This window comes from Actinomyces timonensis, assembly GCF_040702965.1.
Lineage (GTDB): Bacteria > Actinomycetota > Actinomycetes > Actinomycetales > Actinomycetaceae > Actinomyces > Actinomyces timonensis_A.
This window is the reverse complement of sequence record NZ_CP159989.1, coordinates 1,608,470-1,666,140: the sequence shown is the minus strand read 5'-3', so window position 1 is coordinate 1,666,140 and position 57,671 is coordinate 1,608,470. Positions and strand designations below refer to the sequence as shown.

Annotated in this window: 44 protein-coding genes, 3 rRNA genes and 5 pseudogenes (2 of these 52 running past the window's edge); 46 read left to right on the top strand and 6 right to left on the bottom strand. The window is 71.1% G+C overall.

All coding sequences use genetic code 11. The annotated features are described in order from the left end of the window. Positions 1–185 carry the final stretch of a hypothetical protein gene (locus ABXS69_RS07245; protein ID WP_366180049.1) on the top strand. The gene continues 718 nt to the left of window position 1, outside the view, so 185 of the gene's 903 nt are visible here — the last part of the coding sequence; the start codon falls outside the window, past its left edge; its stop codon occupies positions 183–185. A 28-nt stretch (positions 186–213) separates the two neighbouring features. Here ABXS69_RS07245 and ABXS69_RS07240 read toward each other — a convergent pair whose 3' ends face one another. Then, positions 214–486 (bottom strand): DUF1540 domain-containing protein, encoded by a 273-nt coding sequence (locus tag ABXS69_RS07240; protein WP_366180048.1) that lies wholly within the window; start codon positions 484–486, stop codon positions 214–216. Positions 487–943: 457 nt separating this feature from the next. Here ABXS69_RS07240 and ABXS69_RS07235 point away from each other — a divergent pair, with 457 nt between their 5' ends. The 8 genes and pseudogenes from ABXS69_RS07235 (at position 944) to ABXS69_RS07200 (ending at position 9,757) form a co-directional block, all read left to right on the top strand. Continuing rightward, positions 944–2,530, top strand: a complete 1,587-nt coding sequence (locus ABXS69_RS07235; RefSeq protein WP_366180047.1) for a sodium-dependent transporter — start codon at positions 944–946, stop codon at positions 2,528–2,530. Position 2,531: 1 nt separating this feature from the next. After that, positions 2,532–2,702 carry a methionine/alanine import family NSS transporter small subunit gene (locus ABXS69_RS07230; protein ID WP_366180046.1) on the top strand — a complete coding sequence of 57 codons (171 nt, stop codon included), beginning with the start codon at positions 2,532–2,534 and terminating at the stop codon, positions 2,700–2,702. An 83-nt stretch (positions 2,703–2,785) separates the two neighbouring features. Further along, positions 2,786–3,629: pseudogene (locus ABXS69_RS07225) on the top strand (HAD hydrolase family protein). Positions 3,630–3,664: 35 nt separating this feature from the next. Beyond that, positions 3,665–4,417: a hypothetical protein gene (locus ABXS69_RS07220; protein WP_366180045.1), complete on the top strand. Its 753-nt coding sequence runs from the start codon at positions 3,665–3,667 to the stop codon at positions 4,415–4,417. A gap of 98 nt (positions 4,418–4,515) precedes the next feature. Further along, the gene (locus tag ABXS69_RS07215) at positions 4,516–5,226 is read left to right on the top strand and encodes a vitamin K epoxide reductase family protein (protein WP_366180044.1); all 711 of its coding nucleotides are present in this window, start codon (positions 4,516–4,518) and stop codon (positions 5,224–5,226) included. Next, entirely contained in the window at positions 5,223–6,035 is an 813-nt protein-coding gene (locus ABXS69_RS07210) for a metal-dependent transcriptional regulator (protein WP_366180043.1), read from the top strand. The genes ABXS69_RS07215 and ABXS69_RS07210 overlap by 4 nt, the downstream gene beginning before the upstream one ends. A 119-nt stretch (positions 6,036–6,154) precedes the next feature. Beyond that, complete coding sequence (locus ABXS69_RS07205; RefSeq protein ID WP_366180042.1) at positions 6,155–6,607, top strand: HIT family protein; 453 nt, start codon at positions 6,155–6,157, stop codon at positions 6,605–6,607. Between the two features lie 168 nt (positions 6,608–6,775). Continuing rightward, the gene (locus tag ABXS69_RS07200; protein WP_366180041.1) at positions 6,776–9,757 is read left to right on the top strand and encodes a class I tRNA ligase family protein; all 2,982 of its coding nucleotides are present in this window, start codon (positions 6,776–6,778) and stop codon (positions 9,755–9,757) included. A 7-nt stretch (positions 9,758–9,764) separates the two neighbouring features. On the opposite strand, the gene ABXS69_RS07195 is transcribed toward ABXS69_RS07200, so the two are convergent. Further along, the gene (locus ABXS69_RS07195) at positions 9,765–10,097 is read right to left on the bottom strand and encodes a hypothetical protein (RefSeq protein ID WP_366180040.1); all 333 of its coding nucleotides are present in this window, start codon (positions 10,095–10,097) and stop codon (positions 9,765–9,767) included. Positions 10,098–10,192: 95 nt separating this feature from the next. Further along, on the bottom strand, positions 10,193–12,133 hold the full coding sequence (locus ABXS69_RS07190; protein WP_366180039.1) for a helicase HerA-like domain-containing protein: 1,941 nt from the start codon (positions 12,131–12,133) through the stop codon (positions 10,193–10,195). Between the two features lie 93 nt (positions 12,134–12,226). Between ABXS69_RS07190 and ABXS69_RS07185 the strand changes: the two genes are divergently transcribed. The 4 genes from ABXS69_RS07185 to ABXS69_RS07170 all read left to right on the top strand — a co-directional run bounded on the left by ABXS69_RS07185 (position 12,227) and on the right by ABXS69_RS07170 (position 17,125). After that, positions 12,227–13,141, top strand: a complete 915-nt coding sequence (locus tag ABXS69_RS07185; RefSeq protein WP_366180038.1) for a DegV family protein — start codon at positions 12,227–12,229, stop codon at positions 13,139–13,141. 59 nt (positions 13,142–13,200) lie between these two features. Then, a complete protein-coding gene (locus ABXS69_RS07180) occupies positions 13,201–14,010 on the top strand; it encodes a ComEA family DNA-binding protein (protein WP_366180037.1) in 810 nt (269 codons plus the stop codon). Continuing rightward, on the top strand, positions 14,007–15,590 hold the full coding sequence (locus tag ABXS69_RS07175; protein WP_366180036.1) for a ComEC/Rec2 family competence protein: 1,584 nt from the start codon (positions 14,007–14,009) through the stop codon (positions 15,588–15,590). Before ABXS69_RS07180 ends, ABXS69_RS07175 begins: the two co-directional genes overlap by 4 nt. 167 nt (positions 15,591–15,757) lie before the next feature. Then, positions 15,758–17,125: a replication-associated recombination protein A gene (locus ABXS69_RS07170; protein ID WP_366180035.1), complete on the top strand. Its 1,368-nt coding sequence runs from the start codon at positions 15,758–15,760 to the stop codon at positions 17,123–17,125. Between the two features lie 140 nt (positions 17,126–17,265). Here ABXS69_RS07170 and ABXS69_RS07165 read toward each other — a convergent pair whose 3' ends face one another. Next, on the bottom strand, positions 17,266–17,769 hold the full coding sequence (locus tag ABXS69_RS07165; protein WP_366180034.1) for a zinc transporter: 504 nt from the start codon (positions 17,767–17,769) through the stop codon (positions 17,266–17,268). 319 nt (positions 17,770–18,088) lie between these two features. Continuing rightward, the gene (locus ABXS69_RS07160; RefSeq protein WP_366180033.1) at positions 18,089–18,739 is read right to left on the bottom strand and encodes a DUF6318 family protein; all 651 of its coding nucleotides are present in this window, start codon (positions 18,737–18,739) and stop codon (positions 18,089–18,091) included. 385 nt (positions 18,740–19,124) lie between these two features. Between ABXS69_RS07160 and ABXS69_RS07155 the strand changes: the two genes are divergently transcribed. From ABXS69_RS07155 to ABXS69_RS07115, 9 genes and pseudogenes are all read left to right on the top strand, one after another. After that, complete coding sequence (locus ABXS69_RS07155; RefSeq protein WP_366180032.1) at positions 19,125–19,904, top strand: SseB family protein; 780 nt, start codon at positions 19,125–19,127, stop codon at positions 19,902–19,904. A 672-nt stretch (positions 19,905–20,576) separates the two neighbouring features. After that, positions 20,577–21,317 (top strand): translation initiation factor IF-3, encoded by a 741-nt coding sequence (gene infC, locus ABXS69_RS07150; RefSeq protein ID WP_366181563.1) that lies wholly within the window; start codon positions 20,577–20,579, stop codon positions 21,315–21,317. 90 nt (positions 21,318–21,407) lie between these two features. Further along, complete coding sequence (gene rpmI, locus ABXS69_RS07145; protein ID WP_366180031.1) at positions 21,408–21,602, top strand: 50S ribosomal protein L35; 195 nt, start codon at positions 21,408–21,410, stop codon at positions 21,600–21,602. A gap of 28 nt (positions 21,603–21,630) precedes the next feature. Then, on the top strand, positions 21,631–22,011 hold the full coding sequence (gene rplT / locus ABXS69_RS07140) for a 50S ribosomal protein L20 (RefSeq protein WP_366180030.1): 381 nt from the start codon (positions 21,631–21,633) through the stop codon (positions 22,009–22,011). A 98-nt stretch (positions 22,012–22,109) separates the two neighbouring features. Beyond that, positions 22,110–22,985 (top strand): RNA methyltransferase, encoded by an 876-nt coding sequence (locus tag ABXS69_RS07135; protein WP_366180029.1) that lies wholly within the window; start codon positions 22,110–22,112, stop codon positions 22,983–22,985. A gap of 161 nt (positions 22,986–23,146) precedes the next feature. After that, a pseudogene (locus ABXS69_RS07130) lies at positions 23,147–23,933 on the top strand (amino acid ABC transporter ATP-binding protein). A gap of 27 nt (positions 23,934–23,960) precedes the next feature. Continuing rightward, a pseudogene (locus ABXS69_RS07125) lies at positions 23,961–24,976 on the top strand (glutamate ABC transporter substrate-binding protein). Between the two features lie 82 nt (positions 24,977–25,058). After that, positions 25,059–25,716, top strand: a pseudogene (locus ABXS69_RS07120) (amino acid ABC transporter permease). Beyond that, positions 25,713–26,582 carry an ABC transporter permease subunit gene (locus ABXS69_RS07115; protein WP_366180028.1) on the top strand — a complete coding sequence of 290 codons (870 nt, stop codon included), beginning with the start codon at positions 25,713–25,715 and terminating at the stop codon, positions 26,580–26,582. Before ABXS69_RS07120 ends, ABXS69_RS07115 begins: the two are co-directional and overlap by 4 nt. Positions 26,583–26,636: 54 nt before the next feature. Here ABXS69_RS07115 and ABXS69_RS07110 read toward each other — a convergent pair whose 3' ends face one another. Continuing rightward, positions 26,637–27,563: an alpha/beta hydrolase gene (locus ABXS69_RS07110; RefSeq protein ID WP_366180027.1), complete on the bottom strand. Its 927-nt coding sequence runs from the start codon at positions 27,561–27,563 to the stop codon at positions 26,637–26,639. 212 nt (positions 27,564–27,775) lie between these two features. Between ABXS69_RS07110 and pheS the strand changes: the two genes are divergently transcribed. The 24 genes and pseudogenes from pheS to steA all read left to right on the top strand — a co-directional run. Then, positions 27,776–28,870 carry a phenylalanine--tRNA ligase subunit alpha gene (gene pheS / locus ABXS69_RS07105; protein ID WP_366180026.1) on the top strand — a complete coding sequence of 365 codons (1,095 nt, stop codon included), beginning with the start codon at positions 27,776–27,778 and terminating at the stop codon, positions 28,868–28,870. 1 nt (position 28,871) lies between these two features. Beyond that, positions 28,872–31,538 carry a phenylalanine--tRNA ligase subunit beta gene (pheT, locus tag ABXS69_RS07100; protein WP_366180025.1) on the top strand — a complete coding sequence of 889 codons (2,667 nt, stop codon included), beginning with the start codon at positions 28,872–28,874 and terminating at the stop codon, positions 31,536–31,538. A 64-nt stretch (positions 31,539–31,602) separates the two neighbouring features. Continuing rightward, positions 31,603–32,097, top strand: a complete 495-nt coding sequence (locus ABXS69_RS07095) for a flavodoxin domain-containing protein (protein WP_366180024.1) — start codon at positions 31,603–31,605, stop codon at positions 32,095–32,097. 69 nt (positions 32,098–32,166) lie between these two features. Beyond that, positions 32,167–33,276 carry an N-acetyl-gamma-glutamyl-phosphate reductase gene (argC, locus tag ABXS69_RS07090; RefSeq protein ID WP_366180023.1) on the top strand — a complete coding sequence of 370 codons (1,110 nt, stop codon included), beginning with the start codon at positions 32,167–32,169 and terminating at the stop codon, positions 33,274–33,276. Next, complete coding sequence (gene argJ / locus ABXS69_RS07085) at positions 33,273–34,442, top strand: bifunctional glutamate N-acetyltransferase/amino-acid acetyltransferase ArgJ (RefSeq protein ID WP_366180022.1); 1,170 nt, start codon at positions 33,273–33,275, stop codon at positions 34,440–34,442. The genes argC and argJ overlap by 4 nt, the downstream gene beginning before the upstream one ends. A 9-nt stretch (positions 34,443–34,451) precedes the next feature. Continuing rightward, positions 34,452–35,384 carry an acetylglutamate kinase gene (gene argB / locus ABXS69_RS07080; RefSeq protein WP_366180021.1) on the top strand — a complete coding sequence of 311 codons (933 nt, stop codon included), beginning with the start codon at positions 34,452–34,454 and terminating at the stop codon, positions 35,382–35,384. Beyond that, positions 35,381–36,661, top strand: a complete 1,281-nt coding sequence (locus tag ABXS69_RS07075; protein WP_366180020.1) for an acetylornithine transaminase — start codon at positions 35,381–35,383, stop codon at positions 36,659–36,661. The genes argB and ABXS69_RS07075 overlap by 4 nt, the downstream gene beginning before the upstream one ends. Before the next feature lie 4 nt (positions 36,662–36,665). After that, positions 36,666–37,259 carry an ArgR family transcriptional regulator gene (locus ABXS69_RS07070; protein ID WP_366180019.1) on the top strand — a complete coding sequence of 198 codons (594 nt, stop codon included), beginning with the start codon at positions 36,666–36,668 and terminating at the stop codon, positions 37,257–37,259. 108 nt (positions 37,260–37,367) lie between these two features. Continuing rightward, complete coding sequence (locus ABXS69_RS07065; RefSeq protein ID WP_366180018.1) at positions 37,368–38,591, top strand: argininosuccinate synthase; 1,224 nt, start codon at positions 37,368–37,370, stop codon at positions 38,589–38,591. A 163-nt stretch (positions 38,592–38,754) separates the two neighbouring features. Continuing rightward, positions 38,755–40,101 carry an O-antigen ligase family protein gene (locus tag ABXS69_RS07060; protein WP_366180017.1) on the top strand — a complete coding sequence of 449 codons (1,347 nt, stop codon included), beginning with the start codon at positions 38,755–38,757 and terminating at the stop codon, positions 40,099–40,101. Further along, a complete protein-coding gene (gene argH / locus ABXS69_RS07055) occupies positions 40,102–41,685 on the top strand; it encodes an argininosuccinate lyase (protein WP_366180016.1) in 1,584 nt (527 codons plus the stop codon). 2 nt (positions 41,686–41,687) lie between these two features. Further along, positions 41,688–42,389, top strand: coding sequence for a DNA-3-methyladenine glycosylase (locus ABXS69_RS07050; protein WP_366180015.1), 702 nt, complete (start codon positions 41,688–41,690; stop codon positions 42,387–42,389). Beyond that, complete coding sequence (locus tag ABXS69_RS07045) at positions 42,389–43,003, top strand: methyltransferase (protein ID WP_366180014.1); 615 nt, start codon at positions 42,389–42,391, stop codon at positions 43,001–43,003. The genes ABXS69_RS07050 and ABXS69_RS07045 overlap by 1 nt, the downstream gene beginning before the upstream one ends. Positions 43,004–43,366: 363 nt before the next feature. Beyond that, positions 43,367–44,629, top strand: a complete 1,263-nt coding sequence (gene tyrS, locus ABXS69_RS07040; RefSeq protein ID WP_366180013.1) for a tyrosine--tRNA ligase — start codon at positions 43,367–43,369, stop codon at positions 44,627–44,629. Between the two features lie 475 nt (positions 44,630–45,104). Then, a 16S ribosomal RNA gene (locus ABXS69_RS07035) occupies positions 45,105–46,647 on the top strand. A gap of 374 nt (positions 46,648–47,021) precedes the next feature. Next, a 23S ribosomal RNA gene (locus ABXS69_RS07030) occupies positions 47,022–50,210 on the top strand. A 204-nt stretch (positions 50,211–50,414) separates the two neighbouring features. Next, positions 50,415–50,533: ribosomal RNA gene (gene rrf / locus ABXS69_RS07025) — 5S ribosomal RNA — on the top strand. Together the 16S, 23S and 5S rRNA genes form the textbook arrangement of a ribosomal RNA operon. Before the next feature lie 1,129 nt (positions 50,534–51,662). After that, the gene (locus ABXS69_RS07020; RefSeq protein ID WP_366181562.1) at positions 51,663–52,469 is read left to right on the top strand and encodes a hypothetical protein; all 807 of its coding nucleotides are present in this window, start codon (positions 51,663–51,665) and stop codon (positions 52,467–52,469) included. Further along, on the top strand, positions 52,466–53,521 hold the full coding sequence (locus ABXS69_RS07015; protein ID WP_366180012.1) for an HAD hydrolase-like protein: 1,056 nt from the start codon (positions 52,466–52,468) through the stop codon (positions 53,519–53,521). The genes ABXS69_RS07020 and ABXS69_RS07015 overlap by 4 nt, the downstream gene beginning before the upstream one ends. 13 nt (positions 53,522–53,534) lie before the next feature. After that, positions 53,535–53,765 (top strand): hypothetical protein, encoded by a 231-nt coding sequence (locus ABXS69_RS07010; RefSeq protein WP_366180011.1) that lies wholly within the window; start codon positions 53,535–53,537, stop codon positions 53,763–53,765. Between the two features lie 8 nt (positions 53,766–53,773). Further along, positions 53,774–54,643, top strand: a complete 870-nt coding sequence (locus tag ABXS69_RS07005; protein WP_366180010.1) for a TlyA family RNA methyltransferase — start codon at positions 53,774–53,776, stop codon at positions 54,641–54,643. 50 nt (positions 54,644–54,693) lie between these two features. After that, on the top strand, positions 54,694–55,560 hold the full coding sequence (locus ABXS69_RS07000) for an NAD kinase (protein WP_366181561.1): 867 nt from the start codon (positions 54,694–54,696) through the stop codon (positions 55,558–55,560). Next, a pseudogene (gene recN, locus ABXS69_RS06995) lies at positions 55,557–57,390 on the top strand (DNA repair protein RecN). The gene ABXS69_RS07000 and the pseudogene recN overlap by 4 nt, the downstream one beginning before the upstream one ends. Continuing rightward, a protein-coding gene (gene steA / locus ABXS69_RS06990; RefSeq protein WP_366180009.1) for a putative cytokinetic ring protein SteA crosses the window boundary here: on the top strand, positions 57,387–57,671 show its 5' portion. 918 nt of this gene lie beyond the right edge of the window; 285 of the gene's 1,203 nt are visible here — the first part of the coding sequence; its start codon is at positions 57,387–57,389; the stop codon falls past the right edge of the window. Before recN ends, steA begins: the two are co-directional and overlap by 4 nt.

Sequence of the window (57,671 nt, the reverse complement as noted above, 5' to 3'; positions counted from 1 at the left end):
TCATCGAGAGGGTCCTCGTCGTCGACGCCGACCCCTGGGGCGTCACGCTCATGCATGTCGGCTCCGACGAGACCCGCACCGTGCTCGTGGCCCTTCCCGGCGCGCCTCTCGCCCCGGCTGAGATCGCCCCGGCCCTGGGGGCGCTCGCCGACGAACTACTGCCCGCGCGCTTCCAACTGGGCTGAGCCCCTCTCGCGCCGCGGGGGCCGCGCGTCAGCTGGCCTCGTAGGACAGGCAGGCGGCGGTGTCCCCGCCGATGCTCACGCCATCAGCGGTGCACATGAGATCGGTGTTGTGCGCGCACTCCAGGCGCTGGCAGGCCCCCACGTGCCCCTCGGCGACGGGCAGGCCGCCGCGGGCGTCCAGGGTGATGAAGGTCGAGCAGGCCGCGGCGCCGTCGACGGTGATCGCGAAGGCGGTGCAGCCCCCGTTGTTGAAGGCGCAGGAGGTGGCGGTGCAGGTGGAGATGGGGGCGACGGCGGCCATGGTGGGCTCCTCTCGGATGGCGCCTCGCGGCGCCGGTTGACTTCGGATATGAATAAGGTGACTCAGTTCCGCCGGCGATGCCAAGGAAGGTAACCCTCAAGGCGTCGCCGGGGAACAGTGAAGTGTTGGAATTCCAGGCATATCCCGAGCTGATCCGCGTGGGCGCGCCAGCAGTGCCGGATTTGTCCGACCGCGCGAGTTCACGCCTCCGGTCGTTGCCAAACAAAGCCAGGTGAGCCTGGGCTGAAGTATTTTCGCAAGCGCGCAATGCCCCTGGCTGACCGGTCGGCGCTGACCGGGACCCGCGTCCCGGATGATGGACCGCTCGCTGGCGGCGGTGCGCGCGGGGCTACGGTGCCGAGGTTCGCCTCGGGGCGCGCTTCGCGCGCGATCCCACGGCATTCTCGATTCCCCGCGCCGGGCACCGCTCCGACGCCTCACCCCAGGAAGGCACAGCATGTCGTCCAGCACCGACGGCGCCGCAGCGGCGCGGGCACCCGAGCGAGAGCAGTGGAGCGGCCAGGTCGGCTTCCTCTTCGCCGCGATCGGCTCGGCCATCGGGCTGGGCAACATCTGGCGCTTCCCCGGCGTGGCCTACTCCAACGGCGGCGGCGCCTTCATGATCCCCTACATCATCGCGCTGCTGTTCGTCGGGATCCCCTTCCTCTTTCTCGACTACGCCCTGGGCCACCGCCTGCGCGGCAGCGCCCCAGCGGTATTCCGCCGCCTGAGCAGGCGCTTCGAGTGGATCGGCTGGTGGCAGGTCTTCATCTGCTTCGTCATCATGACCTACTATGCCGTGGTGGTGGCCTGGGCACTCAGCTACATGGTCTTCTCCGTCACCCTGGCCTGGGGGGACGACGCCGGTGGCTTCTTCTCGCGCTACGTCGGCCTGGACCAGTTCGGCGACGCCGCGCCGTCGTTCTCGATCACCCCCATGGTCGGGGTCATCATCCCCCTGGTCATCGTGTGGGCCTTCGGCATCGTGACCATCTCGCGCGGAGTGAGCAACGGCGTGGAGAAGGCCAACAGGATCTTCCTGCCCCTGCTGGTCGTCATGTTCCTGGCGATCGTGGTGCGCGCCGTCCTCCTGCCCGGCGCCACCGGCGGGCTCAACGCCCTGTTCACCCCGGACTGGTCCTCGCTTGGCGACTTCAAGGTCTGGATGGCGGCCTTCGCGCAGATCTTCTTCTCCCTGTCCATCGGCTTCGGCATCATGCTCACCTACGCCTCCTACCTGCGCCCGCGCTCCAACCTCGTGGGCACGGGGCTCGTGGCGGCCTTCGCGAACTCCTCCTTCGAGGTCCTGGCGGGGATCGGGGTCTTCTCGACGCTCGGGTTCATGGCCCACAACCAGGGCATCGCCGTGGGGGAGATCGACAAGATCTCAGGGCCCTCGCTGGCCTTCGTCACCTTCCCGACGGTCATCTCCCAGATGCCCGGCGGCCCGATCTTCGGCGTGCTCTTCTTCGCGTCCTTCGCGATGGCGGGGCTGACCTCCTTCATCTCAATCATCCAGGTGGTCGTCCCCGGGGTCTCCGAGAAGATCGGCCTGTCCGTCCCGCGCGCCACCCTCCTGGTCTGCCTCCCCTCGGCCGTCCTCTCACTCGTGCTGTTCGGCACCGCCTCAGGGCTGTTCGACCTCGACATCGTCGACGCCTTCATCAACAACATCGGCGTGGTCGGCTCGGCCATCATCATGTGCATCGGCGTGACCTGGGTGCTGCGCAGGGCCAAGCCGCTCCAGCGCCACCTCAACCTCGTCTCCGAGACCCGCGTGGTGGGGGCCTGGTGGCGCTTCCTCATCGCCGTCGTCGCCCCGCTCGCCCTGGGCTACATGATCGTCCAGACGGCGCTGTCGTACGTCCGGGACGGCTACGAGGGCTACTCCGATGCCATGATCGGCGCCTTCGGCTGGGGAATGCTCGCGCTGGGCGCCGTCATCGTCGCCCTGCTCACGCTCGCCAAGTGGCGGACCCCGGTGGATGACTTCACCCCCATCGACCTGGACGCCCCTATCACCACCATCGAGAAGGAGTACTGACATGACCGGCGCCGCCATCATCCTCATGCTCGTCTCGATCATCATCATCTGGGGCGGCCTGGCCGTCTCCGTCACCGCCCTGTACGTGCGTGGGCGCCGGGAGGACCGGGAGGCCCGCAAGGCGGCCCTCGCCGCGGCCCACGAGCACCTGCGCGGCGGGCAGGGCTCCTGAGCCCGGCGCGCCACTGGCCGGGAGCGGCGCGCCGGGCCCCGATCCGTTTCCGCGGACCGGGGCCCGTGGGCGACAATCACCTCATGACCACCTCTTCCTCCGCGCCGGCGCTCCCCGCGCTGGTGGCCTTCGACCTCGACGACACCCTCGCCCCCTCCAAGTCCGCGATGCCCGAGCCCATGGCCACCGCCCTGCGCTCGTTGCTGGACGTCGTCCCCGTCTGCGTCATCTCCGGGGGGCAGATCGGCCAATTCCGCGACCAGGTCCTCGCCCACCTCGGCGCCGACGACGCCGAGCTTCTCCCGCCTCCACCTCATGCCCACCTGCGGCACCCGCTACTACGTCCATGGCGCTGCCGCCGGCACCGCCCACGCCGATGACCAGGACGCGCGCGCCATCGAGGGCATGCCCGGATGGCGGCTTGTCTACGCCAACGACCTGAGCCCGCAGCAGATCGAGGAGGGCTTCGCCGTCGTCGAGGCCGAGGCCCGACGACTGGGCCTGTGGGAGGAGCGGACCTGGGGCGATATCCTCGAGGACCGCGGCAGCCAGATCACCTTCTCCGCCCTCGGTCAGGAGGCGCCGCTGGATGCCAAGCGCGCCTGGGACCCGACGGGGGAGAAGAAGGGCGCCCTGCGCGACGCCGTGGCCGCCCGCCTGCCCGGGCTCGAGGTCCGCTCCGGGGGCTCGACCAGCGTGGACATCACCCTCAAGGGAGTCGACAAGGCCTACGGGATGACCCGCCTCGCGGAGGTCACCGGCATCCCCGGCGAGCGGATGCTGTTCGTCGGGGACCGCCTCGACCCCGAGGGCAACGACTACCCGGTGCTCGCGCTCGGCATTCCCTGCCACGCCGTGTCCGGCTGGGAGGAGACCGCTGCGCTCGTGGCCGATCTCGCCCAGCGCATCGCCGCCGGGGGCGCCTGAGGGCGCTGGCTGATGACCCACCAGGACCAGGCCCCATGAGACCGGTGCCAGCGACGGGCCGGGCCCGTTCCGGCTCTCCGCCTACCGCGCCCATCGGGGCGCTCATGAGGCTCCGGCGGGTCGTCTGGCGGGCATGGTGGTCCCGCGGCTCCGGCTTTCGCCGCGCCGTGCGCGCCCTGGGGCTGCTGCTCGTCTCCGGGCCGATCAGCCTCGGCCTCGGCGCCGCCACCGCGCAGGCCTCCTCGCCCGTCGGCCCGCACGAGGCCCACTGGTCCACCAACCTCGACTCCGTCGTCGTCCTCGTCCACCGGCCCCAGGCCTTCGCGCCCCTCCAGGCCTTCGGCTGCGTCCCCCTGCTCCTGGCCAGCCACGTCCACGAGGAGCGGGGGATGACCGCCGTCGACGGCGAGAGGGGGCGGGTCAACGCCCTCACCTCCGGCGCCGGCAAGGGCGGCACCTCCATCGGCCCCGTCACCCAGGAGACCTGGCTCCACGAGCTCGCCTTCACCTCCGAAGGCGCGCTCATCGCCTGGCGGGCCATCATCCTGCGCCCCGACGCCTCAGTCACCGTCGGCGCCTGGCAGGGACCGCCCCAGCCCACCGGCGCCAGCGCGCCTGGCGCGACCGATGGCCCCACGGCGGCCCCGGGCCCGACCGGGCCGCCCCCAGCGCCCGGCACCGCGCCCGGCCGGGGAGCCGCCCCCGCGACCCCGGCGAGCACCGGGGCCTGGGAGCCTGATCCCGTCGATGAGGGCGAGACGCGGGGCACGACGAGGGCCGAGGGCTGAATAGTCGCGTCATCAAGCACCCCAGGGTGCACAATGAGCCGGTCGCGTCACCAGGCGCGCGGCCGGTCGATGACCGGAGCAGCGAGAGGAGCGCCGTCATGGCCCACGTGCCGACCCAGGCAGAGATCGACGCGATGAGCGAGGAGGAGCTGGAGGCCTACCTCGCCAGCGCCGAGGACCCCGGCACCACCATCCTCGAGGTCGAGGGCTCCGGCGCCACCGCCTCCTCCGGGGCTCCCCGCGGCTACGCCTGGCTCCTCGTCATCGGCTCGATCATCGCGCTCGGGGCCTGCTGGGAGCTCGTCGCCGCCCACATCAAGCAGATCAAGGAGCCCCTCGCGGGCCTGTCCTGCGACATCAACCCCCTGGTCTCCTGCGGCGCCTCCCTGGACATATGGCAGGGCAACCTGCTGGGCGTGCCCAACGCCCACATCGGGGCGATGGCCTTCGCCGTGCTCCTGACGCTGGGCGCGCTCCTCCTGGGCGGGACGCGCCTGCCGCGCTGGGCGTGGCGGGGCATGGCGGCCGGGACCATCGGCGGGATCCTCTTCGTCGCCTGGTTCCTGTTCGTCTCCGTCATGGATTTGGGCAAGCTCTGCCCCTTCTGCATGCTCATCTGGGCGGTCACCATCCCCGTGGCCACCTCCACCTGGGCGTGGGCCGCCGCCGGTGGGCACCTGGGCGTCAGCCCCGCGACCGCTCGCCGCCTCGTGGCCTGGCGCTGGTGGGGCGCGGCCGCGCTCTACGCGCTCATCGCCCTCGCGGTCGTCGTCGGTCTGTGGTCCGAGTGGATGGCGCTGCTGCGATGAGCGCCCCCGCCCGCCAGGGCAGCGAGGAGAGCCGCGTGCGCGCGGCGGCACCCGCGCGCTCCATCGACACGGCCGTCCCCGCTGACTCGACCGTCACCCAGGACTACCTCAAGGCGGTCTGGGCCGCCACTGAGCGCGGCGGCGCCGGCGCCTCCATCACGGGCTTGGCCCAGCGCATGGGGGTGGCCGCCTCCACGGCATCGGAGAACGTCTCCCGGCTGGTCGATGCCGGCCTCCTGGAGCATGAGCCCTACCGCGCCGTCACGCTCAGCGCCGAGGGCACGCGCCGCGCCATGGGCATGGTGCGCCGCCACCGCCTCCTGGAGACCTACCTCGTGGAGGCCCTCGGCTTCGACTGGGACGAGGTCCATGAGGAGGCCGAGGTCCTCGAGCACGCCGTCTCCGAGCGCCTCCTGGATCGCATCGACGCCGCCCTGGGGCGGCCCTCGCGCGACCCCCACGGCGATCCGATCCCCGCTGCCGACGGCGCCATGGCGGCCCCCGCCCTGCGCAGCCTCGACGCGCTGCGCGTGGGGGAGACCGGCTCCGTGGCCCGCATCCAGGACGACCCCGACACCCTCCAGGCCCTTGGCCGAGCCGGGATCGGCCTGGACTCGCGGATCGTCGTGACGGGACGGGCCCGGGCCGACGGCGACCCGGGCCTGCGCCCCAGCCGCATCCGCCTCGTCGGCGCCACTGGAGAGGGGCGGGTGGACGCCCCCGAGGTGGTGGGGGCAACCGGTGGAGCACCAGGACCGGGGGAGGCCGTGATCCCGGCGGGCTCCCTGTGGGTTCTCGCCGAGGACTGACGGGGCCGGGCGGCGGGCGCGGTCGGCGGCCGGACCGCCGCCGCAGGCGTCATCCGCTCGAACCGCCGAAGGCCGCCGGCTGCCGGCGCTCGGCGCCCTCGTCTGGGAGGATGGGGCGCATGACCACCCTCTTCACCAAGATCATCAACGGCGAGATCCCCGGCTCCTTCGTGTGGGCCGATGAGCACTGCGCCGCCTTCGCCACGATCGAGCCCCACACCGACGGGCACGTCCTCATCGTCCCCTTCCAGGAGATCGACTCCTACGTCGACGCCCCCGACGAGCTCGTCGCCCACCTGGCCGTGGTGGCCAGGCGCATCGGGGCCGCCCAGACCCGCGTCTTCGGGGCCGCGAGGGCCGGGGTCATGGTGGCCGGCTACGGCGTCGACCACCTCCACGTGCATGTCCTGCCCATCCGCACCGAGGCCGACCTGCAGTTCTCCTCCGCCCGCAAGGACGTCGCCCCCGAGGAGGTCGAGGCCGCCATGGAGCGCCTGCGCGCCGGACTGGCTGAGGATGGCTGGGAGGAGTTCGTCGTCACCAGCGCCCCAGGCGCTCCGGGCACCCGCTGAGCGGAACCGCGCGCCCGGACGTGACCGGCCCCTCAGGGGGAGGTGGCGCCCACCGCTCGGGCATGGCGCGGGGAGGGCCCGGCCGGGGGATAGGCTGGCCCCCAGCCACGATCCCTGGGGGATGAAGCCCCTCAGGGCATGATGATCAGGGAAAGAGCGCAGAGCACCATGACCCAGAACCCCGTAGCCGCCCCGGAGCCCACTGACGCGCCTCCCTTCCGGTACACGGCGGCGCTGGCGGGCAGCATCGAGACCTCCTGGCAGGACCGCTGGGAGAGCGAGGGCACCTTCTGGGCGGACAACCCCGTGGGCGATCTCGCGGGCCCTGGGGCGAAGCGCGAGAAGTTCTTCATGCTCGACATGTTCCCCTACCCCTCCGGCAAAGGCCTGCACGTGGGCCACCCCCTGGGATACATCGCGACGGACGTCATCGCCCGCTTCACCCGCATGACCGGCAAGAACGTCCTGTACACGATGGGCTATGACGCCTTCGGGCTGCCCGCCGAGCAGTACGCCGTCGCCACCGGCCAGCACCCGCGCGTGTCGACTGAGGCCAATATCGCCAACATGCGCCGCCAGCTTCGCCGCCTCGGCCTGTCCCACGACTCGCGCCGCTCCATCCAGACCATCGACGTGGACTACGTGCGCTGGACCCAGTGGATCTTCCTGCAGATCTTCAACTCCTGGTTCGACCCCACCGCCGAGCGCCGGGACGGCCGCGGCACCGGCGCCGCCCGGCCCGTGGCCGAGCTTGAGGCCAAGCTCGCCTCCGGTGAGGTCGCCACCCCCGACGGGCGCCCCTGGTCCGAGCTGAGTGCCAGCGAGCGTGCCGACGTCGTCGACTCCCACCGGCTGGCCTACATCTCCCACGCGCCGGTGAACTGGTGCCCTGGCCTGGGCACGGTGCTGGCCAACGAGGAGGTCACCTCCGAGGGCCGTTCCGAGCGCGGCAACTACCCCGTCTTCAAGCGCAACCTGCGCCAGTGGATGATGCGGATCACCGCCTACGGGGACCGCCTCGCCGAGGACCTCGACACTGTTGACTGGCCCGAGAAGGTCAAGCTCATGCAGCGCAACTGGATCGGCCGGTCCGAGGGCGCCGAGGTGACCTACGCGGTGCCCGGAGCCGCGCTCGCAGGAGCCTGCCAGGACGCGCTCACGGTATACACCACGCGCCCGGACACGCTCTTCGGCGCCACCTTCATGGTGGTGGCCCCCGAGCACCCGATCCTGGGTGGCGCCCCCTCCGCCGCCTCGGCCCGCACGCAGGCCCAGATCGACGACGACGCCGCGGCCCTCACGCTGCCCACGGCCTGGCCCGAGGGCACGAAGGAGGCCTGGACCGGCGGGCACGCCACCCCGGCCGAGGCCGTGGCCGCCTACCGCGCCTACGCCGCCGCCGCGACGGACGCCGAGCGCACCGATGAGGGCCGGGCCAAGACCGGCGTCTTCACGGGCCTGTTCGGCATCAACCCGGTGGATGGGCGCCAGGTGCCGGTCTTCGTGGCTGACTACGTCCTCATGGGCTACGGCACCGGCGCGATCATGGCGGTTCCCTCCGGCGACCAGCGCGACTGGGACTTCGCCCGCAAGTACGGGATCGACGTCGTCGCCACGATCCAGCCGCCCGAGGGCTTCAGCCTGGAGGAGGCCGCCTGGACCGGCGACGGCCCGCTCGTCAACTCCGCGAACGGCGAGATCGACCTCAACGGCATGGGCAAGGATGAGGCCAAGGCCGCCATGACCCAGTACCTGGAGGCCAAGGGTGTGGGCCGCGGCGCGGTCACCTACCGCCTGCGCGACTGGCTCTTCTCCCGTCAGCGCTATTGGGGCGAGCCCTTCCCGATCGTCTGGGACGAGGACGGCCTCGTCCACGCCGTCCCGGAGTCCATGCTGCCGATCGAGCTGCCGGAGGTCACCGACTACTCTCCGCGCTCCTTCGACCCCGACGACGCCGACTCCTCCCCGGAGGCGCCGCTGTCCAAGGCCACCGAGTGGGTGGAGGTCGAGCTGGACCTGGGCGACGGGCCCAGGAAGTACTACCGCGAGACCAACACGATGCCGCAGTGGGCGGGCTCGTGCTGGTACGAGATGCGCTACGCGGACCCAACGAATGAGACGGCGCTCATCGACCCGGCCAACGAGGCGTACTGGATGGGCCCCCGGCCTGAGGGGGGCAACACCTCCGGGGGTACCGACCTGTACGTCGGCGGCGTTGAGCACGCGGTCCTGCACCTGCTGTACTCGCGCTTCTGGCACAAGGTGCTCTTCGACCTGGGGGTCGTCTCCTCCTCCGAGCCGTACCACAAGCTCTTCAACCAGGGCTACGTCCAGGCCTACGCCTACACGGACGCGCGCGGGCAGTACGTGCCCGCCGACGAGGTCGTCGAGACGACGCAGGCTGACGGGACGGTCACGTACTCGTGGCAGGGCCAGCCCGTGGCCCGTGAGTACGGCAAGATGGGCAAGTCCCTGAAGAACATCGTCACCCCCGACGAGATGTACGACGCCTACGGGGCGGACACCTTCCGCGTCTACGAGATGAGCATGGGCCCGCTCGACCAGGACCGCCCGTGGGACACGCGCGCCGTCGCCGGCTCCCAGCGCTTCCTCCAGCGTCTGTGGCGCAACGTCGTCGATGAGGCCACCGGGGATCTCGTCGTCTGTGAGGAGCCTGCCGACGACGCCACCCGCCGCCTGGTCGCCCAGACGATTGTGGGTGTGCGCGCTGACTACGAGGGTATGCGCCTGAACACGGCGATCGCCAAGCTCATCGTCCTCAACAACCACCTCACCGGCCTGCAGGCTGCCCCGCGTGAGGCGGTCGAGGCGCTGGTCCTCATGGCCTCGCCGGTCGCGCCGCACATCTGTGAGGAGATCTGGAAGCGCCTGGGGCACGAGGCGTCGCTGGCCTACGAGGCCTTCCCCGTCGTCGAGGACGAGTCGCTGCTCGCTGCCGAGAAGGTCACCTGCGTCATCCAGGTCAAGGGCAAGGTCCGTGACCGCCTTGAGGTGGACCCGCAGATCGACGAGGCGGAGCTCGAGCGGCTGGCCCTGGCGGCCCCCGGCGTTCTGCGCACCCTGGACGGCAAGGGCGTGCGCAAGGTCATCGTCCGCGCCCCCAAGCTCGTCTCGATCGTGCCCGAGTGAGCGCGCCTCAGCCGCGCTGCTGGCGGGTGGCACGCACCGACTCGATGGCGATGACCGCGACGAGCAGTCCGACACCGCCCCAGAGCATGGTGTTGCCCGCCAGCGGCCCGACGACGGGCAGGAGAGACACCCCTGAGAAGATCACGGCGAGCAGCAGGTTGACGGGACCCAGCACCGTGATCGACTCCGGGGTGCTCGTGTCCATCCAGTCGAGGTGGCCGTAGCGGCCGACACTCCGCTCAGATCGCGCGCGCAGTGAGCGTGCCAGGGCGCTGTGCGTTGCGGCGACGGCCCCCACCAGGACTGCGCCGATGAGGGTCGGGCAGTATGAGGCCGGCACCCCAGTGCCAGGCCCAGCGCACCCGGACCGTCTGGACGGGGCCGGGTTGCGTGCTCGTGGTGTGACTCATCAGCGCGCCCCCGGTTCCCGTCGTGTCAGCGCTTCCGCAGGACGTTGCCGAGGACGGAGCGAGCGATCTGGCGGCCGACGACGCCGATCGTCTTCTCGATCTCCCGGTGCCGGCGCTCCGCGGCCCGCTCGGCGGCCAGGCGCTGGCGCTCGGCCTCCTTCTGAGCCTGGCGCTGGAGCCTCTCCAGCTCCTTGGCCTGGCGCTCGGCCTCCTTCTGAGCGGCCTTGGCCGCAGCGGCCTCAGCCTTCGCCCGCTCCTTCTCCTCAGCGGCGGCCGCCTTTTCCGCCGCCTTGCGGGCCTCCTCGGCCGCCACAGCGGCGGCTGCCTCCTCGGTCTCGGCCGCGATGCGCTTCTCCAGCAGCTCATAGGCCGACTCGTTGTCCACCACGGTGCCGTACTTGCCGGCCAGCGGCGAGCCGGAGAGCAGCGACTGCACCGTCGACTCCTGCCCGGCGCCCATCACCGAGGCCGGGGCGTCCACCACCACGGCCGTCACCGGGGCGGGGCGGCCCTTCTCATCGAGGACCGACACCACGGCCTGGCCCGTTCCCAGCGAGGTGAGCACCTTGGTCAGGTCCAGGGGCGAGGTCGGGAAGGTCGAGACCGCCTTCTTGAGGTTCGCGGCGTCGTCGGGAGTGTGCGCGCGCAAGGCGTGCTGCACCCGCGATCCCAGCTGCGCCAGCACCTCGTTGGGCACATCCGTGGGCGACTGGGTGATGAACACGATGCCCACGCCCTTGGAGCGGATGAGTCGCACCGTGCGCGTGACGGCCTCCATGAACGCCTTCGTCGCATCCGCGAACAGCAGGTGCGCCTCGTCGAAGAAGAACACCATCTTCGGCTTGTCCAGGTCCCCGACCTCCGGCAGCGCCTCGAACAACTCGCCCAGAAGCCACATGAGGAACGTGGAGAACAGGGTGCCCTGGGACTGGATGTCCTCCAGCTCCAAGGAGGAGACCACGCCGCGCCCATCGGGGGACACGCGCATGAGGTCCTGCACGGCCAGGCCCGGCTCGCCGAAGAACGCGTCCCCGCCGCTGGCCTCCAGGGCCGCCAGCTCTCGCAGGATGACCCCGGCCGTCGCCTCCGAGACGCCGCCGATGGTCTTGAGCTCCTTCTTGCCCGCGTCGGTGTTCACCAGGTAGTTGATGACCGCGCGCAGGTCCTTCAGGTCCAGCAGCGCCATCCCCTGCGAATCCGCCCAGTGGAAGACGAGCTGGAGGGCGGAGGTCTGGGTCTCGTTGAGGCGCAGGACGCGCGCCAGCAGCACCGGGCCGAACTCCGTGATCGTCGTGCGGATCGGCGTGCCCTTGCCCTGGCCCCCCAGGCTGAACAGCTCCATCGGGAACGAAGCCGGCTTCCAGTCCTGGCCGGTCGATGCCGTGCGCGACTCCAGCCTCGGACTCGTGGCCCCCGGCTCGGCCATGCCCGTGAGATCGCCCTTGATGTCGGAGAGGAACACGGGCACCCCCGCCGAGCTCAGCCCCTCGGCCAGCAGCTGCAGGGTGCGGGTCTTGCCGGTGCCCGTCGCGCCAGCCACCAGGGCGTGGCGGTTGAGAAGCGCCATGGGGATGCCCACGCGCACGCCCTTGACCGGGGCGGGATCGCCCGATGCAGGGGTCGTCTCCAGGTAGGTGCCCACGGGGAGCACACGCCCGTCGAAGGCGTAACCATCGCGCACCCGCGCCGCGTAGCCCTCCGGCTCGGTCGACGACGGCTCCGCGGGGGCCTGCGCAGGGGCATCGGGGGCGGCCGGCTCGGCGGCCGCCCCGGGCTCGGCGGGCTCATCCTCCGCCTTCCGCGCGCTGCGATCAGCCGGCGCCGCCTCGGAAGCCCCCTGAGCGGCACCGCTGGCCAAGGCGGCCTCGAGAGCGGCCTGGGCGGCGGCGGCCTTTGCGGCGGCGGCTTCGGCGGCGGCCTGCGCGGCCTCGGCCTTGAGACGAGCAATGTCAGGCGTGTCAGTCATGGCGCCATGGTAGAGGAGAGAGTCCGGGGGAAACGCCGACGCGTGCGGTCGCGAGTCTCTGACGGCGCGGCTGGGCACGGCTATCGTCGGAGCATGAGCCTCGCCGTCGTCACGGACTCCTCGTCCTGCCTGCCTGCCGATCTCGCGCGCGCCCGGGGCATCGGAGTCGTCCCCCTGCACGCCACCACGGGGGACGGGGACCGGCCCAGCAGCACATCCCAACCAAGTCTCGACGAGCTCGCTCACGCCTACGCCCACGCCGCGGAAGGCGCCGACGAGGTCCTCGCCCTCCACCTGGCGGCCTCGCTGTCCGGCACTGTCGACGCCGCCACGCGCGCGGCCGAATCCATCAATCAGGCCCTCGGCCGACGGGTCGTCACCGTGCTCGACTCCGGCACCACCGGCGGCGCGCTCGGACAGGCCGCCATCGCCGCCAGCGGCGCCGCCACCGCAGACGACGGCGTCGAGCGCGCCCGCGACCTCGTCTCCCGCAGCACCGTCCTCTTCCTCGTGGACGATCTCGCCCACCTGCGCCGCGGCGGGCGCCTCGACCGCCGCACCGCCCTGCTCGGCGGGGCCCTCGGCGCGCGCCCCATCCTGCGCGTCACCGCCGACGGGATCCGCCCCGTCGAAGCTGTGCGCGGCGCCAAGCGGGCCCGCGCCCGACTGGCCGAGCTCGCCGCGGGCCTCGCCTCCCAGAGCGCCGGCGCCATCGGCCAGACCAGCCTCATCATCCACGCCGATGACGGAACGGCCGGCCGGGCCCTGATCGACGGCATCGCCGCGGGCGCGCCCGGGGAGGGGCCCGATGGGCTCACCGAGGCGTACACCACCGCCCCTGAGGCTGAGCGCCAGGCGATGCCACAGGGCGGTCCACGGACCGATGAACTGGCGCGTTGCTGGCCCTTCGACCCGGCCCTCGCGGTGCACGTCGGCCCCGGGGCCCTCGGCTGCGTCATCATCTCGCCCGGCAGCCGGGGAACCACAGGCCCCGCCCTGCGCACCTGAGACCGCCCTCTTCACAGGCGCCCTGCGAGACAGCTCCCGCGCTCCTTAACCTCGGAGGCATGAGCGGCAGGCAGATCGCGGGCGGGCGGGCCCCGCGCAAACGACCCCTCGAGGACTACGTGCGCATCGCCTGCGCCATCGACCCCCAGGACCCGCCCGTCAGGCCCCGACGAGTCGCCATCACACCGCGCGCCGCAATCGCCGGAGGGATACTCATCATCGCCCTGGCCCTCCTCCTTGCCATCCGCTCCGTGCTCGTCTCCGCCGATACCACCGCGCGCGCCCCCGCGCTCGCCGCGGGCGCGACCGGCAGCCCGGGCGCCGCTGGCGCGGCGAGACCCACCATCGTCCCTTCTGGCTTGGTGACCGCTGGGGGAGGCACCGCCGGGCCGGTGGGCAGTGGCGCGGCGGACGGCGCCGTCGTCCACGTCACCGGCGCGGTCACGTCCCCTGGCGTCGTCACTCTGCCCGCTGGCGCCCGCGTGGCCGACGCCCTCAACGCCGCGGGCGGCGCCGCCCCCGATGCCGATATGGAGCAGCTCAACCTCGCGCGCGTCGTCGTCGACGGCGAGCAGATCCGAGTGCCCCGCCAGGGTGAGGAGCTGCCACCCGCCGCGCCCGGCCCCACCGGGCCATCCGCCGCAGGGGCCGGCGCGGGCCGAGACAGCGGTGGTAGCGGGCGCGTCGACATCAACACCGCCGACGCCACAGCGCTCGAGGCCCTGCCCGGCGTCGGGCCGGCCCTGGCCAAGCGGATCGTCGACTACCGCGCCGAGCACGGCCCCTTCGCCACCGTCGACTCCCTCATCGACGTCCCCGGCATCGGCCAGGCCAAGCTCGAGGCCCTCCGAGGATCGGCCACCGTATGAGCGCGCATCCGGCCGCTGAGCCCGCGCCCCCCGCCCTCGACCTCCGCCTTCTCGCGCCCTCCCTGGCGGCTTGGGCCAGCGCGTGGGGCGCCACGGGCCTGACCGGCGCTCGCGCTTGGCGGGCCTCCGCCATGGGGGCCGTCATCGCCCTCGCGCTCGCGGCCATGCTCATCCGGCCGGTCGCCCGCTACCGCCCGCCCCGGCACCGGCTCGACCCCCGCCCCGGCAACGCGGGCGCCGCCAGCGCCGGACCCATCGCCGCGGGGGCCCTCCTGACCTGTCTCGCGGTGGCGGCCGCCCTCGGCACGTCCTCGGCGGGCCAATGGGCGCGCGCCCGGGACCCGACGACGCTCGCCGTCGAAACCGGGCGCGCCGTCACCATCGAGGGGACCATCAGCGAGCAGCCACGAGCCACCGCGTCAGCGCGCGCCACGACCATCCTGACCGCCCTGGACGACGTGAGCATTGACGGCGCTCCCTCGGGCCTGGGCATCCGCGTCCTCGGTGACGCGTCCTGGCTGGAGGCGCCCCTCGGCTCGCGCGTCACCACGCGCGCCAGGCTGCGCGCCCCGGGGGCCGGGGCCTCCGAGGGAGCCGTCCTCGGGCGGGGGAGCGCCCCCAAGAGGATCGGCGACCCCAGTGGGGTCCTGGGCGCCGTCGGCGAGCTGAGAGACGGGCTGGCGCGGGCGACCGGCCATGCCGGGGGCGCGCCACTCGGGCACTGGGCCGGAGGAGACGACGCCGGCGCCCTGGCGCTCGTGCCCGGGCTCGCCCTCGGCGACGACCACGCCCTGCCCGCCGACCTGCGCGAGGACATGCGGACCGTCTCGATGACCCATCTGACAGCGGTCTCCGGCCAGCACGTCGTCATCGTGCTCGGACTGGTCCTCACCGGCCTGGGCGCCCTGCCCAGGCGCTGGCGGGCGCTCGCTGGAGGGCTCGTCCTGGTCGGCCTCGTCCTCCTCATGCGGCCCAGCGGATCCGTCCTGCGCGCGGCGACGATGGGCGCGGTCCTCCTCGCCGGCGTGGCCGCGGGGCGCAGATCAGCATCCCTGCCAGCCTTGTGCGCGGGAATGACCCTGCTGCTGCTCGTCGACCCGTGGCAGTCGCGCGACTACGGCTTCGCCCTGTCCGTGGCTGCCACCGGCGGGATCCTGCTCGGCTCGGGTCCGATCACGACGGCGCTGTCCCGGCGCCTTCCCCGCTGGGCGGCGGCGCTCATCGCCGTGCCAGTGGCCGCCCAGCTCGCCTGCGCGCCGCTGCTCGTCCTACTCCAGCCCCAGGTGGGGCTGTGGGCCGTGCCCGCGAACATGATGGCGGCGCCGCCGGTTCCCTTGGCGACGGTGGCAGGGCTGATGGCGGCACTCATGGCACCGGTATGGGGGAGGGCCGCGGCTTGGACGGCCCTGCCCGCGCTCGCCTCCTGCGCCTGGCTCGCCGGGGTGGCGCGATTCTTCGCGGCGCTCCCCGGCGCGACGATCCCCTGGCCCGGGGGCGCCGGGGGAGCCCTCCTCCTCGCGGCAGTCGAAGCGATTCCCCTCGCCCTCATCCGCCGTCATCGTCATCCCCATCCCTTATGAGCGAGACCGGTCGAAAACAGGGACGAGACCGGTCGAAAATGACAACGAGACCGGTCGAAAATGACAACGAGACCGGTCTTGACCAGTGAATGAGGTGCAGGCCTCCCCATGCCATCGGCGTGGTAGGCGCCTCGGAGGCGTCGGAGCGCGGTCGTAGTCTGTGCCCCATGACGCCCTCCGACGAGCCCTCTCTCTTCGACGCCGCTGCCGAGGCTGGCGGACCCGCCGTCAGCGACCCCACGCGCCCTCTTGCGGACAGGATGCGTCCGCAGGTGCTGGATGACGTCGTCGGCCAGAACCATGTGCTGGGACACGACGCTCCCCTTGGGCGAATGGTCGAGCAGAGGCGGCTCTCCTCGATCATCCTGTGGGGGCCACCGGGCTGCGGGAAGACGACGATCGCCCGGCTGCTGGCCGCGCGCACCGGGCTCGTCTTCGAGCAGATCTCCGCCACGTTCTCCGGGGTGGCGGACTTACGGAAGGTCTTCGGAACGGCCTCGAAGCGCCGTCAGATCGGGCAGGGAACGCTGCTCTTCGTCGATGAGATCCATCGCTTCAACCGGGCGCAGCAGGACTCGTTCCTGCCCTACGTCGAGGACGGGACGGTAGTGCTCGTCGGGGCGACCACCGAGAATCCGAGCTTCGAGCTCAACGGGGCGCTGCTCTCACGCTGCCAGGTCCTCGTCCTCTCCCGGCTGTCCGAGGAGGCCCTCAACGAGCTCCTCGTGCGCGCAGAGCGGCTGGTGGGCCGCGATCTCCCGTTGACCGAGCCCGCTCGCTCAGCGCTCATCGCCATGGCCGACGGCGACGGCCGCTACCTGCTCGGCATGGTCGAGCAGGTTCTCGCTGCTCCTGAGCGATCCGATAACGGCACCGGGGCCCTGCTGGACGCGCAGGATCTGGCCGACGTCGTCGCCTCGCGCGCTCCTCTTTACGACAAGACCTCCGAGGAGCACTACAACCTCATCTCCGCACTGCACAAGTCGATGCGCGGCAGCGATCCCGACGCCGCTCTGTACTGGCTGAGCAGGATGCTGCTGGGAGGTGAGGACCCGCTCTTCATCGCCCGGAGGATCGTCCGCTTCGCCAGTGAGGATGTCGGGATGGCCGACCCCGGAGCCCTGCGGATCGCCCTCGCTGCGTGGGATACCTATGAGCGGCTCGGCTCGCCCGAGGGGGAGCTCGCGATAGCGCAGGCCGTGGTCTACCTGGCGACGGCGCCGAAATCGATCAGCGTCTACCGGGGGTTCAACAGGGCGTGGAAGCAGGCGAAGCGCACGGGCTCCCTCATGCCGCCAGCCCATATCCTCAACGCGCCGACCCGCCTCATGAAGGAGCTGGGCTACGGAGAAGGGTACCAGTACGATCCGGATACTCCCGAGGGGTTCTCCGGCGCGGACTATTTCCCGGATGGATTCCCTGGGGCGCAGGAGCGGAAGGCGTTCTACGAGCCGACCGATCGCGGCTATGAGAAGCGCATTCAAGAGCGGCTCGCCTACTGGGAGGATCTTCGTGCCAAGAAGCGCGGGGAGTAGTGGCGGGCCCTCGTGATGCGGTCGCTCCCATCGAGACCGGTCGAAATCAGGGGCGAGACCGGTTGTTGTGAGGAGCGAGACCGGTTGTTGTGAGGGGTGAGGCTGGTTGTTGTTGGGGGTGGGGCTGGTTCGGGGGTGGGTTAGTGGTTGTGGTGGTGTTCGGCGTCGTCGGTGAGGTAGGGGACCAGGCGGCGGATGTTGAAGGGCGGGGAGGTCTGGGTGGTGGTGAGGTAGCCGTTGACGGGCTGCCAGTTGGTGGTGCCGGTGGGGCGGTAGCGGGCGGTCCAGGTGGTGGTCAGGGTGACGGTGACGCCGTCGGCGGTGGTGGCGTACAGGTGGGTGGTGGTGTGGTGGGGGTAGGGGTGCCCGGGGTCGGTGGTGGTCGTGGTTGTGGCGTCGCCCCAGTGCCAGGCGTAGGTGGTGGGGGTGGCCTCGACGTCGACGCTGACGCCGCCCACGGTGGTCGATAGTGAGCGGGTGGCGGGGTTGGTGTAGGCGATCAGCGGCATGTGCACCAGGATGGTGCTCCCGGGTGGTTGGAGGGTGATGCCCGGGCCGTCGACGATGAGGGTCGCCACGTCACGGGAGGTCACCACGATCAGCGCCGAGGCCGGGCCGGGGTCTGCTTTGATCGTAAGAAGCATAGTTGACCGGTCGGTCCCCCGGGACGATCGGATATGCCGGTACCGATACATCCGTACCTCGAGGACGCGGGGGATGGATCGGCCGCCGTCACACTCACCCCGGTGCTGGGCGCTCCGGAGCCGCCACTGGTGTCGACGGCAAGACCTTCACCCCGCACCGGAACGTCTGCGGCGATTAAGGACTCGGTTGTCACCTGGTTCGCGAATGCTCTTGACTCGATTGTTTGTTGATTCCCTGGAGGATCCGGCTCGGACATAAGGAATGGCGACACTGAATACCCTTGAACGACGAGGGAGATGAGAAGTAATTCTTTCATGATTATTTTAGCAACGACACCTGTCCGACACGCCAACCGTCGCCATGATGCCGCAGCGCGAAAAGCAGTCGCGTTTCATCGCGCGCTTCCGAATACTGAATTTCACCCTTGGCGTTAACGGACGTTGATTCGCCTGACTTTATCGTCATTCTTACTCCACAGTACTCTTTCCCCTCGCCTGAGGGAATGTAGACGACGCTTGGCGCCTCCCGGTCCCATGGGTTGGCCCATCCGCCTCCAGCATGGAGCGCGGTGGCGTCGTCGATGGTGGATCGGCAGAAGACGCATCCCTCCTCGCTCATGGCGGCCAGGTCGGTGGTGTCGCCGGTGACGAAGGCGTACCGGTAGAGGCTCGAGGAAGTAAAAGGCGGCGCGGACGGCCCCGTCTTCAGTGTTCTGGCTGGCGATGTCGGGTTTGGCCGGTTTGGGCATAGCCAGGGCGGTGGCTCTCTGGGCGGCCAGCTCGGGGCTGAGCGAGGCCGGCGCGCTGACGCTGGGGGTGGCGGCCGCGAACTGCGTGGGCAGGGTCCCGCTGACCTCGGGCGGGGCAGGGTCCTTGGCGCAGGCCGCCAGCAGCACCGGGCCCAGGGCGCAGCACGCCACCAGCGCCGCGAGGAGCCGACGACGCCGTCCGGGCGGGCGACTGGCAGCACCGCGCCGTCGAAGCGCCGCGGGCCGGGGAGAGCGGACCAGGGAGGGAACGGACGAGAGGGCCATGGGCGCTGGGGCCTTCCAAGACGGCGGGGCGGGCGGACGTGGACCAGGGAGCGGCGCGAGGCCCCAGGTCGGCCCCAGACGACGGCGGCATCGCCGTCGGACCCCAACCCTAGAACCCCACCCACCCCCAGCACCAGACCCCACCACCAATCTGTGGAAAACCCCCACCAACCCCACCCCACCAGCCTCAACCTGCGGACAGCGAACCGGTCTCGCTCCTAACAACGACCGGTCTCGCTCGTAACAACGACCGGTCTCGCGATTAGGATTGGGGCGTGAAGGATCTGAATAGTGTGGAAGGACATGGAAAGAATGACCGGCATGAATGCTGAGGATCCCGTTCCAGTCGATCCGCAACTCACCGCGGCGCTCGCCGCGCGCGCGAAGATGGAGCGGCTCCTGGCCGCCCCCACGCCCTTCGCCGACGACACCGGCCAGGCGCTCCCTGAGGTCACTGCCGCCATCGAGGCCACTGATCTGCCGCGCCACGAGTACATGCGCGGCATCGTCGCCGCCCTGACCGCCACGCGCGTCATCGTTCCCGTCGCCGCTCACCCGCTGACCGGCCCCACCGGCGCCGCCACCCCCCACGCCGTCCACACCAACGACGCCAGCCGCGACGCCGCCACCCTGGCCGTCACCCTGCCCGACGGCCACATCGCCCTGCCCGTCTTCACCTCCGCAGCCGCAATGAACGCCTGGCGTGATGACGTGCGCCCCGTCCCCGTCGACCCCCACCGCGCTGCCGCCGTGGCCTGCGAGCACACCGACCAGCTCTGGGTCCTCGACCCCGGGACCCTCGATCTGCGCCTGCCCCGGCCCGCCGTCGTCGCGCTCGCCGGGGGAGAGGACTGGATCCCCTCCTGGGCCTCCGACGCTATCCAGTCCGAGGTCCGCGCCCAGCTGGAGACGGTCGACGGCGTCACCGGCGTCGCATTCGCGCCCGGCGAGGCCTCCGAGCTGCGGGTCTTCATCCGAGTCGATGCGGACCAGGGCATGCCCGCGGTCGCCGCCGCGCTCGATGGCTGTCAGCGCGTCATGGTCAATCCCGCCTGGGGCGAGCTCATCGACACCATCGAGCTCTGCCCCGTGCCCGACTGACGCCCCATCGGCGGCCCTGCGCCCGTCTTATCCTCTGGGGCAAGGCGCGCTCGAGCGCCGCTTGCCAAGAACACGCTATGATCCCGTTCGTCGTGAGGCCGCGCGTGCCTGCCCGGGTGCCGCCGCACGACGGCGCCGAGCCCCCCCATCCGGGCTTGCCCTCGCCGTCGGCTACGGCGAGCTCCCCGTGCGCGTCCCGGCGAACTTCGATCGCGCCCCCGGCGGGGCCCTCGCGCTCGTCGGCCGCCTGCCGATGCTCCTGGTCATCGCCGGAGCGCCCGCCGCCCCCTTTGTCCAGCGCTGCGGGCGCTCGAGACCGCCGTCATGGCGGGCTTGGGGCATGAGCGTGGAGGAACAGAGGAACGGGTCGCGTGAGCAGGACCACGTGGATATCCCGGTTTCGCGCTGCTCCCGGCCTGGGATGGCCGCGTGTGCTCTGGTAGTCTCGGTGGTTGACCGGCCGGGGTCCATCCCCGGCGCGCAAGCGGAGCAATCCCACCTGGGTCCCGTCAAGGGGTCGGGTTCATGCTGAGGGTATCCCCTCGGCGCTGGCGCCTGGACGTGTGTCCGCGCGCCGGCATGCTCGTACGAGCATATGAGGCCTCCGCTGGCGATGCGCAGCGGGGGCTTTTCCCGTTGCCACGGAATCCGAACAAGGAGTGAGGAACAGCCATCAGCGAGCCCCGTATCAACGAACGGATCCGCGTCCCCGAGGTGCGCTTGGTCGGCCCCAGTGGCGAGCAGGTCGGCGTCGTCCGCGTGGAGGACGCCCTTCGGCTGGCCGAGGAGGCCGGTCTCGACCTCGTCGAGGTCGCCCCCGATGCGCGCCCCCCGGTGTGCAAGCTCATGGACTACGGCAAGTTCAAGTACGAGTCGGCCATGAAGGCGCGCGACGCCCGGCGGAACCAGGCGAACACGCAGCTCAAGGAGATCCAGTTCCGGCCCAAGATCGACGAGCACGACTACGCCACCAAGATGGGGCACGTGCGCCGATTCCTCGAGGGCGGGGACAAGGTCAAGTGCATCGTCCGCTTCCGCGGCCGTGAGCAGTCACGTCCCGAGCTCGGTGTGCGCCTGCTGGCGAAGGTCGCCGAGGAGGTCGGCGAGCTCGCCACCATTGAGTCCCATCCGCGCCAGGATGGCCGTCAGATGGTCATGGTGCTGGCCCCCACCCGCAAGAAGGCGGAGGTCAAGTCCGACCAGCGGCGCCGTCGCGAGGAGGCCCGCGCCTCCCGCCGCGCCGAGAAGCACGCCGCCAAGGCCGCCCAGGCCGCCGCTCAGGCGGCCTCGGCCACCCAGGTGGCTGAGACCCCCGCCGCGAAGCCGCCCGCCGCCAAGGCGGCCGCCGCCAAGGCGGCCGCGGCCAAGGCGCCCGCCAAGCCGGCCGCCTCGGCGAAGCCCACCGAGGCCTGAGGCCTCACCCAGACCCACCCCCCGGCCACAGCCGGTGGGGTCCGCAGCCCGGGACCAGCCGGTCACCGAGCCGACAAGAGGAAATTGACAATGCCGAAGAACAAGACGCACTCCGGTGCCAAGAAGCGCTTCCGGGTCACCGGCAGCGGAAAGCTCATGCGTGAGCAGGCCAACAAGCGCCACCTGCTCGAGGTCAAGTCCTCGCGCCGCAAGCGCAAGCTGTCCATGGACCAGCCGGTCGCCCCCGCCGACCTTCGCCAGGTCAAGAAGCTGCTCGGTCGCTGACCGGCCCAACGTCTGAAGGAGACATCACATGGCACGTGTGAAGAGGGCTGTCAACGCCCACAAGAAGCGTCGTTCTGTTCTCAAGAAGGCCTCGGGCTATCGCGGCCAGCGCTCCCGCCTCTACCGTAAGGCCAAGGAGCAGGTCACGCACTCCGGCGTCTACGCCTTCCGTGACCGCCGCGCGCGCAAGGGCGACTTCCGCCGCCTGTGGATCCAGCGCATCAACGCCGGTGCCCGCGCCGAGGGAATGACCTACAACCGCTTCATCCAGGGCCTCGGCCTGGCTGGTGTGGAGGTCGACCGCCGCATGCTCGCCGATCTGGCCGTCAACGAGCCCGCCGCCTTCAAGGCGCTCGTCGAGACCGCCCGCAAGGCGCTCCCCAAGGATGTCAACGCCCCCAAGGCCTGACGTCCCGCGCCTCCGGCGCCGCCGCCCTCCCCGTGAGGGCGGCGGCGCCGTTTCCACCCGCGCGCTGATCGTGCCGGGGCTCCCGTAGGCTTGCCGTCATGACGCCCGCGACGCCTATCGACCATGACGACGCCCCGCAGATCCTCGATAACCCGGCCTCCCAGCGCATCGCCCGCGTGGCCGGGCTCGCCCGCAGGCAGGCCCGCTCCAAGCATGGCCGCTTCCTCGTCGAGGGGCCCCAGGGGGCGCGCGAGGCGGTCCGCTGGGCGCCCGAGCGGGTCCTCGACCTCTACATGACTGAGGCCGCCGCCGATCGTCACCCCGAGATCTGGGCCGAGGCGAGGAGCGCGGGACTCTATCGGCACCTGGTGACCGCGGAGGTCATGTCCGCGATGTCGGCCGATGCCCAGGGTGTGCTGGCCGTGGCGTCGATCGAGGATGCCGTGGGCGATGAGGCGATGGGGCGGGCCTTGGAGGGCGCGGGCCTCGTCGCCGTCCTCGTCGAGGCCCAGGATCCCGGTAACGCGGGCACGATCATCCGCGCCGCTGACGCCGCGGGCGCCGACGCCGTCATCCTTCTGCGCGGCAGCGTGGAGGCCACCTCCCCGAAGGTGGTGCGCTCGACGGCAGGCAGCCTCTTCCACCTGCCCGTCATCACCGGTGTAGGCCTGGAGGAGGCCGTGGCGGCCCTGCGCGCGGCGGGCCTGACGATCCTGGCCGCGGACAGCCGTGGGGACACGGATCTCTTCGAGGCCGAGGGCTCGGCGGCCTCCGGCGGGCTGCTGACGGCCCCGAGCGCCTGGTTGCTCGGCAACGAGGCCCACGGGCTCGCCCCCGAGGCCCTGAGCCGCGCGGACGCCGTCGTCTCCATCCCGATCCTCGGGAGGGCCGAGTCCCTCAACGTCGCCGCCGCGGCGGCCCTCTGCCTCTACGCCTCCGCCCGCGCGCGGCGTCCCCGGGCGAGCCGCTCCTGACCGCGCCTGACGGTGCCCGCCGCTCCAGGGGCGCAGTCCGCTCCGTGGACGGCGGGCGACCTCGGGAATGATCCGGGGCAAGGTTGCGTTGGTCCTGCTCACGGGCGTAGCGCCCGCAGTCTCAGCACCGCCCCGAGAACGAGGTCAGCGTGACAGCACCCATGGATACCGGCGTCGAGCCCGTCGGCGGATCCGAAACCACCGGCCCCGCCGCCCCTCTCATCCGCATCAGCGGCATCACCAAGCGTTTCGGCGATTTCACAGCGCTCGACGACGTCTCCCTGGACATCCACAGGGGCGAGGTCGTCGCCGTCATCGGAGCCTCGGGCTCGGGCAAGTCGACCCTGTGCCGCACCATCAACCGCCTCGAGACCATCGACGCCGGCACCATCGAGATCAACGGCGAGCTCCTCCCCGAGGAGGGAAGGGACCTGGCCAGACTGCGCGCCGAGGTCGGCATGGTCTTCCAGTCCTTCAACCTCTTCGGCCACCGCACCGTCCTGGACAACATCACGCTCGCCCCGATCAAGGTACGCCGCATGGATCGCGCCGACGCCGAGGCCCGCGCTCGCGAGCTTCTCGCCCGCGTGGGCCTGGCCGATCAGGCCGGCAAGCGCCCCTCCCAGCTTCTCCGGCGGCCAGGCGCAGCGCGTCGCCATCGCCCGCGCCCTGGCCATGGACCCCATCGCGATGCTCTTCGACGAGCCCACATCCGCCCTCGACCCCGAGATGATCAACGAGGTCCTCGATGCCATCCGCGACCTGGCCACATCCGGGATGACGATGCTCGTCGTCACCCACGAGATGGGCTTCGCTCGCTCCGTGGCGGACAGCGTCGTCTTCATGGACGCCGGGCGCATCGTGGAGCAGGCCCCTCCTGAGGAGTTCTTCACCGCGCCGCGCACCGACCGCGCCCGTGACTTCCTCGCCAAGGTCCTCTCGCACTGACCATCGATCCTCCTCTCCGCACCACTGATGAAAGGACCCGCCTTGGCTCTCCCCACCACACTCCGATCGATCACCCGGCCCGCCCTCTCCCGGCGCGGCCTGCTCACCTGCGCGGGAGGCCTTGGCGTCGCCCTGACCCTCGCGGCCTGCTCCGACACCGGCGCCGACGGCAAGGCGGTGGCCTCCTCGACCGCGGGCGCCGACTACGACGCAGCGATCAACTCCGGCCCCGTCGCCGCCGATGACGTCGTGGCAGCCTCCACCTGGGCCAGCGCCATCAAGCAGGCCGGCATTCTGCGCGTCGGCGGCTCCAAGACCGCCCGGGTCTTCTCCATCGAGGATCCGACCACCCACAGGATCACCGGTTTCGACGCGGCCATCGGCCAGGCGCTCGCCCGCTACATCATCGGGGGCGACGACGCCGCCTCCCTCGTCGAGATCACCCAGGCCACCTCCGACACCCGCGAGACCCTGCTGACCAACGGCACCGTCGACACCGTGATCGCCACCTACACGATTACCGAGGAGCGGGCCCAGAAGATCTCCTTCGCCGGCCCCTACTACTCTTCCGGGCAGGCCGTCGCCGTCCACAAGGACACCACGGGCATCGCCTCCGTCACCGACCTCGTCGGAAAGTCGGTCGCCGTCCAGTCCGGCTCCTCCTCGCAGGCCGCCCTCGCCAAGGCCTGCCCCGGCGCCACGCCCACCCCCTTCGAGGACAACTCCGCCTGCCTGTCCGCCCTGCAGACCAGGCAGGTCGATGCCTACGTCGTGGACGAGTCCCTCCTGCTCGCCGCCGCCGAGAACAGCGCCGACATCAAGATCGTCGGCCAGCCCTTCACCGAGGACCCCTACGGCCTCGGCCTGCCCAAGAGCCCGACGCCCAGGCCTTCGTCAACGGCTTCCTGTCCGCGATCGAGGCCGACGGCACCTGGACCAGGATCTGGCAGTCCACCATCGGCGCCATCATCGGGGGCGATGTGCCTCAGCCCCCCGTCATCGGCTCCGTCGCCGGCGCGCGGACAGCCGCCCCGGCCGCCTGACGCGACCGCCCGCTGGGCCGGCGCGCCGGCCCAGCGGGCCGCTCAGCGGCAAGGACGCGCGGCAGGGAAAGGAGAACCGCACGTGCACGTCATCCTCGACAATCTCGGCATGATCGGCGAGGGGCTGAGGACCACCCTCATCATTGCCCTCCTCGCTTACGCCGGGGCGCTCGTCGTCGGCACGATGATCGCCGTCTTCCGAGTCGGCCCGATCCCTCCCCTGCGCGCGCTCGGCGCGGCCTGGGTGACCGTGGCCTGCAACATCCCCACGCTGTGCTTCATGATCCTCATGGCATTCGCGGCGCCCCGGGCGGGGGTGCCCATCAGCCGCTTCTGGGCGGCGGTGCTCGCCATCGTGTTCTCCGCCTCGGGGTTCGTCTGCGAGGCCGTGCGCAGCGGCATCAACTCCGTCCCGCGCGGGCAGATCGAGGCGGCCCGAGCCCTGGGCATGCGCTTCGGGGTGATCATCGGCCAAGTGGTCCTGCCCCAGGCCCTCGCCCGAGTCATCCAGCCGCTGGTCAACATCTTCATCTCCTGCCTCATCGGATCCTCCCTCACAGCGGCCATCGGGATCCGGGAAGCTCGCCAGCGTCACCCAGCAGCTCAACCTGGAGTACGCCGAGGCCGTCGTCTGCTTCCTGGTCTCCGGGCTCATCTACCTCGCCCTGGCCTTCGCGGCCACGCGCCTCGGCCACGCCCTGGAGCGCCGCCTGGAGAACGCGCGGGGGGTGGCCGCATGAGCGCGCTAGCCGCCATCACCGGCAGCCTCGGGGACAGGGCCCCCGCAGCCAGGCGCAAGCGCGCCGAGAGTGATGCCGCCCTGCTCTTCGACGTCCCCGGCCCACGAGGTCGGGCCAGGATCCTCCTCGCCTCACTGGCGGTGACCGCCCTCGTGATCGCGCTCGTCGCTGTCGGCATCCACCACCTCTCGGGAAGCGGGCAGCTCGACTACGCGAAATGGCGCTACTTCCTGGGCCAGTCGATCGTCAGCTATCTGGGTCGGGCGGTCCTCGACACCCTGCGCGCCGCCGCCGTCTCAGCACTCCTGTCCTTCCCGGTCGGCATCGCGCTGGGCTGGATGCGGATGGCCCGCTCCGCCCCGCTGCGGGGCGCCGTCGGCCTGTGGATCGACGCGATGCGAGCCATCCCCATGCTCCTCCTCGTCTACTTCTTCCTCCTGGCCGTGCCCCGCTGGGGCCCCACCCTGCCATCGATGTGGATGCTCGTGGTCCCCATCGTCATGTGCACATCTGCGACGACGGCGGAGGTCTTCCGCTCCGGCGTGCGCTCCCTGGACGCCGGCCAGTCCGAGGCCGCGGCCGCCCTGGGGCTCAGCGCGGGGCAGACGATGCGCCTCGTCCTCGCCCCCCAGGCCCTGCGGCTCATGCTGCCCACCCTGATCACCCAGATGGTGACGATCCTCAAGGACACATCGCTCGGGTACGTGGTGGCCTACGGCGAGCTCATGTACGCCACCAAGGTGCTCACCAACGCCGCGGGCTTCGACGTCTACCTGCCCGCCTACGTCGTCGTCGCCCTCATCTACGTGGTCATCAACTGGGCGCAGTCCGCCGCCGCGCGCCGCATCGAGGCCCGCCGCCGCTGATCGCCTCGCTCGCAGGCGCTCGGCCCCGAGCGCGCCGGGGAGGGACCGGCGTTCTCACGCCCCCTGGGCGGGCCCCGGCTCGGGGGACACCCCATCGCTCTCGGTCCAGAAGGCCGTGAGCGCCTCCAGCAGAGCGGAGGGATTCTCCAGCTGGGCGGAGTGGGCGGCGCCGGGGATGAGCGTGAAGGACGCGCCGAGCCTCTTGGCCCAGGGCTCGTACCACTGCACCGGCCACATCGTGTCATTCGCGCCGACGACGACGTTCAGCGGCAGCCCGGTGGCGAGAAGCCGCTCGGTCATGTCGGGGAAGCGCGCCACGATCCTCGCGATCCCCCTCAGGCCGGCCATGGGGGTGGCCAGGGCCCGCAGGCGCAGCACCTCCAGATGCGAGTCCCCCTGGGGCTCCTTGGGCATCCTGGGGTGGATGAGGCGGTGCGCGATCCTCGCGCCGAGGGGGCCGTACAGCAGACGCATCCCGTTCATCATCCACATGCGGGGCCCGGGCTTGGGGCCCGAGGAGAAGATCGTGAGAGTGCGGAAGAGCGTCGGGTCGGCGATGGCCGTCGCCCGGGCGATGATCCCGCCGAAGCTGTGCCCCACGAGGTGCACCGGGACGTCCTCCGCCCCGAAGGACCTGGCGATGGCGAGGGCGTCCTCCACGTAGTGCTCGATCCGGTACTCGCGGGTGCGCTTGGGGGCCGCCGAGTCCGCCTGGCCGCGCTGGGAGTACGCCAGGGCGGTGTAACCGGCGTCCTGGACCATGGGCAGGAAGGAGGAGAAGTCCTCCTTCGAGCCGGTGAACCCGGGGATGAAGAGCACGCGCGCGGGCTCGGCACCGCCCTGTTCAGCGGGGGCCGCCTGGGCGAGAGTCGCGGTGAGCTCGCCCGCCGGCGCGGGGATGGCGAGTATCCGCAGGTCCTCGTCGAGAGGCTCCGGTCCGAAGGGAGCGTGCGGGAGGGCACCAGCGATAGGCGTCAGCATGCGCGAGAGCCTACCGGCCATGGCGCGCGGGCCCACGGAGGACGGGTCCCGGTGCCCGGCGGGGCTCTGGGGCGGGACGGATTCGTCCCCGTCGGGCCGGGGCACTACCCTGGGCCCAGCACCAGCGGCCACGCCGTCGGGCGCGCTCGCGCGATCCCGGCACTCCAGGCGGTGCCGCGCCGCACTGGACCTTTCGAGGAAGGCGCCCGCATATGAATGACGCAGCCGCCGCGACCGGCGCACTGTCCCCACTCGACGCCGACGGCATCAGTGCCGTCGTCGAGCAGGGCCTCGCGGCCATCGCCGCCGCCGACTCCCTGCCGGCGCTCAAGGAGGCGCGACTGGCCTACACCGGTGACGCCTCCGCGCTCGTGGCCGCCAACCGCGGCATCGGCGCCCTGCCCAAGGAGGACAAGCCCGCCGCCGGCAAGCTGCTCGGCGCCGCCCGGGGCCGGCTGAGCGCCGCCCTCGCCGCGCGGGCCGCGGAGCTCGAGGCCGCCGCCGAGGCGGACATGCTCGCCACCGAGACCGTCGACGTCACCATCCCCACCGACCGCGTCGCCGCGGGGGCGCGCCACCCGCTGGACGTCCTCATGGATGAGGTCTCCGACTTCTTCGCCGCCATGGGCTGGGCGATCGCCGAGGGGCCGGAGGTCGAGCACGAGTGGTTCGACTTCGACGCCCTCAACTTCGACGCCGACCACCCCGCCCGCCAGATGCAGGACACCTTCTACATCGACGGCGCCTCCGTGGGCGCCGCCCCCGGCGAGCCCTCGAACCTCGTCATGCGCACCCACACCTCCCCGGTGCAGGCCCACGTCATGCTCGCCTCCGAGCCCCCCATCTACGTCGCGTGCCCCGGCAAGGTCTTCCGCTCCGACGAGCTCGACGCCACCCACACCCCCGTCTTCCACCAGGTCGAGGGCCTGGCCGTGGACAAGGGCCTGACCATGGCCCACCTCAAGGGCACCCTCGACCACTTCGCCCGCGCCATGTTCGGCCCCGAGGCCCGCACGCGCCTGCGCCCCTCCTTCTTCCCCTTCACCGAGCCCAGCGCCGAGATGGACCTGTGGTTCCCGCAGAAGAAGGGCGGGCCCGGTTGGATCGAGTGGGGCGGCTGCGGCATGGTCAACCCCAATGTGCTCATCGCCTGCGGCATCGACCCCGAGGCCTACACCGGCTTCGCCTTCGGCATGGGCCTGGAGCGCACCCTCATGCTGCGCCACGGCATCGCCGACATGCATGACATCGTCGAGGGGGACATCCGCTTCTCCCAGCAGTTCGGAACCACTGGAAAGGGCCACTGACATGCCGTACGTCCCCCTGGAGTGGCTGCGCGAGCACGTCGACGTCCCCACCTCCACCACCGCCGAGGAGCTCGCCTCCGCCCTCGTGCGCGTCGGCCTGGAGGAGGAGCGGATCGTCCCTCCCGCCATCACCGGCCCCCTCGTCGTCGGCAAGGTCCTCACCCGCGAGGCCAAGGAGCAGACCAACGGCAAGGTCATCAACTACTGCCGCGTGGACGTCGGCCCCGAGCACAACGACGCCCCCGGCACCGGCAAGGAGCCCAGCGACCTGCCCAGCCGCGGCATCGTCTGCGGCGCCCACAACTTCGAGGTCGGGGACAGCGTCGTCGTCTCCCTGCCCGGCGCCGTCCTGCCCGGTGACTTCGCCATCGCCGCCCGCAAGACCTACGGCCACGTCTCCGACGGCATGATCTGCTCCGCCCGCGAGCTCGGCATCGGGGAGGACCGCTCCGGCATCATCGTGCTGGACCAGTGGCTCGCCGCCCACGGGCATGACGGCGAGGAGCCCCCCGCGCCCGGCACCGACGCCCTTCCCCTGCTCGGCCTGGGGGAGGAGGTCCTGGAGATCAACATCACCCCGGACCGCGGCTACTGCTTCTCCATGCGCGGAGTCGCCCGCGAGTACTCCCACTCCACCGGCGCCCGCTTCACCGATCCCGCCGACGGCGCCAACACCGGCCTGTTCCCAGCGGGCGTGGCCGACGCCTCCACCAGCGCCGGCGAGGGCTTCCCCGTCATCATCGCCGAGGACACCGCCGCCATTCACGGCCGCCCTGGCTGCGACCGCTACGTGGCGCGCCTCGTCACCGGCATCGACCCCACCGCGCCGTCCCCGAAGTGGATGGCCGACCGCCTCGCCGCCGCCGGCATGCGCCCCATCAGCCTGGCCGTCGACGTGACCAACTACGTCATGCTCGACCTGGGCCAGCCCCTCCACGCCTTCGACGCCGACAAGCTCGTCGCCCCGATCGTCGTGCGCCGCGCCAGGGCGGGGGAGTCCCTCACCTTCCTCGATGAGGTCACCCGCTCCCTCGACCCCGAGGACCTCGTTATCTCTGACTCCGACGGCGGGCAGGGCGCGCGCCCCCTCGTCCTGGCCGGGGTCTTCGGCGGCGCCGACACCGAGATCGACGCCTCCACGCGCAACGTGCTCATCGAGGCCGCCCACTTCGACGCCGTGTCCGTCGCCCGTTCCTCGCGACGCCACAAGCTGCCCAGTGAGTCCGCCAAGCGCAACGAGCGCGGCGTGGACACCGCCTTGGCCGCCGTCGCCGCCCAGAGGGCCGTCGACCTGCTCGTCGAGTACGGCGGCGGCAGCGCCGAGCCCGTGGCCACAGACATCGACCGCACCAGCGCGCCCGAGCCGATCGTCATCCGCGCCGACGCCGCGGAGCGGCTCACGGGCGTCGCCTACGGCGCCGCGCGGGTCACCGAGCTGCTCGAGATGATCGGCTGCGTCGTCGCCCCCGCGGGCACCGACGGCGCCGGCCGCGAGCTCCTCGCCGTCACGCGGCCCACCTGGCGCCCCGACCTCGTGGGCGCCGCCCACTTCGCCGAGGAGGTGGCCCGTCTCGACGGCTATGACGCGATCCCCACGATCGTGCCCACCGCGCCCGCAGGGCTGGGCCTGACCCCCCGGCAGAAGGCGCGGCGCGACGCCGTCGCCGCCCTCGCGCACGCCGGCCTCACCCAGGTCCTCTCCTACCCCTTCATCGGCGATGCCCACGACCGCCTCGGAATCCCGGAGGGCGACCCGCGCCGCCGGGCGGCGCGGCTGCTCAACCCCCTGGCCGAGGACGCCCCCGCGCTGCGCACATCCATCCTCGACACCCTCGTGGGCGCCGCTCGCCGCAACATCTCCCGCGGGCTGCCCGACGTCGCCGTCTTCGAGATCGGGGCCGTCACCCGTCCCGCGGGGACCGCGCCCGCGCCGATCATCGGCGTGGACCGGCGCCCCACCGACGATGAGCTCGCCGCCCTGGAGGCCGGCATCCCCGCCCAGCCGCTCCACATCGGCGCCGTCCTGGCGGGCGATCGTGAGCGCGCCGGCGTGCTCGGCGCTGCCCGCCCCTGGGACTGGGCCGACGCCGTGGAGGCCGTGCGCGCCGTCGCCCACGCCGTGGGCATGGGCGTGGAGGCCGCCGCGCCCGCCGCTCCCGTCGCCCCCTGGCACCCCGGGCGGGTCGCCGAGCTCCGCCTGCCGCCGACCAGAGCCGGCAGGGAGGTCATCCCCGGCCAGGTCGTCGCGCACGCCGGCGAGATGCACCCCCGGGTGGCGCGCGCCCTCGGCCTGCCCGAGCGCTCCTGCGCCGTGGAGATCGACCTCGATGCCCTCCTCGACGCCGCCGAGGACCGGGGCGTCCTCCAGGTGGGTGCGATCTCGACCTTCCCCGCCGCCAAGGAGGACATCGCGCTGGTCGTCGACGAATCCGTCACCGCCTCCCAGGTGGAGGAGCTCATCCGCGCGACCGCCAAGGACCTGGCCGAGGACGTGCGCCTCTTCGACGTCTTCCGCGGCGAGCAGGTGGGTGAGGGGCGCAAGTCGCTCGCCTTCTCCCTGCGCCTGCGCGCCGCCGACCGCACCCTGACGGCCGAGGACACAGCAGGCATCCGCAAGCGGATCGTCAAGCGCGCCGCCAAGGCCCTGGGCGCCGAGCTGCGCGCCTGAGGCCCTGTGAATTCAGGGCCTGGAGTCCCAGCGTGATCCCACGCTTCGTGCTTGACTTTCCGTCATGACGATCCTCTTGACCTCCTCGTCCCGCCATGGCACCACTGACTCGATCGCCGGCGTCATCGCCCAGCGCCTGCGCGAGGCGGGCCTCGACGTCGATGAGGCGCGCCCGGAGGAGGTAACCAGCGTCGAGGGGTATGACGCCTTCGTGCTGGGCAGCGCGATCTACATGACGCGCTGGACCGAGCAGGCCACCGACTTCACGCGCCGCTTCCGCGAGGAGCTGTCCGCTCTTCCCGTGTGGGCCTTCTCCGTGGGCCTGTCCGGGGTGGACAAGGGCGAGGTGAGCGACCCGCTCCGCATCGGGCCGGTGCTCCTGTCCCTCAACGCGCGCGAGCACGTGACCTTCCCGGGGCGCTTCGACCCGGCTCAGCTCAACCTACGCGAGCGCACCATCGCCAGGATGGGCGGTGCCTCCGAGGGCGACTTCCGCGACTGGGGCGCCGTGCGCGCCTTCGCCGACTCCATCGCCTCCGCCCTGCGCGGCCGGGCCTGAGGGGGCCCGCCCCGCGAGAACCCGGCCTCGCCGTGTGCATGTCTATGCAATGGCGTGTATGGTTCACGTATGACGTGGACAGCAGCGGTCGTGGGCGCGACCGGATACGCCGGGGGCGAGGTCCTCAGGCTCCTCGCCGCGCACCCCGAGATCGAGATCGGTGCCGTGACGGCCAACTCCTCGGCTGGGGCGCGTCTCGGGCAGATCCACCCCCACCTTCCCGAGCTGGCGGCGCGGGAGGTCGAGCCCACCGAGGCCGGGCGCCTGGCCGAGCATGACATCGTCATCCTCGCCCTCCCGCATGGGGCGTCCGGGCAGGTCACTGCTGCCATTGAGGATGCCGCCCGGGCCTCTGGACGCTCCCCGATCCTCCTCGACTGCGGCGCCGACCACCGCCTCACCTCGGCCGCGGCCTGGGAGCACTACTACGGCGGCCCCTTCGCCGAGCCCTGGGCCTACGGCATGCCCGAGCTCCTCCACGCCGGCGAGACCAGCCCCGCCGCCCAGCGCGCCGTGCTGAGCGCCGCCACGCGCATCGCCGTCCCCGGGTGCAACGTCACTGCCGTCACTCTCGCCGCCCAGCCCGGCGCCGCGGCCGGTCTCATCGACACCTCCTCTCTCACCGCGGTCCTCGCGGTCGGATACTCCGGGGCGGGAAAGTCCCTCAAGCCCCATCTCACCGCCGCCGAGGCCCTCGGCTCCGCCCGGGCCTACTCCGTGGGCGGCACCCACCGCCACATCCCGGAGATCGTCCAGAACCTCCAGGTCGCTGGCATCTCCGCGGGAACCACGCGCCTGTCCTTCACCCCGGTGCTCGTGCCCATGAGCCGGGGGATCCTCGCCACAGTCATCGCCCCCCTGACCGCCCTCGCCCTCGGCGCTGACGACCCCCAGGCCCGCCTGCGCGGGACCTGGATCGACGCCTACGGCTCGGGCGGCGACGGCGAGGCCCTCATCCGCGTCCTGCCCGAGGGCGTGTGGCCCACCACCGGCTCCGTCCTCGGCTCCGGCCTCGCCTACGTGCAGGTCGCCGTCGACGTCGCGGCCGGGGTGGCGACGATGATGTGCGCCATCGACAACCTCGGCAAGGGGACCGCCTCAGCCGCCATCCAGTCCCTCAACCTCGCCCTGGGCCTTCCCGAGACCACGGGCGTCATCATGCAAGGAGTAGCGCCGTGAGCATCACCGCCGCCAAGGGCTTCCGCGCCACGGGGGTCAGGGCCGGGCTCAAGGCCTCAGGGAATCCCGACCTCGCCCTCGTCGTCAATGACGGCCCGCTGGCGGTCGCCGCCGGGGTGTTCACCACTAATCGGGTGGTCGCCGCGCCCGTGACCTGGTCCCGCCAGGCCCTGGCCGCCGCCCCCGTGGCGCGCGCCGTCGTCCTCAACTCCGGCTCCGCCAACGCCTGCACCGGTGAGCGCGGGGCCGCCGATGCCGCCGCCACCGCCGCCCATGTGGCGGGGCTCCTCGGCTGCGAGCCCACGGACGTCCTCGTGTGCTCCACCGGAGTCATCGGCGAGCCCATCGACATGGGCTCCCTGCTCCCCGGCGCGGACGCCGCGCTCGCCGCGCTGGCCGCCACGCCCGAGGCCGGCCACGAGGCGGCCGTCGCCATCATGACCACCGACACCGTCCCCAAGGAGGCCGCGGCCGCCCGCGACGGATGGACCATCGGCGGCATGATCAAGGGCGTGGGCATGCTCGCCCCCGGGCTGGCCACCATGCTCTGTGTGCTCACCACCGACGCCGTCGTCGAGCCCGGCGCCGCCCAGGCCGCCCTGGCCTCCGCCGCCGCGCGCACCGTCAACCGCATCAACTCCGATGGCTGCATGTCCACCAACGACACCGTCCTCCTCCTGGCCTCTGGGGCCTCCGGGATCACCCCGACGGATGCCGAGCTCGCCGACGCCGTCCACGAGGTCCTGGGCGCTCTGGGCCGCAGGCTCGTCGCCGACGCCGAGGGCGCCACTCACGACATCGCCATCACCGTGCTGGGCGCGGCCAGCGAGAGGGCGGCCGAGGTCGCGGCCCGCGCAGTCTCGGCCTCCAACCTGCTCAAATGCGCTGTCGCCGGCGAGGACCCCAACTGGGGGCGCGTCCTGTCGCAGCTCGGGACCGTTCCTGAGGAGGCCTGCCCCTTCAACCCCGATGAGGTGGACGTGACCATCAACGGCGTCACCGTCTTCCGCCACGGCCGCCCGGGCGAGCCCAGGGGCTCCGTGGACATGCGCCCCCGCGAGACCCGGATCGATATCGACCTGGGGGCGGGATCGGCCCGGGCGACCGTCTGGACCAATGACCTCACCCACGGCTACGTCACCATCAACGCCGACTACACCACCTGAGCGTGCGCGATGAGTATCGAGACATCCCAGATCAGCCCCCAGATCAAGGCCGAGGTCCTCCTCGAGGCCGTGCCATGGCTGCGCAGCTACAAGGGCGCCACCATGGTCATCAAGTACGGTGGCAACGCCATGATCGACGAGGGCCTCAAGCGGGCCTTCGCCCAGGACATCCTCTTCCTCCACCAGGTCGGCGTGCGGCCCGTCGTCGTCCACGGCGGCGGCCCCCAGATCAACGAGATGCTGGGCCGCCTCGGCATCGAGTCGGAGTTCCGCGGCGGGCTGCGCGTGACCACCCCGGAGGTCATGGACGTGGTCCGCATGGTGCTCACCGGCTCGGTCCAGCGCGAGCTCGTCTCCCTGCTCAACCTCGACGGGTCCGCCGCCGTGGGCATCTCCGGGGAGGACGGTGGTCTCCTGCGCGCCAGCCAGCGCTCTGCCACGGTCGACGGCGCCAGTGTGGACGTCGGCCTCGTCGGCGACGTCGTCGAGGTCAGCCCCCAGCCGATCATCGACCTGCTCGACCAGGGCCGTATCCCCGTCATCTCGTCCGTGGCGCCGCTGGTGACCGACTCGGCGACCGTCCTCAACGTCAACGCGGACACCGCGGCCGCCGCCATCGCCATCGCGCTGAGGGCCCGCTCACTGGTGATGCTCACCGACGTCGAGGGCCTTTACGCCGCTTGGCCGGACCGCTCGTCGCTCGTCCCCTTCATCTCCGCCCACGCCCTGGAGGAGATGCTCCCTAGCCTCGCCAGCGGCATGATCCCCAAGATGGAGGCCTGCCTGCGGGCCGTGCGCGGGGGAGTGGGACAGGCCCATGTCATCGACGGGCGCCAGGCGCACTCCATGCTCCTGGAGATCGTCACCGATGAGGGAGTGGGCACGGTCATTCACCCGGGGGACAGCCCCGTGCCGCCGCTCGGCGGAGGGGAACGGCTATGACCGGGGCGACCACCACCGCGCCGGAGGGCGCCGGCGGCAACGCCGAGTGGCGCGACCGCTACGCCAGCGCCGTCATGAACACCTTCGGCACGCCCTCGCGCGTCCTCGTGCGGGGCAGCGGGACGAGGGTCTGGGACGCCGACGGCGCCGAGTACCTCGACCTGCTCGCGGGCATCGCCGTCAACTGCCTCGGCCACGCCCACCCGGCGGTCGTCGAGGCGGTGAGCGCCCAGCTGGCCACGCTGGGCCACGTCTCCAACTTCTTCACCTCCCCCGCCCAGGTCCGCCTGGCCGAGGAGCTCATCACCCTGACCCTCCCGGGCGCCGAGCCCGGCACCTCCAGGGTCTTCCTGGCCAACTCCGGCACCGAGGCCAACGAGGGGGCGCTCAAGATCGCCCGCCGCCACGGCGGCTCCTCCCGGCCCCGCGTCCTCGCCCTCGAGCAGGCCTTCCACGGGCGAACCATGGGCGCGCTCGCCATGACCTACAAGGCCGTCTACCGCGAGCCCTTCGAGCCCCTTCCCGGGGGCGTCGAGTTCGTGCCCGCCGGGGACGCGAGCGCCCTGAGGGACGCCATGGGGCCCGATGTCGCCGCCCTCCTCGTCGAGCCCATCCAGGGCGAGGCCGGCGTGCGCCCCCTGCCCGACGGCTACCTCGAGGCCGCCCGCGCCCTGACCCGCGACGCCGGCGCCCTGCTCATCATCGACGAGGTCCAGACCGGCATGGGCCGCGCGGGCGCCTGGATGGCCCACCACCTCCTGGCCCCCGGCGTCGTCCCCGATGTCGTCACCCTGGCCAAGGGCCTGGGCGGCGGGATGCCGATCGGCGCGGTGGTGGCCACCGGCCGGGCCGCCGAGCTCCTCGGTCCGGGTCAGCACGGCACCACCTTCGGCGGCAACCCGGTGTCGGCCAGCGCCGCCCTGGCCGTCATCGACGCCCTGCGCTCCGAGGGCCTCCTGGCGCGCGCGGCGGACCTGGGGCGCAGGTGGGCGTCGGAGATCGCCCGAGTCCCCGGTGTCGACGGCACGCGCGGTCTGGGCCTGCTCATCGGCGTCGCGCTCAACCCCGAGGCCGGGCCCGCCTCCGCCATCGCCGAGGACCTCGCCCGGGCCGGGTTCATCGTCAACGCCCCCCGTCCGGACACCCTGCGCCTGGCGCCGCCCCTCATCCTGTCCGACGAGGACGCTGATGCCTTCACCGCCGCGCTGTCGGCCATCCTCGCCGCGCGCCTGGCGGGCGCCCCCGGGGGCGCGACGACTGCGGGGAGCCATGACTGAGCGCATGAGCGATCCGGGCGCACCCGTGACCAGAGCCGAGCCCTCCTCCCAAGCCGTTCCGGCGGCCCCGGCGACGAAGGCCGCCAGGCACGCCCTCATCCGTCAGATCCTGGGCCACTCCCAGATCCGATCCCAGGCCGAGCTGCGCGAGGCCTTGGCCGAGCGCGGCGTGAGCACCACCCAGGCCACCCTGTCCCGGGATCTCGTCGAACTGCGTGCCACGAAGATCCGGACCTGTGACGGCGCGCTCGTCTACTCGGTCCCCGAGGCCGGCGCCCCCGGCCAGCTGCGCGCTGCGCAGGCCGTGGCCGAGGGTGCGGACGAGAGCGACCTGGGCGCCCACACGACGCCCCGGCTGGCCCGCTGGTGCGCCGACCTGCTGGTGACGGCCGAGTGGTCCGGCGGCCAGCTCGTGCTGCGCACCCCGGCCGCCTCGGCCCAGCTGCTGGCCAGTGCCGTTGACGACTCGATGCTCCCCGGGGTCCTGGGCTGCATCGCCGGGGACGACACCGTCCTGGTCATCACCCGCTCCGAGGAGATCGCGGCCCGCGTGGCCACGCATCTGCTCGCCTTGGCCGACCCAGCGGGAAGGCGCTGACGGCCGATCCCCCCCCGACCTCCCAAAGGAGCGCCACGCCCTGCCCTGGGCGCTCTCCCCAACCGACAGGCCGGCCCGCCGGCACAACCCCTCCCATGGAGATCCCTCATGAACAAGAACACTGATCGCGTCGTCCTGGCCTACTCCGGCGGGCTGGACACCTCAGTCGCCATCGGCTGGATCGGAGAGCAGACCGGCCGAGAGGTGGTCACCGTCTCGGTCGACGTCGGGCAGGGCGGTGAGGACCTCGATGTCATCCGCCAGCGCGCGCTCGACTGCGGCGCCGTCGAGGCCTATATCGCCGACGCCCGCGACGAGTTCGCCACCGACTACTGCATGCCGGCGCTCAAGGCCAACGCGCTCTACGAGGGAGCCTACCCGCTCGTATCCGCCCTGTCCCGGCCGGTCATCGCCAAGCACCTCGTGCGCGCCGCCCGCGAGTTCGGCGCCTCGACGGTGGCGCACGGCTGCACCGGGAAGGGCAATGACCAGGTCCGCTTCGAGGTCGCCATCACCTCCATGGCGCCGGACATGGACTGCCTGTCCCCGGTGCGCGACCTCGCCCTGACGCGCGATGTCGCCATCGAGTACGCCGAGAAGCACGGCCTCCCCATCGAGACCACCAAGCACAACCCCTTCTCCATCGACCAGAACGTGTGGGGGCGCGCCATCGAGACCGGCTTCCTGGAGGACCTGTGGAACGCCCCGACGAAGGACATCTACACCTACACCGATGACCCCACCTACCCGCCGCTGCCCGACGAGGTCATCATCACCTTCAAGGAGGGCCTGCCCGTGGCGATCGACGGCGCCGCCGTCACCCCGCTCCAGGCCATCCAGGAGCTCAACCGCAGGGGAGGGGCCCAGGGGATCGGCCGCATCGACATGGTCGAGGACCGCCTCGTGGGCATCAAGTCCCGGGAGATCTACGAGGCGCCCGGAGCCGTCATCCTCATCGAGGCCCACCAGGCCCTGGAGGCCGTCACCCTCGAGCGCCTCCAGCGCCGCTACAAGCGCCAGATCGAGCAGACCTGGGGCGAGCTCGTCTACGAGGCGCAGTGGTACTCGCCGCTCAAGCGCTCCTTGGACGCCTTCATCGAGGACACCCAGCGCTACGTCAGCGGCGACATCCGGATGGTCCTCCACGGTGGGCGCGCCACCGTCAACGGGCGCCGCAGCGAGAGCGGGCTCTATGACTTCAACCTGGCCACCTACGACTCGGGCGACACCTTCGACCAGTCCTCATCGCGAGGATTCATCGAGGTCTACGGCATGCAGTCCAAGCTCGCCGCCGCCAGGGCCGAGCGACTCGGCGGGGGCGAGGGCTTCTGATCCCGGTCAGCGCGTGACCAGCGGCGCGGGAAGACGCTGGTCGCGGGCCGCGGATCGGGCCGCGCTGGGGCACCATGTGGGACTAACATCTGAGGAGCTCCGTCGCCAGGCATCGCCTGCGGGAGCGCCGACGGACCAGGACCGACAGACACGGATGACAAAAATGCAGCGTGAGGAGATCGACGCCCCCGCGGGGCGCGCCCAGGGGCGCTCGGTCCTCCCTGGCCTCGCCGTGTGGGCCTTCTTCCTGACCTTCTCCGGGCAGGGCATCCGCAACGTCGTGGGCTGGACGCCTTTCGGCATCATCGCGGCGATCAGCGGAATCGCGCTGTACGCGGCCTTCCGCCTCGAGGGGCACCGGATCGTGTGGCGCGCGCTGCCCACCGCGATATGCGCCTACTGCCTGTGGTGCGTGGCCAGCATCGCCTGGACCCAGTTCCCCAACGAGACCCTTCTCGCCTCCGCCCTCATGGTGGCGACCACCGCGGCCGGCATCCTCCTGGCCTGCGCGCTCTCCTTGCGCCAGCTCACGGTCGCCCTGGGGCGCTCCCTCGAGGCCACGATCGCGCTGAGCCTGGCGCTCGAGGCCTACGTGGCGCTCTTTCTCAAGCATCCTCTCATCCCCCTCTACATGAGGGGGTGGGAGAGCGTGCCCATCTCCTACTTCTGGAGCGAGGACCGGCTCCTCCAGGGAGGCCCGATCCAGGGGATCGTCGGCAACCGCAATCCGCTTGCCTTCATCGCCCTGCTCGCCCTCATCTGCGTGGTCGTGCGATGGAGGGACCGGCAGATCAGCCGCTCCCACCTCGTCGTGTGGTCCTCGCTCTCGGTGCTCACGCTCGCCCTGACGCGCTCGGCCACGGTCACCGTGGCGGCGGTGATCTGCGCGATCCTCGCCGTGGTGCTGTGGTGGCTGCGGCACGTGCCCCGGGAACAGCGCTACCAGGCGATCCTGCGCACCGCCGCCGCCTGCCTGCTGATCGGCCTGATGGCGCTCCTCTTCCGCCAGGACCTGGCCATGCTGCTCAACCGCAGCTCGGACTTGTCGGGTCGGGCGATCATATGGGAGCGCGTCATCGACCTGTGGAAGCAGCACTCCATCCTGGGATGGGGGTGGGTCATGTACTGGCAGCCCTGGCTCCCGGTGTTCCAGACGCTCGTCGTCCGCCCCGACGGCACCCCGACCATGAGCGCGCACAACGCCTACCTGGAGGCGCTGTTCCAAACGGGCATCGTCGGATTCGTCCTCATCTTGGCCGTCGTCCTGCTGCTCCTCGCGCGCACCGGACGGCTCGCGCTGCGCTACCTCGACTCCGCGCCCTCGGTGCTGCTGCCACTCCTCGTCTCTGCCGCGCTGGCGATCCAGGCCCTGACCGAGTCCCGGCTGCTGTCCGAGGGCAACTGGATGGTGGCCTGCGCGATCGGTACCTGGTTGGGCCTGCACCGCCTCACCGTCAAGGAGGCCGAACGGGCCATCCGGACCAGGATCGGGGAGGACCCCCGGCAGTGAATGCGTCATGATGGGGGCATGACGCCTCCGACCGACCGTGCTCCCGACGCCGAAGATGCCCTCCCCTCCAGGAACCCACCGGAGGGCCGGGCAGTCATCAGCCTGTGGGGTGGGCGCTTCACCGGCGGCCCTGCCCAGGCCCTGGCCGCCCTGAGCGTGTCCACCCACTTCGACTGGCGCCTGGCCCGATACGACATCGCCGGCTCTCGCGCGCACGCCCGCGCGCTGGCGGGCGCGGGCCTGCTCGACGACGGCCAGCTCACCGGCATGCTCGACGCCCTGGACCGCCTGGAGGACGACGTCGTCTCCGGCGCCTTCATTCCCACTCCGGCGGACGAGGACGTCCACACGGCCCTCGAGCGTGGCCTCATGGAGCGCGCCGGGGCGGACCTGGGAGGGCGCCTGAGGGCGGGTCGCTCGCGCAATGACCAGATCGCCACGCTCATCCGCATGTACCTGCGTGACCAGGCACGCCACGTCGCGGGCCTCGTCCTCGACGTCGTCGACGCCCTGGTCAACCAGGCGGCGCGCGCGGGGGAGGCGATCATGCCGGGGCGCACCCATATGCAGCACGCCCAGCCTGTGCTCGTCGCCCACCACCTGCTGGCCCACGCCTGGCCGCTCATGCGTGACGTCGAGCGCCTTGAGGACTGGGACGCGCGCGCCGCCGTCAGTCCTTACGGCTCTGGCGCCCTGGCGGGCAACACGCTGGGAATGGACCCCGACGCCGTCGCGGCGGACCTCGGCTTCGACGCGGCCGTGGAGAACTCCATCGACGGCACGTCTGCGCGTGACGTGGTGGCTGAGATGACCTTCATCCTGGCGATGACCGCCGTGGACATCTCCCGCCTGAGCGAGGAGGTCATCATCTGGAACACGAAGGAGTTCGGCTTCGTCACCCTGGATGACTCCTACTCCACGGGCTCGTCGATCATGCCCCAGAAGAAGAACCCGGACGTCGCCGAGCTCGCCCGCGGCAAGGCGGGGCGCCTCATCGGGGACCTCACGGGTCTGCTCGCCACCCTCAAGGCCCTGCCCCTGGCCTACGACCGCGACCTGCAGGAGGACAAGGAGCCGGTCTTCGACGCCGTCGACACCCTCGCGGTGCTCCTGCCAGCGGTTGCCGGCATGATCGAGACGATGACCCTGCGCCTGGACCGCATGGCCGAGCTGGCCCCCCAGGGCTTCTCGCTCGCCACGGACGTGGCTGAGTGGCTGGTCAAGAACGGGGTTCCCTTCCGCGACGCCCACGAGATCTCGGGGGCCTGCGTGCGCGAGTGCGAGAAGCGCGGCATCGAGCTGTGGGACCTCAGTGATGAGGACTTCAGGCGCATCGACTCGCGCCTGACGCCGGGCGTGCGCGAGGTCCTGTCCGCTGAGGGCTCGGTGGCGGCGCGACGCGGGCACGGCGGGACCGCGCCCGTGCGGGTCATCGAGCAGCTGGCCCGGGCGGTCGAGCGCAGCTCCGAGCTGCGGGTCTTCTCCTGGGAGGGATCGCTCCTGGACGGACCGGCTGGGCCGGGCGTCGATGGCGGCGCGGCGCAGGGCGCTGAAGACCCCGTGGGAGCGGAGCCAGAGGACTGACGGTGAGCGCGGAGCCCGGGCTCCGGCCACAGGGGGCCGGCCTCGCCGAGGAGACTCGACGGCTCCTGGCCCTGGACTCCCTGGAGGCGGCTCCGTGGCTCCTCGGCGCGGTCTTGACCGCCACCGACTCCGAGGGAACCGTTTCGGTGCGCGTCACCGAGGTCGAGGCCTACCGGGGTGAGCAGGACCCCGGCTCCCACGCCTACCGGGGCCCCACCGCCCGCAACGCCTCGATGTTCCGCGCGGGCGGCATCATCTACGTCTACTTCACCTACGGCATGCACCACTGCGTCAACGTGGTCACCGGGCCCGAGGGCGTGTCCCGCGCTGTGCTGCTGCGCGCCGGCGAGGTGGTCGAGGGACTCGAGCTGGCGCGATCGCGCCGACCGACGGCGCGCACCGACCGGGACCTGGCTCGTGGGCCCGCGCGCCTGTGCGCCGCCCTGGGACTGACACGCGACGACGACGGCGCCGCGCTGGGCCCGCCCGGCTCGCGCGTGAGCCTCATGCCCGCGGCGCCCGAGGACGCCCCCGCGCCCGAGGTGATCCGTACCGGCCCGCGCACGGGCGTGGCAGGTCCCGGCGGCGACGGCCAGGCCTTCCCCTGGCGCTTCTGGATAGAGGGCGAGCCCACCGTCTCGCCCTACAAGGCAGCCGCACCCAGGCGCGCCAGGCGCGGCCGGGCTACGCCAGGAGGGTCGTGATGCCAGGGGACTACTGGAACCACAACACCGCCTTTCACGACGAGCTTGTCGCCGACGCCGCCACCCGGGGCGGGCGGGTGCTCGACGTCGGCTGCGGGGACGGCCTGCTCGCCCAGCGCCTCGCCGCGGTGAGCGAGGAGGTCGTCGGGATCGAGGCCGATCCCGTCACCGCGCAGCGCGCTCGCGAGCGCCTTACGGGGGTCCGCAACGCGGACGTGCACCGTCTGGACGTGCTCGGCGCTGACGTCGTCGGGCTACTTGGGCGCTTCGAGACGGTCACCTGCGTCGCCGTCCTGCATCACCTGCCGCTGGAGGCCGGGCTGGAGCGCCTGGCGGAGCTCGTGGCGCCCGGCGGACGGCTCATCGTCGTCGGCCTTGCTGCCAATAGGAGCGCCTGGGACTGGCTCCTCTCGGCGGCGAGCATCCTGCCGATCCGGATCGCGAGCGCCTGGCACCACGAGAGTCGGGACATCGACGTGCCTGTGGTCCAGCCCCGCGAGTCCCTGGCTGAGATCCGCCGGGTGGCGGCGCGGGTCCTCCCAGGCTCGCGGGTGCGACGCCGCTTCTACTACCGCTACACCCTCACCTGGGAGCGGCCCGGAGGGGGCTCATGAGCACCTCTGGGACCACGCCCCTGCCGGTCCGACTCGTGCTGGAGCGCCTGCGCTGGGCGCTAGGCAGGTCGAGCCGTGGCCGGGGGCGTGCGACCTGGAAGGGCGAATCAACGCCGAGCTTCTCAGCCACGAGGAGTTGGTCGAGCTCCACGACCTGATCCTGGAAGCGGGCAAAGGGCCCGCGCTGCCGGGGGCTGGGAGAGGTACGGGCCCAGTATCAGCCTGGTCCCCGACCACTGATGCGGGTGGGAGGGGGGGGCCTGGGCAGCCCGGCGTCGTGGCAGACTAGCGCCGCCGAGGCGCGCGCCCGGCGCCGCCGCTCCCAACGCGGGCCGGCTCAGACCCATGGAAGGCATCAGGACCGTGACCGACATCCTGGACGAGTTGCAGTGGCGTGGGCTCATCGCCCAGCACACAGACATCGACGCGCTCCGCGCGGCGCTCACCGAGGGCCGGATCACCTTCTACTGCGGCTTCGACCCGACAGCCCCTTCCCTCCACCACGGACACCTCGTGGCCGTCAAGGTCATGCGCCACCTCCAGATGGCCGGGCACCGCCCCCTCGCGCTCGTCGGCGGCGCCACCGGACTGGTGGGAGACCCCCGTGACAAGGGCGAGCGCGTCCTGAACACCCCCGAGGTCGTGGCCGGCTGGGCGCGCTCCCTGCAATCCCAGCTCGAGAACCTCCTCGACTTCGAGGGCGCCAACCCCGCCCGTATCGTCAACAACCTCGACTGGACCGGCGAGCTGACCGCCATCGGCCTGCTGCGCGACCTGGGCAAGTACTTCCGCCTGGGCACCATGCTCTCCAAGGACATCGTCGCGCGCCGCCTGGCCAGCGAGGAGGGGATCTCCTACACCGAGTTCAGCTACCAGATCCTCCAGGCCAACGACTACCTCGAGCTCTTCCGCCGCTACGGCTGCACCCTCGAGGTCGGTGGGAACGACCAGTGGGGCAACCTCGTGGGGGGCATGGACCTCATCCACAAGGTCGAGGGCGCGAGCGTCCACGTCATGACGAACCCGCTCATCACCAAGTCCGACGGCACGAAGTTCGGCAAGACCGAGGGTGGTGCCATCTGGCTCAACCCCGAGATGCTCAGCCCCTACGCCTTCTACCAGTTCTGGCTCCATGTGGACGACGACGACGTCGTGCGCTTCCTCAAGGTCTTCACCTTCCTGGACCGCGCGGAGATCGAGCGCCTCGAGGCGACCGTCGCCGAGAACCCCAAGGCGCGCGAGGCCCAGCGGGAGCTCGCCCGCGAGGTCACGCGCTGGGTGCATGGCGAGGAGGCGCTCGCGCGGGCAGAGGCGGCCACGGCGGCCCTCTGGGGCCGAGGCGATCTGGCCGCCATCGACGAGGCAACTATGGCCGCGGCCACGGCGGACCTGCCGAGCTCGGATCTCGTCGTGGGGGAGTCCACCATCGTCGACCTCCTCGTCGGCGCGGGACTGGAGAAGGGGCGCGGGGCCGCGCGCCGAACGATCGCGGCCGGCGGCGCCTACCTCAACAACGCCAAGGTCACCGACGAGGATGCCGTGGTGACAGAGGCCGATCTGCTCGCCGGGGGAGTGGTCCTCGTGCGCAAGGGGCGGAGGACGCTCTCAGTGGCGCGGAGCAAGTGACGAGGGGACTCGTGGGCGCGTAGTTGCGGCCCTCTGATCTGCGAGAATTCAGTGACGGCGCCCATGTGGGCGCCGTCACTGATTTGTGATTTGACGACGCGATGGGCACTACGTAATCTACTCCTCGGCCAAGCGCGGCGCCGGGGTCATCCCGGGGTCGGACGGCTAGAACTGAACAGGGGAGTGCGAGATCGGGATCACCGGTCTCCGGATTTGATCCAAAGCGCTCCATTCTGTAATGTTCTCTTTGCGCCTTCTTGTGATGGTGGCTCTCTGTTGTGGGGGTTGTTGTTGTTGTGGGGTGGGTGTGTTGTTTGAGAACTCGATAGCGTGTCATGCTTGTTTATGTCTTGTTTTTTTGTTTGGCCTGTGCTGCTGCTGTTTTTGTGGTGGTGGTGTGGGTTGGGCTTGGAGATTTTTTCTCTGGAATTGTTTTTGCTTGGGGTCGTGTTTGGCGGTTCTGGGTGAATTGGTTTTTTTGGAGAGTTTGATCCTGGCTCAGGACGAACGCTGGCGGCGTGCTTAACACATGCAAGTCGAACGGTGAAGCCCTGGTTTTTGCTGGGGTGGATGAGTGGCGAACGGGTGAGTAACACGTGAGTAACCTGCCCCCTTCTTCTGGATACCGCCACGAAAGTGGTGTTAATACGGGATATTCTGGTCCTGCCGCATGGTGGGGTTGGGAAAGGTCTTTTTGTCTGGTGGGGGATGGGCTCGCGGCCTATCAGTTTGTTGGTGGGGTGATGGCCTACCAAGGCTTTGACGGGTAGCCGGCCTGAGAGGGTGGACGGCCACACTGGGACTGAGACACGGCCCAGACTCCTACGGGAGGCAGCAGTGGGGAATATTGCACAATGGGCGGAAGCCTGATGCAGCGACGCCGCGTGAGGGATGGAGGCCTTCGGGTTGTGAACCTCTTTCGCCAGTGAAGCAGGCCTGTCCCTTGTGGGTGGGTTGACGGTAGCTGGATAAGAAGCGCCGGCTAACTACGTGCCAGCAGCCGCGGTAATACGTAGGGCGCGAGCGTTGTCCGGAATTATTGGGCGTAAAGGGCTTGTAGGCGGCTGGTCGCGTCCGTCGTGAAATCCCTCGGCTTAACCGGGGGCGTGCGGTGGGTACGGGCCGGCTTGAGTGCGGTAGGGGAGACTGGAATTCCTGGTGTAGCGGTGGAATGCGCAGATATCAGGAGGAACACCGGTGGCGAAGGCGGGTCTCTGGGCCGTTACTGACGCTGAGGAGCGAAAGCGTGGGGAGCGAACAGGATTAGATACCCTGGTAGTCCACGCCGTAAACGTTGGGCACTAGGTGTGGGGGGCCTTTCCGGGTCCTCCGCGCCGCAGCTAACGCATTAAGTGCCCCGCCTGGGGAGTACGGCCGCAAGGCTAAAACTCAAAGGAATTGACGGGGGCCCGCACAAGCGGCGGAGCATGCGGATTAATTCGATGCAACGCGAAGAACCTTACCAAGGCTTGACATGTGCCGGACGGTCCCGGAGACGGGGCCTCCTCCTTGTGGGGCCGGTTCACAGGTGGTGCATGGTTGTCGTCAGCTCGTGTCGTGAGATGTTGGGTTAAGTCCCGCAACGAGCGCAACCCCTGTCCCGTGTTGCCAGCGCGTAGTGGCGGGGACTCGCGGGAGACTGCCGGGGTCAACTCGGAGGAGGGTGGGGATGACGTCAAATCATCATGCCCCTTATGTCTTGGGCTTCACGCATGCTACAATGGCCGGTACAGAGGGTTGCGATGCCGCGAGGCGGGGCGAATCCCTTAAAGCCGGTCTCAGTTCGGATCGGTGTCTGCAACTCGACACCGTGAAGTTGGAGTCGCTAGTAATCGCGGATCAGCAACGCCGCGGTGAATACGTTCTCGGGCCTTGTACACACCGCCCGTCACGTCATGAAAGTCGGCAACACCCGAAGCCCGTGGCCCTACGGGGAGCGGTCGAAGGTGGGGCCGGTGATTGGGACGAAGTCGTAACAAGGTAGCCGTACCGGAAGGTGCGGCTGGATCACCTCCTTTCTAAGGAGCTTTCTGGTCCTCGTCGTCCCGGTCGGGGCGGCTCGTCCTTCTGTCTTGCCCTGTTTGGTGGGCGGGGGCGGGTCGCTGGTCGGCCGGGCTGGTTCGGCGGGGGTCGTTGGGCGTGGACGAGCGTGGCGCGTTATCGGGGTTCTGGGACAGCTCGCCGTTGCTGGCGTTCTCGGTTGTTCCGTGGTGGGCCCTGCTGGGCCGGCCGGCCGCTGGTGGTGGTTGGTGGGCCTGGTGTGGGTGGGTTGGTTGTGAACTGTATAGTGGGCGCGAGCATCTGGCGCGCTCGTCATCGCCTCTTCGTGGGGGGTGGGGGGCGCGCTTCTTGTTTTTGCTTGGTTGTTGTTTTTTCAGCGTGTTTTGCTGTGCTGCTTGTTTTTATGGGCGTTCGGTGGATGCCTTGGCATCAGGAGCCGATGAAGGACGTGGTGGCCTGCGATAAGCCTCGGGGAGCCGGCTAGCGGGCTGTGATCCGAGGGTGTCCGAATGGGGGGACCCGGCCGGGGTCATGCCCGGTCACCCGCGCTTGAATTCATAGGGCGTGGGGGGTGACGCGGGGAAGTGAAACATCTCAGTACCCGTAGGAGAAGATATTCCGTGAGTAGTGGCGAGCGAAAGCGGATGATGGTTAAACCATGGTCGTGTGACACCCGGCAGGGGTTGCGGTCGTGGGGTTGTGGGACGCTGTCCTCCCGTTGCTGCCGTGGCGGGGCGCAGTGATCAAGCCTGTGTGGTAGCCGAACCCTCTGGGAAGGGGGGCCGTAGTGGGTGAGAGCCCCGTAGGCGTAACCCGTGGGCCTGCGTGATGGTGTTCCCGAGTAGCACGGGGCCCGTGGAATCCTGTGTGAATCTGCCGAGACCACTCGGCTGCCTGAATACTTCCTGGTGACCGATAGCGGATCAGTACCGTGAGGGAATGGTGAAAAGTACCCCGGGAGGGGAGTGAAAGAGTACCTGAAACCGGGCGCCTACGAGCCGTCAGGGCCCCTGCCTCGTGCGGGGGTGATGGCGTGCCTATTGAAGAATGAGCCTGCGAGTCAGTGGCGTGTCGCGAGGCTAACCCGTGTGGGGGAGCCGTAGCGAGAGCGAGTCCGAAAGGGCGTTTTTGAGTGGCGCGTCCTGGACCCGAAGCGGGGTGATCTACCCATGGCCAGGTTGAAGCACGTGTAAGAGCGTGTGGAGGACCGAACCCACCTCAGTTGAAAATGGGGGGGATGAGCTGTGGGTAGGGGTGAAAGGCCAATCAAACTCCGTGATAGCTGGTTCTCCCCGAAATGCATTTAGGTGCAGCGTCCCGTGTTGCCCGGCGGAGGTAGAGCTACTGGGTGGCTGATGGGCCCCACAGGGTTACTGACGTCAGCCAAACTCCGAATGCCGTTCGGGTGGTAGCGGGGCAGTGAGACGGCGGGGGATAAGCTCCGTCGTCGAGAGGGAAACAGCCCAGATCGCCGGCTAAGGCCCCTAAGCGCGTGCTAAGTGGGAAAGGATGTGCGGTCGCGCAGACAACCAGGAGGTTGGCTTAGAAGCAGCCATCCTTGAAAGAGTGCGTAATAGCTCACTGGTCAAGTGATCGTGCGCCGACAATTCAGCGGGGCTCAAGCACGCCGCCGAAGCCGCGGACCCGTCGTGTTGGTCCTTCCTGGTCCTTGTGGGCTGGGCAGGGGCGGCGGGTGGTAGGGGAGCGTCCCGCGCTGGGTGAAGCCTCGGGGTGACCCAGGGGTGGACGGCGCGGGAGTGAGAATGCAGGCATGAGTAGCGATACTAGGGTGAGAAGCCCTAGCGCCGAATGACCAAGGGTTCCAGGGCCAGGCTAGTCCGCCCTGGGTGAGTCGGGACCTAAGGCGAGGCCGACAGGCGTAGTCGATGGACGACGGGTTGATATTCCCGTACCGGTGTAGCACCGCCCATGCTGACGCGCGGGTGCTAACCCACGCCGCTGCTCGCTGTCGCCTGCCTGGGGGCCTTCGGGTTCCTTGGTGGGTGGCGGGTGGTGGTCTGGGGGTCCTCCGTGCTGGTAGGCAAGCGCATTAACAGGGGTGACGCGCAGTGGTAGCCCCGCGGGCCTGATGGCTTGGCCCGTTCAAGCGTGCGGCCCGGTCTCCAGGTAAGTCCGGGGACCACCTGCTCCTCCCTTGTGGGGGGGGTGGGAGGGTGAGGCGTGATGGTGACCCCGCCTTGTGGTGGGGGACAGTAGGGTGATCCTGTGGCGCCGAGAAAAGCCCCGGCGCGAGGTGCGAGCCGCCCGTACCCTAAACCGACACAGGTGGTCGGGCAGAGTATGCCTAGGCGCACGAGTGAATCATGGTGAAGGAACTCGGCAAAATGCCCCCGTAACTTCGGGAGAAGGGGGGCCCGAACCCTGAGACGGCTTGCCCGTTGGGGGGGAGGGTCGCAGAGACCAGGGGGAAGCGACTGTTTACTAAAAACACAGGTCCGTGCGAAGCCGCAAGGCGATGTATACGGACTGACGCCTGCCCGGTGCTGGAAGGTTAAGAGGATCCGTCAGCCCCTCATTGTGGGGTGAAGCGGTGAATTCAAGCCCCAGTAAACGGCGGTGGTAACTATAACCATCCTAAGGTAGCGAAATTCCTTGTCGGGTAAGTTCCGACCTGCACGAATGGCGTAACGACTTCCCCGCTGTCTCCACCATGAGCTCGGCGAAATTGCATTACGAGTAAAGATGCTCGTTTCGCGCAGAAGGACGGAAAGACCCCGGGACCTTTACTATAGCTTGGTATTGGCGCCCGCTATGGCTTGTGCAGGATAGGTGGGAGACTGTGAGACCGCCACGCCAGTGGTGGTGGAGTCGTCGTTGAAATACCACTCTGGCCATGGCGTGCGCCTGAACCTGGGCCCGTGATCCGGGTCAGGGACAGTGCCTGGTGGGTAGTTTAACTGGGGCGGTTGCCTCCTAAAGTGTAACGGAGGCGCTCAAAGGTTCCCTCAGCCTGGTCGGTAACCAGGTGTTGAGTGCAAGTGCACAAGGGAGCTTGACTGCGAGACCGACGGGTCGAGCAGGTGCGAAAGCAGGAACTAGTGATCCGGCGATCCCGTGTGGGTGGGTCGTCGCTCAACGGATAAAAGGTACCCCGGGGATAACAGGCTGATCCTGCCCAAGAGTCCATATCGACGGCATGGTTTGGCACCTCGATGTCGGCTCGTCGCATCCTGGGGCTGGAGCAGGTCCCAAGGGTTGGGCTGTTCGCCCATTAAAGCGGTACGCGAGCTGGGTTTAGAACGTCGTGAGACAGTTCGGTCCCTATCCTCTGCGCGCGCAGGATACTTGAGAAGGCCTGTCCCTAGTACGAGAGGACCGGGACGGACGAACCTCTGGTGTGCCAGTTGTCCTGCCATGGGCACGGCTGGTTGGCTACGTTCGGGACGGGTAACCGCTGAAAGCATCTAAGCGGGAAACCATCTTCAAGATGAGGTATCCACACCCCTCCTCTGGGGGGGGGTGGGAGGCCCCCAGTAGACCACTGGGTTGATAGACCAGGAGTGGAAGGCCTGCAAGGGCTTTTGAGCTGACTGGCACTAATCGGCCGACACAAGCACACCAGCACAACACGCGCCGTCCAGCCAGCGGTCCACCAAGCCACCCCCTAAGCAAACGAAGGGGGGGAGGCACCGGTAGGGGCCACGGTGGTGATGGAAGCACGAGCCAAGACAAGCGCCCACTATGCGGTCCACGACCAACCACGCCCCACCACCCACACCCCCCAGGGGGGTGGGTGGTGGGCCCGTGAGTTGGATAGAGACGTCCCGGTGGTCATAGCGGGGGAGCCACGCCCGGTATCCCTTTCCGAACCCGGAAGCTAAGACCCCCAGCGCCGATGGTACTGCCCCTGCCAGGGGGCGGGAGAGTAGGACACCGCCGGGCACACACCTAATAGGAGGGGCCCTGCCGTGCGCGCGTCAACGCGCGCACGGCAGGGCCCCCACCTCATTTCTCGCCCGCCCCCCATTTTGCTCGGGCGCGCCCACGACGACCCCACCGGCCCAGGGGGGGGGCCGGCCAGGGGGTCCCGGCCCAGCGCCCACCACCAGGCCGCAAAGCCCAGCCCCGCACGCACCGGTACCAGCCCGCGCCCGCCCACGACCGGCCCCGCCCCCACGCGCACACGACCACCACCACGAGGAAAAGGCCACCACCCCCAGGCCCACCACCCACCACCGGGACACCGCCTCAGCCCGCCCGTACCGCCTCAGCCCGGCGGTTGCGCCCTCGAACCACGACAACGAGACCGCAACACCGGGCCCAGACCCCACCCCGGCACCAAAAAAGGGGCACGCACCAAAACCCCCAACACCCGACCACCAGCACCCCCTCCCGTGACCCCGCCAAGGACACCAGCGCCGGCGGGGACCGGCCCTCCGCGCGCGGGCGGCCCGTCCTTAAGGCACTGGCGCGTCTCCTGGGGGCGCATCTCACCCACCCCGTGTGCGCGGCGCGCCACGCGCCCTGAGTAGGCTTGCGCCAGAAGGACCGCGGGGCTCCCCGGCAGTCAGCCACAGGAAGAAGGAGCATGGCTCACGACAGGGCGTATGACAGGAACGATGGCGGGCGCCGATCAGGTGGTGCGCGTGGCGACCGCCATGGCTTCGGCGCTCGGGGTGGCGATCGCTTCGGCGGCGGGCGCCAACAGGGCCGTTCCTACCGGTCGGATGAGGGCTCCCGCGGCTACCGTGACGGCGGCTACCGGGAGGACCGCTACCGCGATCGGGGCTACGGCGAGCGCTCGGAGCGAGGAGACAGCTCGGATCGCCGCCCCTACCGGTCTCGCGACGATCGCCGGGCAGGCGCCGGGGGATCTCGTGACGGGCGTTTCGGGGGCGACCAGCGCAACGCCCGCCCCGGAGCGCGTGGCACTCGCGCCCCCCAGCGCGTCCGGGTTCCCGAGCCCCGGCTTCCCGACGACGTCGAGCCCGCGCAGCTCGATGGCTCCGCGAGGCGCGAGCTGCGGGCGCTCGGGCGCGCGAACGCGGAGAACGTCGCCAGGCACCTGGTGATGGTGCAGCGCCTCCTCGACACGGATCCGGCGCTGGCTCACGAGCATGCCCGCTATGCCGCCTCGCACGCCGGGCGCATCGCCGTCGTCCGCGAGGCGGCGGGGATCGCCGCCTACCTCTCCGAGCACTACTCCGATGCCCTGCGCGACATCCGCGCCGCGCGCCGACTCTCCGGCCTCGACCTCCACCGGGCCATCGAGGCCGACTGCGAGCGGGCCCTCGGTCGCCACAGCCAGGCCCTCAAGGCGGCCGCGGAGGCCGATCCCGAGCAGCTCGACGACGTCGAGGAGGCCGAGATCGCCATGGTCGTCTCCGGGGTCCGCCACGAGATGGGCCAGGACGAGCTCGGACTCGTCGTCATCGAGGACGCGATCCGGCTCTTCCGCGGGGACCGGGAGACCCTGCGCCGCCTCCACTCCGTGCGGGCCGACCGCCTTGAGGACCTCGGGCGCTGCCAGGAGGCCGACGCCATTCGCGAGCGCATCGGCGAGGCCCCCGATCCCGCCGAGCCGGACGTCGAGGTCTACGACGTCCAGGAGGAGTCCGAGGAGGAGCGGGCGGCCCAGGCCGCCGCGGCCGATCGCCCCGAGCCGGACGAGGGGCGCGCCAAGGCCCTCACCGACGGCGGCGATGCCTCCGAGCGCTCCAGCGAGCGCACCTCCGAGGACCCCGGCGCCCCCCGTGGCGCGGACGCCATCGAGGACGAGCTCATCGAGCACCTCCAGTCCCACGGCATCCCCGCCGACGCGGGCACTGACGCGGCTCAGGACTCCGACGGCGCCCACAGCGAGGAGGCACAGGCATGAGCCCCGCGCCCCTGCCCCCGGGCCTCCTGGGGAGTGCCTCCCCCCTGGCCAGCGCCTACGATGGTGCCCTGCTCGACCTCGACGGCGTCTGCTTCGCCGGTGAGGCCCGTGTCCCGCACGCCGCCGACTCCGTCAACGCGGCCCGGGCCGCGGGCATGCGCCTCAGCTTCGTCACCAACAACGCCTCGCGGGCGCCGCGCACCGTCGTCGACAAGCTGCGCGCCAACGGCATACAGGCCGAGCCCGGCGAGGTCTTCAGCGCCGCCATGGACGCGGCCGTCATGCTCACCGAGCACCTAGCCCCGGGCTCGCTGTGCCTCGTCGTCGGTGGCGACGGCGTGCGACAGGCGCTCCTCGATGAGGGCTTCACCCTCACCGACACCGCTGCGGACCGCCCGGCCGCCGTCGTCCAGGGCTGGGACCCCGCCGTCGACTGGGCCATGCTCTCCGAGGGCCTCTACGCGATCACGGCCGGCGCCCTGCACGTGGCCACCAACCTCGATGCCACCCTGCCCACCGAGCGAGGCTTCGCCCTGGGCAACGGCAGCCTCGTGGCGGCCATCGCCCACGCCTCCGGCAAGGAGCCCCTGGCCGGGGGCAAGCCCTTCCCCGGCATCTACGAGCGCGCCCTGGCCCGCAGCGGCGCCACGAGCCCCATCGCCGTGGGGGACCGGCTCAACACCGACCACGTCGGGGCCCGCTCCGCAGGGATCCCCGGTCTCCACGTGCTCACCGGGGTGAGCACCGCCCGCGATGTCATCCTCGCTGATCCCGCCGAGCGCCCCGCCTTCCTCCACACCGATCTGCGCGGTCTCATCGAGGCTCACCCCGAGCCCATGAGCGACGGGGCCTGGTGGAGTGTCGGCCGGGAGCGTGCGCGCGTGAGCGGCGATCGCATCGAGCTCGCCGGGGTCGGCCCACTCGAGCGCCCTATCACCGTGACACTCGATGCCTACCGGGCGCTCGCCGCCGCCGCCTGGGACAGCGCCGCCGCCGGCTCCCAGGCGGGCGTCCCCGTGCTCAGCCTCCCCGAGATCACCGTCGCGGCCTGAACGGACACCCCAGATGAGCACCGAGCGCGAGCCAGGCCCCGTCCCTGGACCCAGCGAGGCGACCCCCGCCGCGCCCCTGCCCGCCCCTCCCTGTGAGCAGCGCCTCGCTGCGGCCTCCCAGGAGGGCGTCGGCGTCGCGGAGCGGCTCGGCGTGCTCGCCGATGAGCCGCTGGAGGCGCGGGCCCAGGGACTGGCGGACCTCGCCGAGGACCTCCGCTCCGCCCTGCGGCTGGCCGAGGGCTGAGGCGGCTCATGGCACGGCTCATCCGCATCGACTCCGAGCTCGTCCGGCGCGGTGTCGCCCGCTCGCGCGCCCACGCCGCTCAGCTCATCACCGACGGCCGCGTCACCCTCGACGGCGCCCTCGTCACCAAGCCCGCCCGTCAGGTCAACCCAGCGCAGGCCATTGAGATCGTGACGCCCAGCTGGGACGACTACGTCTCCAGAGGCGCCCATAAGCTCGCCGGTGCCCTCGACGCCCTTGAGGCCAGGGGCCTGGCCCCGGTGGTGGCGGGGCGCCGCTGCCTGGATGCCGGGGCCTCCACCGGCGGCTTCACGGACGTGCTCCTTCGGCGCGGTGCTGCCAGCGTCGTCGCCGTCGACGTCGGCTACGGCCAGCTCGCCTGGTCCCTCCGATCCGACCCCCGCGTGCGGGTCCTGGATCGCACGAACGTGCGCACCCTCGATCCCGCTGCCGTCGCCCCAGCGCCCGGGCTCGTGGTGGGCGACCTGTCCTTCATCTCCCTCACGCTCGTCCTGGAGCCGCTCCTGCGGGCCTCGGCCGACGACGCGGACCTCCTCCTCATGGTCAAACCCCAGTTCGAGATCGGCAAGGACAGGCTCGGGCACGGGGGAGTGGTCCGGGATCCCGAGCTGCGCCTCGAGACGATCCTGACTGTCGCCGAGCGCGCCCACGGCCTGGGGCTCGGCATCGACGCCATCACCGCCTCGCCCCTGCCGGGCCCCTCGGGCAACGTCGAGTACTTTCTGTCCATGCGCGCCGGCGGCGCCGGGACCGGTGGCGACCTGACCGGCGAGGACCTGATCGCCGAGGCCGGGCGCGCCGTCGCCGAGGGCCCCGGCGGCAAGGGCGCCAGACGAGGGAGGACGAGCCGCCGATGACCGCATCGACAGCCCCGGACCAGCGACGCGACCACGGGATCGCGCGCGTCATGGTGGTCCGGCGCGACGTCAACGACCAGCCCGTGCCGCCCGGGCAGCGGCGCTCTGCCTCCACGGCCACGGTCGGGGCGCGCGCCGAGGCCGCCCTGCGCGACCACGGCGTGGAGTCTGTCGACCACCGCTTCCTGGGGGATGTCGACCTCGTCCTCGTCCTGGGCGGCGATGGCACCATCCTGCGCGCCAGTCAGATCGCCCGCGACAAGGACGTGCCCCTCATGGGCATCAACACCGGGCACGTCGGCTTCCTCGCCGAGGCGGATCCCGACGCCGTCGAGCACGTCGTCGCCGAGCTCGTCGCCGGGCGGTACGCCGTCGAGGAGCGCATGACCCTGGAGGTGGCCGTAGAGAGCCCCGAGGGGGCGATCCAGCACGGATGGGCGCTCAACGAGGCTGCCCTGGAGAAGCGCGACCGCGCGCGCATGCTCGAGCTGGCCATCGGCGTCGATGGGCAGGCCGTCTCCTCCTTCGGCTGCGACGGCCTGGTCATCTCGACCCCCACCGGCTCGACCGCCTACGCCTTCTCCCTGGGCGGGCCCATCATCTGGCCCGAGGTCGAGGCCCTCCTCCTGATCCCCATGGCCGCCCACGCCCTGTTCACCCGCCCCCTCGTCCTGGCGCCGTCCTCCTGCCTGGAGGTCGTCATCGACTCCACAGGCTTCGACGGCGCCGAGATCTGGTGCGACGGGCGCCGCAGCCTCGACGTCGTCGCGGGCAGCCGCATCCGCGTCACCCGCGGGCAGCGCCCCGTGCGCCTGGCACGGCTCAACAACGCCCCCTTCTCCCGCCGGCTCGTGCGCAAATTCGATCTGCCCGTGCAGGGATGGCGGGCGGCCAGCGAGAACGGGCTGGGCCATTGATCGAGTCCCTGCGCATCGAGGACCTGGGGATCATCGAATCCGCTGAGCTGCGCTTCGGCCCCGGCCTGACCGCCCTGACCGGTGAGACCGGGGCCGGTAAGACCATGGTGCTCACCTCCTTCAAGCTGCTCCTGGGCCAGCGCGCCGAGGCCGCCGTCGTGCGCGCCGGGGCCCAGCGGGCCCTCGTCGAGGGCGCCTTCCTCACCGACCCCGACTCGCCGGCCGGCCGCCGAGCCGCCGAGGCCGGCGCCGAGCTCGACGACGACCTGCTCATCGCCACGCGCGCCGTTCCCTCCGAAGGCCGCTCACGAGCCCACCTCGGGGGCCGCTCGGTTCCCTCATCCGTCCTGGGAGAGGTCGGGTCGCGGCTCGTGGCCGTCCACGGGCAGGCCGATCAGCTGCGCCTGCGCTCCGCCGCAGCCCAGCGCGCGGCCCTGGACTCCCTCGGCGGGGCCGAGCACGCCGCCCTGTGCCGGCGCTACGCCCGCGCCTACCGGCGGCGGGCGCGCGCCGCCGAGGAGCTGGCGCAGTGGCAGGCCGGATCCCAAGCGCGCGCTGAGGAGGCCGCCCGCCTGCGCGCCTGGCTGGAGGCCATCGAGGCCGCCGACCCCGCCCCCGGGGAGGACATCGCCCTGGAGGCCGAGGCCGCCCGCCTGGAGCACGCTGAGGACCTGCGCCTGGCCGCGACCGCCGCGGCGGCCGCCCTGACCGCCGACGCCGATCCGGCCGCGGGCGGCACGGAGGCCGTCGACGCCGCCTCCCTCATCGCAGCCGCCGGACGCGCCCTGGCCGGCGTCGACGGCCTCGACCCCGCCCTGACCGAGCTCGCGGCCAGGGTCCGACAGCTCGGCATCCTCAGCGCCGACATCGGCGCCGACCTCGGCTCCTACCTCTCCGGCCTCGACGCCGACCCAGCGCGCCTGGCCTGGGTCAACCAGCGCCGCGCCGAGCTGACCCGCCTGTGCCGTGAGACCGGTGGCGCCGCGGAGCGGATCGACGGCGTCGACGCTCTCCTGGAGTGGGGGCGGAGCGCCGCCGACCGCCTCGCCCGCATCGACGGGCCCTCCGACGGCGCCGAGGGGCTCATGCGGGCGCTCACGGAGGCCCAGGCCGAGCTCGAGGCCACCGCCGCGGAGCTGAGCGCCGCCCGGGCCGGGCTGGCCGAGCGGCTCCAGGAATCCGTCACCGTCGAGCTCGACGGCCTGCGGATGAGCGGGGCCAGGCTCGTCGTCGGCCTCGAGGCGCTCGACGAGCCCGGGCCCACCGGCGCCGAGGCGGTCTCCCTGCTGCTGTCATCGCATCCCGGCGCGACCCCCATTCCGCTGGGCAAGGGGGCCTCCGGCGGAGAGCTTCTCCCGGATCATGCTGGCCCTGGAGGTCGTCCTCGCCGACGCCACCAGGATCGAGCCCGCCCCCGGGGCGCAGGACGGCGGCGCGGCGCCGGATCGGGAGCACGCCCGCACCTTCGTGTTCGACGAGATCGACGCCGGCGTCGGCGGGAAGGCCGCACGCGAGATCGGGCGGCGCCTGGCCCGACTGGCCCGCCGCCACCAGGTCATCGTCGTCACTCACTTGGCGCAGGTGGCCGCCTGGGCCGACACCCACCTCGTCGTCCACAAGGAGACCCCGGCGGGCGGCGGCGCCCCGGTCGGCGCCGATCACCCCGGCGACGGGACGAGGACCACGCGCACGCGGGTCACCCGTGTCACAGGGGCCGAGCGCGAGCGCGAGCTGGCGCGGATGCTGTCCGGCCACGACGATTCCGAGGCGGCCCTGCGGCACGCCGCGGAACTCCTGGCAGAGGCCTCCATGGCAGAATCAAGCGCGTGAGGCTCCAGTTCCGCAAGCGCTTGTCCCCGGACGACCGACCAGTCGGCGTCGTCCGCGTCGATGCCCGCACTAAGGACCTGGTCAAGCGCCTCAACCCGGGCGATATCGCCGTCATCGACCACTCGGACCTGGACCGGGTGGCCGCCGAGTCCCTCGTGGAGAAGCGGCCCGCCGCGGTGCTCAACGCCTCGCCGTCCGTCTCCGGCCGATACCCGAACCTCGGCCCCGGGATCCTCGTGGACGCCGGAATCCCCCTCATCGATGGCCTGGGCGCTGACATC

Coding starts and splice junctions, on each gene's coding strand:
- ABXS69_RS07235 (WP_366180047.1), top strand. CDS start 944: ATGTCGTCCAGCACCGACGGCGCCGCAGCGGCGCGGGCACCCGAGCGA.
- pheT (WP_366180025.1), top strand. CDS start 28,872: ATGCCGTACGTCCCCCTGGAGTGGCTGCGCGAGCACGTCGACGTCCCC.
- ABXS69_RS07185 (WP_366180038.1), top strand. CDS start 12,227: ATGAGCCTCGCCGTCGTCACGGACTCCTCGTCCTGCCTGCCTGCCGAT.
- argC (WP_366180023.1), top strand. CDS start 32,167: ATGACGTGGACAGCAGCGGTCGTGGGCGCGACCGGATACGCCGGGGGC.
- argB (WP_366180021.1), top strand. CDS start 34,452: ATGAGTATCGAGACATCCCAGATCAGCCCCCAGATCAAGGCCGAGGTC.
- rplT (WP_366180030.1), top strand. CDS start 21,631: ATGGCACGTGTGAAGAGGGCTGTCAACGCCCACAAGAAGCGTCGTTCT.
- pheS (WP_366180026.1), top strand. CDS start 27,776: ATGAATGACGCAGCCGCCGCGACCGGCGCACTGTCCCCACTCGACGCC.
- ABXS69_RS07210 (WP_366180043.1), top strand. CDS start 5,223: ATGAGCGCCCCCGCCCGCCAGGGCAGCGAGGAGAGCCGCGTGCGCGCG.
- ABXS69_RS07010 (WP_366180011.1), top strand. CDS start 53,535: ATGAGCACCGAGCGCGAGCCAGGCCCCGTCCCTGGACCCAGCGAGGCG.
- ABXS69_RS07175 (WP_366180036.1), top strand. CDS start 14,007: ATGAGCGCGCATCCGGCCGCTGAGCCCGCGCCCCCCGCCCTCGACCTC.
- ABXS69_RS07190 (WP_366180039.1), bottom strand. CDS start 12,133: ATGACTGACACGCCTGACATTGCTCGTCTCAAGGCCGAGGCCGCGCAG.
- ABXS69_RS07230 (WP_366180046.1), top strand. CDS start 2,532: ATGACCGGCGCCGCCATCATCCTCATGCTCGTCTCGATCATCATCATC.
- ABXS69_RS07075 (WP_366180020.1), top strand. CDS start 35,381: ATGACCGGGGCGACCACCACCGCGCCGGAGGGCGCCGGCGGCAACGCC.
- rpmI (WP_366180031.1), top strand. CDS start 21,408: ATGCCGAAGAACAAGACGCACTCCGGTGCCAAGAAGCGCTTCCGGGTC.
- argH (WP_366180016.1), top strand. CDS start 40,102: ATGCGTCATGATGGGGGCATGACGCCTCCGACCGACCGTGCTCCCGAC.
- ABXS69_RS07220 (WP_366180045.1), top strand. CDS start 3,665: ATGAGACCGGTGCCAGCGACGGGCCGGGCCCGTTCCGGCTCTCCGCCT.
- ABXS69_RS07215 (WP_366180044.1), top strand. CDS start 4,516: ATGGCCCACGTGCCGACCCAGGCAGAGATCGACGCGATGAGCGAGGAG.
- ABXS69_RS07200 (WP_366180041.1), top strand. CDS start 6,776: ATGACCCAGAACCCCGTAGCCGCCCCGGAGCCCACTGACGCGCCTCCC.
- ABXS69_RS07005 (WP_366180010.1), top strand. CDS start 53,774: ATGGCACGGCTCATCCGCATCGACTCCGAGCTCGTCCGGCGCGGTGTC.
- ABXS69_RS07000 (WP_366181561.1), top strand. CDS start 54,694: ATGGTGGTCCGGCGCGACGTCAACGACCAGCCCGTGCCGCCCGGGCAG.
- ABXS69_RS07110 (WP_366180027.1), bottom strand. CDS start 27,563: ATGCTGACGCCTATCGCTGGTGCCCTCCCGCACGCTCCCTTCGGACCG.
- ABXS69_RS07020 (WP_366181562.1), top strand. CDS start 51,663: ATGGTGCAGCGCCTCCTCGACACGGATCCGGCGCTGGCTCACGAGCAT.
- ABXS69_RS07135 (WP_366180029.1), top strand. CDS start 22,110: ATGACGCCCGCGACGCCTATCGACCATGACGACGCCCCGCAGATCCTC.
- ABXS69_RS07070 (WP_366180019.1), top strand. CDS start 36,666: ATGAGCGATCCGGGCGCACCCGTGACCAGAGCCGAGCCCTCCTCCCAA.
- ABXS69_RS07060 (WP_366180017.1), top strand. CDS start 38,755: ATGCAGCGTGAGGAGATCGACGCCCCCGCGGGGCGCGCCCAGGGGCGC.
- ABXS69_RS07015 (WP_366180012.1), top strand. CDS start 52,466: ATGAGCCCCGCGCCCCTGCCCCCGGGCCTCCTGGGGAGTGCCTCCCCC.
- ABXS69_RS07170 (WP_366180035.1), top strand. CDS start 15,758: ATGACGCCCTCCGACGAGCCCTCTCTCTTCGACGCCGCTGCCGAGGCT.
- ABXS69_RS07240 (WP_366180048.1), bottom strand. CDS start 486: ATGGCCGCCGTCGCCCCCATCTCCACCTGCACCGCCACCTCCTGCGCC.
- ABXS69_RS07155 (WP_366180032.1), top strand. CDS start 19,125: ATGAATGCTGAGGATCCCGTTCCAGTCGATCCGCAACTCACCGCGGCG.
- ABXS69_RS07165 (WP_366180034.1), bottom strand. CDS start 17,769: ATGCTTCTTACGATCAAAGCAGACCCCGGCCCGGCCTCGGCGCTGATC.
- ABXS69_RS07095 (WP_366180024.1), top strand. CDS start 31,603: ATGACGATCCTCTTGACCTCCTCGTCCCGCCATGGCACCACTGACTCG.
- ABXS69_RS07065 (WP_366180018.1), top strand. CDS start 37,368: ATGAACAAGAACACTGATCGCGTCGTCCTGGCCTACTCCGGCGGGCTG.
- ABXS69_RS07180 (WP_366180037.1), top strand. CDS start 13,201: ATGAGCGGCAGGCAGATCGCGGGCGGGCGGGCCCCGCGCAAACGACCC.
- ABXS69_RS07115 (WP_366180028.1), top strand. CDS start 25,713: ATGAGCGCGCTAGCCGCCATCACCGGCAGCCTCGGGGACAGGGCCCCC.
- ABXS69_RS07045 (WP_366180014.1), top strand. CDS start 42,389: ATGCCAGGGGACTACTGGAACCACAACACCGCCTTTCACGACGAGCTT.
- ABXS69_RS07205 (WP_366180042.1), top strand. CDS start 6,155: ATGACCACCCTCTTCACCAAGATCATCAACGGCGAGATCCCCGGCTCC.